The following is a 56,769-nucleotide window of genomic DNA, read 5'->3' on the forward strand; positions in this document are numbered from 1 at the left end:
TGGACTTAAAGCAGATTTGTCTTTTTTGGCATCCACGTAATATGTATTGAAGTCCCAGTTTTCAGTGAATACCGTAACCATCATTTGATACGGATCATACTGATTCCATGCTGCCTCCAGCTCATACGTTTCGTATTCTTTCTGGTACAGCGTCTCCCCTTTGTGATTCAGCAAAACTACTGTTGTCTGTTGGCTATGCGTGATCTGCAGCAGAATCATCTGTTTCTTGGGATTGATTTGAACATGAACGATTTGACCATCCGTCTGATAGAGCTTTTCCGTTTTGCCATTAAAGATTTGATATGCAAGAAGCTCTGTTTTTGTCGGATCTGAGGCTGTATACAGAATTGTGTTGTTATTAAGCCAGCCTTCCGCTCCGTCCGCTTTTCCTGCTGGCAGCGGAACAATCTCTTTTTCCTCACTTTTTGCCGTCGCTGCCTGTTTTTGCTGCTGATGAGACGGTTCGCATGCCGATAAACAAACTAACAATGCTGACAGCAGAATCAAACAAACTGATCTCATCAGCCTCCCCCTCCGATCATATTTATTGTCCCATATTTGATACGGCACGAAAAAGAAAAAGTTTCAGTTAGTCAAGAAAAAATAACGACCTCCATAAGATCCCTCTTGTCGCCTGATAAATCTGTGTAAACTGCTCAAACGGCAAGGGATTTTGACCTTTTCCGAGTTCCACCGTATAACCTTCTTTAAAATAGTGATGAATAAACCAGTCACGGAATCCCGCATAGCTGTCAATATCCTTGACTCCTTTATAAATGTTTCCGCTTATCGTCTCAAAATCCTTTATTACAGAAGCCGATTCTTCGGGCTCAAGGCCTTTATATCCCCAATAGATTTCTTCTCCCTGAGTGTGAAGGGCCAGCAGCCTGTCAGGCGGATCCGCCGTTATCAGCTGCTGCATCGCAATGGATTCCGGCTCCGTGAGCGGAGAAGTTCCAGGAAAATCTCGGTAGCTGGGCATTTTCGGTTTGCGGTATTTTTCAATTTCCCATAAAGACGGGAATTGTTTATTTAAATCAACGCCATTAATATTTGCCTTCCATTCATTAAAATCCGGACGATGGCAGTTTAGTCTTTCAAGTTCATCTCTCCTGTCTCCCATGCCCGCTGATCCGTGTAAGACAAGATCAACACCATCCGGATTCACAAGAGGAACAAGAGACAGAGAGGTTCGGCTGAACAGCTCCAAAGGAGTAAAGCCAAAAAAATTAGTATTATGACATAAAGAGAGGCAATATTCCTTCAGCCATTTCAGCAGTACAGATGTGGTAATCCACTCATTCGCATGAAACGATGCATTCATGTGAACTTTTTTGGAGGTATGCTCGCCCCCAACTGTAAGCTCCCAGATCGGCCTGCCCAAAACGGAACGTCCGATTTCCCGGCATGAAACAAACGGAAACACATTGACTATTTTTTTTATTTCCTCTTCGACAGCAAGAAAGTCATAGATTTTTTCCTGCTCCAGCCAGTTGTCAGCAGGCTGCAGCTGCAGCGGGTGTAAAAAGCGCTTTACTTCCTGAATGGATTGAAGCTCCTTATCATTGCCTTCTTCAATCTTATAACCAGGACAGTACAATTGATGTTTCTGTGCTGTTTGATTGGCACTTCTAAGCAATGTCTCATCTATCTTCAGTTCTCTTGCCACTAAAGCCAAATTGTGTTTGATCTCAGGTTTTATCGTAATAAACGCCATCATCATCCCCCTTTTTGTTACTATATGACGGCGTTTTTTAAAAAAGAAAGCCTCCCGCGTTTTTTGATACGGGAGACTTTATGATCATGAAGCCTGATCAAGAATTTGTTTTTCTTTTCTTTTTGACGTATTGTCCAGCCTTTCCTGATCATAAAATCGCAACAAATCTCCGTAAATGATTTCATCGGAAAGTGAAAGCTCCTGCTTCGCTTTATCTGCAAATGTTTCACATTGCTTTGCCTCTTTCAAAGGCTTTCCTGTCGCTTTGTCATAACATAGACCGTCAGTATACACGATTTGGTCTGTGATAAAGCTTCCATCACGCAGCACTGTAAAGTCCAGTTTATCGTCAGAAAGCAGATCGTTGCCGAATTGAATGAGGTTCTTTGTATCAATACCTAACAGATTCATCAGCGTCGGCCGGATATCGATTTGTCCGCCTACCTTGTCAATCGTTTTCGGCTTCTTGTCTGTAATTCCAGGAATATGAACGACAAACGGCACTTTTTGGAGTTGCACTTCTTCAAATGGTGTAATTTCTTTCCCTAAGAATTGCCCCATCGCTTCATTATGGTTTTCCGATATCCCGTAATGGTCACCGTATAAAACAATAATGGAGTTATCATATAAGCCGTCTTCCTTCAGCTTTTCGATAAACCGTTTCAGCGCCTCATCCTGATAACGCACAGTCGGGAAATACTTGTTTAACGTTTGGCTGCTTGAATCATATTCCTCAATCAATTTGTCCTCTTCATCAAGATCAAACGGAAAGTGATTCGTGAGTGTGATCAGCCTAGAGTAAAACGGCTGAGGCAGGTTTTTCATCAGCTCTGAAGACTGTTCAAAAAATTCTTTATCCTTCAGCCCCCAGCCGACTGAATTATCGTCAGTAACATCATACGATTCAATATCAAAAAATGAATCATACCCAAATGAATCGTACATTAAATCGCGATTCCAAAAGCTTTTATTATTGGCATGGAGCACCGCTGAATAATATCCGTTATTTTTGAGAATCTCAGGCGCGGCCATGTATTGATTGCCGGCATTTGTAAAGAACACAGCGCCTCGTCCAAGCGGATAAAGCGAATTGTCCACGATAAATTCAGAATCAGAGGTTTTCCCCTGCCCGGTTTGGTGGTAAACATTACTAAAGTGATAGCTTTCTTTTATAAAATCATTCAAAAACGGGGTGATTTCTTTTCCGTTCACCTTTTCATTGATCACAAAGCTTTGCGTCGACTCTAGAGATACAAGTATGACGTTTCTGCCTTTTGCGGCGCCAAATAAGTTCTTATTGGCATCTTTCGCATTGGCTGTGACATAGTTTTCGATTTCCGTCAGGCTGTTGCTGTCAGCCAGCGCTCTTTGTGCGGATTGCTTCGACTGAAGTACTCCGTCATAAATATGAAAATTAAACAGGCTGATATTTTTAACGAGCATTTCTCTGTCAAATGAGCGTGTCAATAGCTGCGGCCGTTCTGCCTCAGACAGACCTAAGTTGAAGAAATAAACGGAAGCCACAAACAAAAAATATGCCGCCCGTTCATTTTTCGTGGAGGGGATGTCTGATTGAAAGGCTTTTTGACGCATATGAAGCCATATTAAAATCACGATATCTACAGCCAAAAGGAGGTCTGTCGGCTCAAGAAGTGTTCCGATGCTGCTTCCCAGATCACCCATATTGCTCGTTTGAAAAAGAACCGGAATCGTTAGGAAATCATTGTAAAAACGATAAAAAACCATATTCGCCAGCAAAACAAACGTGACAATACAACTCATGGCAATAATGTAACGATTTCTGTTTCTTCCCTTTAAAAACAGGCTGAAGCCAAAAATAAGCAGCAAAAAGCTCAATGGGTTGATAAACAGAATAAATTCCTGCGTAAGATTGTCAATTTTAATATGAAAACTGGTTTTGTAAACAACATACGTTTTCAGCCACATCATTAAAATGGCAATCAGCATAAATGAAATCATCGAAAAAAACGTTTTTCGCATTTCAACCTCCTATGCAGCACGCTCAAAAAAATCAGTCTATTCTCAACATTCTCATTAACACATCAAATTAAATCTTAACCTGAACATAACAAAAAATCAATTTCATTTTCACAAATTTAACAATTTTGGTGTTTCAGCCATTCATTCTTAGCGATCCAAGCTCCTCCGATAACGCCCGCATCATTTCCAAGCGCCGCAATAGATATATCAGCCGCTTCCGCAGCGCGCGGAAAGGCACATATACGAAATGTTTTTTCCACTTTGGATCTCAGCAATTCCCCGGCTTTTGAAACGCCGCCGCCGAGAACAATTTTTGACGGATTAAGCGAGCTGGCCAGATTGCCAAGCACCAGGCCGAGATACTTTGCTACATAATCGACAACTTCGAGAGCTAATTCATCATTTTCATTTGCTGCTTCAAATACATCTCGAGCTGTTAAATGCTCAGATGCTTTTAATTGTGTCGGCTTTTTAGCTTCTGCAATTTTCTCTTTTGCAATTCTAACAATGCCAGTTGCCGACGCGATGGTTTCAATACAGCCTGTTTTACCGCAGTTGCACGGCGCCCCGCCTTCAGGGAGGCTGCAAATATGGCCGATTTCTCCGCCAGCGCCATTTATTCCGTGCACAATCTCCCCATTCACAATAATACCGCCGCCAACTCCTGTACCTAGTGTAACGAGAATGACGTCTTTTGCTCCGTCACCCGCCCCCTTCCACATTTCTCCGAGCGCGGCAATATTCGCATCATTTTCTATAACCGCAGGGATGCCTGTTTCCGTTTCCAGATGATTTTTTAAAGCATAGTTTTTCCAGCCAAGATTCACTGTTTCATAAACGACCCCAGTTGCCATATCTACTGGCCCTGGTGCGCCCATTCCTATATATTTGACGATGTGCTTTGGTTTATGAAGCTCATCCAGCTTGCTGTCAATCGCTTTTGCTATTGTCACGGTAATGGTATCACCGGACTTATCGGTCGGCACTTCCCATTTATGCTGAATCTCTCCATATTGATTAATAAATGCGAGTTTTATCGTCGTTCCTCCAAGATCAATGCCCGCAAACCATATCTCGTCCATTTTTATCACCTTAACCTTTACGTAAATCTCTTTCGTTTCTTTGTTTGTTCCAGCTCTTTATGAAGGACAGCTGCGGCTTTAGCCCACTGCTCCTTCTCAATCATATGATTTATATATAGTTCCTTTAATTCATCGAGCATAAACTCAATTTCAAGCTCTCTGTCACCAAAGTAAACAATGTGTCCAAATGTTTTTAATAGCTGCTGTACATCATAAAATGTATTCATATTCCTCACCATTCTTGATCTTAACTATCAATAGCGTAGTCATAAAGAACCCGCCAGTCAAGAAGAAAACGCTGACAAAAATACCCGGAATTCATTCCTTGGCAAATTCAACGCTTTCTCATCCAGTCATTTATTCTTTATTATTTTCAATTTGCTGCTGTAGTTCTATGTAACGCTTCTCCTTCGGCTTCAGCTTTACAGCGGTCCTGATTGCCTGATCAGCTTGACCAAGTTCATTTTTTTCCGCATACAGCAATGCCAAATTGTAATAGGACGCATGGTCTTTAGGCTCTTTTTGCACTGCTCTTTCCAAAAGAGAAATCGCCTGATCATATTCGCCGATTTGAATATCAGAAACGGCCAGGACTTTCAGAAGATCAGCTGAAGCGTCTTTCTGCTCTGCTTCACCGTTCAGCAATTCGGTTACTTCTTTATATTTTCCTTCCTGGTAAAGCTCATTTGCCTGCTGAATCAGCGCTGTCTCCTGATGGGACGGTGAATGCAATCCGTAATAGAGAAACCCGCCGGCCAGGGCAACCAGCAGAATCGCTGACACCAATTTTTTGCCCAAGGCTTTTGTTTTTGGCAAACCAAGTGCTGCCGCAGCAAGAAAACCGCCGACCAAGCCGCCAATATGCCCTGAATTATCAATATGCGAAACCGCAAAGCCAAAACCCAGGTTTATCAGGATAATAACAATAATATTTGTGCCTATTGTTTTTAGAAACATTTTTCGATTTGACACAGCTACATACAGCAATGCGCCTAAGCAGCCGAATATGGCGCCTGAAGCACCGGCTGAAGGATAAGGACTGAACACGAAGCTGGCGATCGATCCTGTGATACCCGCCGCCAAATAAATCAGCAAGAATCTTCCTGATCCATACATGCGCTCAACAGCGGTTCCGACCGACCATAAAGCCAGCGTGTTAAAGGCTAAATGCGCAAGGCCGATGTGAAGCACAATCGGCGTCAGCAGGCGCCACCATTCTCCGTCTGCAATCAGGCCGTTTTCCTTAGCGCCGAAAGCAACAAGCGTCTCCGTATTGGTGCTTCCGCCGTTTATTTCGAGCAGGAAAAACATCACGAGCTGCAGCGCGATGAACAAATATGTAAAGATCGGCTTTCCGTTCTGGAAAAACGCCGCTTCTTTTTTCCGCTGTTCTTCTTGTTTCTGCACTAGTGAAAAAAAGCGTTCTTTTGCCATTTGGGCGTGTTCCAATGAGTCTCGGTCTTCTGTCCATTCATCAGCTTCAAATGATGGAAAAATGGCTTGCAGATCTTCATGAAGTGACGTACCAGTCACAAGTGCAGTTTCAACGGATACCTGTCCTTTTTCAAAAGGCTTATCGGCGATTTCCTGCCAGTCATCGACAGGTGCTTCCGCTGAGATCAGCACATTCAGCAGCTTCAAATGCCGCTTGCCGATAGACTTCCTGACATGCTCTATTCGCTCCGCCTGCACTTCTATGTCCCTTGCAATTTCTTGGCGAAAATCAATATTCTGTTTAAAGAGGCGAATCAGATCATGAGAGGATTTGTCCGGTGCTTCCAGCCATATTTCACCAGATTCACCGGATTGTATGACGCCATACCCTCTTCTTACTAAATGCGCCGCGATCTTCCAATATGTATACTCCAACAAATACATGTTTACCGCTCCAATGGTTTTTTTTCATTATAACAGCTGGTGCTCTTGACGCCTACTAAAAGCAAAAAATCCCGTGAAAACGGGATTTTTAAAAAGCTTGCTGTATAAACTTATTGCGGATAAACGGAATTCTTAAAAAAAGATGAATAAAAGACCGTCTGATTCCCGGCTGGCTGAGCACGGTATTCATGAGACGGTAACGGTTTTGGTAAAACATCACGGCAGAAACAGCGCAAATGGCATAGATCATAAATTTTTTCATTATATCCCTCCTGCCATTAGGGTTTGTTATTCTTTCTTATTTATTCTTGACGGAGGGACGAGAAAGCTATGAAAAGCAAGAAATGATTCGATCCTCAGTAACCAGCATTTGAACCGGGATATCATGTGACAGATGCGGCACGTGATCATACAGCTGGCATTCTAAAAGCAAAGAGACTGTGTTTCCTTTATAATCACTTAAATAACGATCATAATAACCGCCGCCAAAGCCAATCCTATAGCCGTCAGGATCGAAACATACGCCAGGCACGATTATCAAATCAATCTGTGATTGGACCACTTCATTCGTTTTCTCAATGATCGGCTCCTGAAGTCCGACGTAAACCGTTTCAAGCTGATCATCCGCTTGAAATGTGCGGAACTGCATCCTTTTCGTATCAGGATCACACTTTGGAATACAAACTTCTTTCCCTTCCCCCCAGGCTTTTTCGATAATCGGCCGTGTCGGTACCTCCAGCCCTCTTGAAATGGTGACGGCTATGGTGCGGGCATTCTGCCATTCTTGGAGAGAAAATAAACGCTCGTTGATACACGCAGTTTTCTTAGACCATTCTTTACTTGTTATCGCTGATACTTTTTCCATTGTCTTTTTTCTTAATTGTGATTTCATTTTTATCCCCCTCGGAATAGAAAAAAGCCAGAACCTTTTTCAAAGCTCTGGCTTTTTTCTTACACCTCAAACAGCTATGCTGTTATTTTGTTTCACGGTGTAACGTAGATTTTTTATCACGTGGGCAATATTTTTTAAATTCAACGCGGTCTGGATTGTTGCGTTTGTTCTTTTTAGAAATATAGTTACGCTCACCACATTCTGTGCAAGCCAAAGTAATATTAACGCGCATTGTTTTCCCTCCAAACTAAATATCATTTACTTATTCAGACTTATATATAATACCACTATAATGGACGGAATGCTAGGATGTTTTTCAATGAAATCATGAATTATTGGATAGACGCTGATAAAGCTGTAAATAGGATGCTGTGATGATCTGTGGATGATGCAGTTTCATCACCCGTTCTCGGCCCGCTTCTTTTATCCGGCAGGCGTTTTCTTCATCTATTAATACGTTGTAAAGCCTATCTGCCGCTTCCCGTTTTTGCGAAAAATCAGCTGCAATTGCAGTTTTGTTATGAACGGCAAAGTCACAAAAACCGCCCGACTGCGATACGGCTGTCAGCACGCCTTGTTCCATGCTTTCTTGTGCAGCGAGCCCAAAGGGTTCATAAATGCTTGGGAAAACAGCCATTTCACATTGAGACAGAAACGTCACGATCTCTCTTCTATTTAAAAAAGGATAAAACATTACACTTTGCTTTATGCTCAACTGCTCAGCCAGTTTCTTATAGGATGCCAATAACGGCCCTTGTCCGGCTAGCACCAACTGAAGGTCAGGCCGGCATTTGTTCAGAATAGAAAATACCTTCAACAGCTGTGAAAACCCTTTTTCCGGAACAAACCTTCCAAACGAAAACAAGTATCTTTTATGTATCAACCTTTCAGCTAGACCTATTTTCGCCTCCAGTGACAGAGGGCTTGGGATGACGGTTATTTTTTCACGAAACGGATACGCCTTACTAATCGATCTCTTCATAAAAGTGCTTAACACAATCAATTCATCGGAAATGTCAATGAGGAGCCGCTCCGTCAGCAGCCTGTACGGATGAGGCGTTTCTTTGCACACCTGCTTCCTTCCGCTTTCAAGCCCGTGGATCGTTGCAGCAAGCGGAATGCAGAGCTGCTTTTTCAAATAATGAGCGGCAGGGGCCGTCATGTCATCATGGGCATGAATCAGATCAAAGCGTTTATTGCATGACAACACTTGCTGAACCATTCTAACATTGACATCAGCTATAAAGTCTTCAACATTCGCATAGGAACATAGCTTCCTGCTTGGAGCGCAGACTGTTATGTTGATATGCGGATTTAAATAGGATATAAGACGGCTTAAATGAACACCAAGCCCGCTTTTCGGTTTATAAGGATGCTCGAATGAAAGCATAAGGATGTTCATTTCTCTCTTCCCTCACTGCGATAGCAGGTGTAAGCAGAAAATTGCTCCTCCCACCTGGTATGTGCTTCTGCATTGCGAAAACTGTTTATGTCGCTGACACCGTTTTCTGCAAGTAAGGTGTCCTCTGTTTCAGCTAGTTTGAGAGAAACATTCATTGAATTCAGTATTCTGTATTCAGCACGATACAAAGCATGACCAGGCACCTGAACAATGATCCATTTCCCTTTATCCCGTTTTATGCGTTTCGTCCTGACAGCTTCTATACCGTTTCTTTTCATAAAAATACGGATTTCTTTTATCATGTCGGGCGTTTTTTCGAAAAGTACGGTTTCTGCCAGTTTCATCGTCTCAACTGACAGATTCCATCGGACTGTCAATGTGTGAGAGTTTTGGATATTCATGTCGAATACGTCCCTAAAAAAAGGAAGCCCCCTTCGAATGTTATAAGGAAATGAGTGTTGGTCCATAGGCTTCTCACAATCTCCTTTCCTTCCATTGGCTCGGTGATCCTATTAAACCATTACACATAAAGGAAGAAAAGAAAGATTTCTCGACAAAAACTCGTTTTTTTCGCGAATTCCTTTAGAATCCACTTGTTTTATGGTATAAAAAAGAAGGATAAAAAAAGAATAGAAGGTGATGAAACGTGGAAATTGCTATTATTGCGTTGTTTATCGTCAGTATAGCGCTAATTGCATTCTCATATTCTCAACGAGATCCGATGAAAGATGTCGAGCAGGAGCTTGAAACATTGCAGCTTTCTGCTATGCAGGAAATTTATAAGCTCAAAAAGAAAATGACGGTGCTTGAGGAAGAATTACTTGAAACAAACCTTGTGATCCGCAAAGCAAAGAACAGCGGCATCAATCAAAAGATCGCCAAGCAAATACTTTCTAAATATAATAACGGCATGTCAGCTGAAGCAATTGCTAAAGCTGAGCATGTATCAGTAGAAGACGTGAATACGATTATAAAAGATAATGAGAAGGTGCTCGTATGACAAAACGAGGCATTCAGGCATTTGCCGGCGGTATCATATTAGCGACAGCCGTTCTCGCAAGTGTTTTTTATCTGACAGATGAAGATCAAGCAGCTGCTGTAAAAGAACAAAAAACAGTAACCGAGCAAGACGTAAACAATTATCTCGATTCTAAAAAAATGGTTTCTGTTAACCGTGATGAATATCAAAAGCTTCTCGACTCAAAAGAGAAATCTCTGAGCGATGACAGCAGCTCAGACTCGAAAACAGGCAAAGTAAAAACGTACAAGCTCATCATTAAAGACGGCATGAGCACCGCAGATGTATCAGCTATTCTTGAAAAAGAAGGCATTATTGCTTCAGCTGAAGACTTTAATGACTACGTGATAGACGCGGGGTATCACAAGGAGATCCGTGCCGGTGAATTTAAAGTAAAATCAGATATGAGCTTCAAAAAAATCGTTAAAACATTAACACGATAAAAAAACAGGCTATGTTAACAGCCTGTTTTTTTTATCCGAATTTCCCTGTAATATAATCGAGTGTTCTTTGATCTCTCGGCTGAGAGAACATTTTATTTGTATTGTCGCATTCAACAAGCTCACCCATGTAGAAAAATGCAGTTTGATCAGAAACCCTCGCTGCCTGCTGCATGTTGTGCGTCACGATAACGATGGTGTATTTATTTTTCAGCTGAAGAATGAGCTCTTCGATTTTTCTCGTCGAAATTGGATCTAACGCAGATGTCGGCTCATCCATCAGCAAAATATCAGGGTTTGTCGCAAGAGCTCTGGCGATACAGAGACGCTGCTGCTGACCGCCTGATAATGAGAGTGCAGATGAATGCAAACGATCCTTCACCTCATCCCACAGCGCCACGTCTTTTAATGACTTTTCTACAATGTCTTGCAGCTTCTTTTTATTTTTGACGCCGTGGACTCTCGGTCCGTAAGCGACATTATCAAAAATTGATTGCGGAAACGGGTTTCCTTTCTGAAATACCATGCCGATGTTTTTTCTCAAATCTACGATATCGACTTTATCTTTTAAAATGTTGCTGCCCTTATAGTTCAGCTCACCTGCAAGCTTTACATTCGGCGTCATTTGAATCATTAAATTCAATGTTTTAATAAATGTTGATTTGCCGCATCCTGACGGCCCGATAATCGCCGTAACTTCGTTTTGATTAATGCTCAAATTGATATTTTTTAAGGCATGGTTTTCTCCATACCATAAATTCATTCCGTTGACTTGATAAACTTCCTGTTTCTTTACAGCTTCGGTAGCAATACTCATTGCCGCCCTCCTATCCGAATTTCCCGTTAATGTAATCCTCTGTTTTTTGCTGCTTCGGACTTGTGAAAATTTGTTCGGTCTGTCCGTATTCAACGATTTCGCCGTTTAAAAAGAAAGCCGTCCGGTCAGACACCCGCAGAGCCTGCTGCATATTATGAGTGACAATGATAATTGAGTATTCGCTTTTCAATTCCGTAATCAATTCTTCTATTTTCGCATTTGAAATCGGATCAAGCGCTGAAGCAGGTTCATCAAGAAGAAGAACGGCCGGCTTCATTGCAAGCGTTCTGGCAATACATAAACGCTGCTGCTGACCGCCTGATAACGAAAGCGCGGATGAATGCAAACGGTCCTTTACTTCATCCCAGAGCGCCGCTTTTGTTAAGCTTTCTTCCACGATGTCGTCTAGCACTGCTTTGTTCCGCTCACCGGCATATTTTAATGCATGTGTGATATTATGGTAGATCGATTTCGGAAATGGATTCGGCTTTTGGAAGACCATGCCGATTTCTCTTCTTAAGCTGACAACGTTTATATTGCTTCCCAGTATATTTAATCCTTCATACAAAATTTCACCATCGCTTCTTGCAGAAGGTATTAAGTCATTCATTCGGTTAATATTTCTTAAAAAAGTAGATTTGCCGCATCCTGACGGCCCGATCAAAGCGGTTACCGCATTTTTTTCAATCTCCATATTCACATCACGAACAGCCTGTTTGTTTCCGTAGAAAATAGACAGATCCTTCACCTCGAGCACATTTTGCTGCTGAGGAATCATTCCCACTCTCTCAGGCTTTTCTTTTACCATTTGTTCAGACATTGTTTTCGCCTCTTTCCGGTCTAATTTGCCGTAAGCTTTTTATAGATTATTGTTCCAAGCCATCTCGCCGCGAGATTAAAGACAAGAACTGAAATCACCAGCACTGCTGAACCGCCGTTGGCAATCGCTTCAGCATCCGGAATCATCCCTTGCGTATTTACGTTCCAAATGTGGACCGCAAGTGTTTCAGCGGGTCTGAAAATATTAAGCGGCGATGTTTCAGAAAACGGATTCCACTCTGCAAAATTGAGGCGCGGCGTTGTAAGTCCTGCTGTAAATAATAAAGCCGCTGCTTCTCCGAACACCCTCCCTGACGCTAAAATGGCACCTGTGATGATGGAAGGGATTGCGCTTGGTATTAATACAGTTTTTACGGTATGCCAGCGAGAAACACCTAGAGCGAGCGATGCTTCCTTCAAATCTTTAGGGACTGAACGGACCGCGTCTTCTGTCACACGTACCATAACTGGAAGGTTAAATACTGTTAATGCCAGCGCCCCGCCTATGATCGTATATCCCCAGCCTGTCAGGTTAACAAACATCAGTAATCCGAACATTCCAATGACAATGGACGGAAGAGATGAAAGGACCTCAATACATGTTCTGATAAAATCTGTCACTTTGTTGTTAGGCGCGTATTCCGCCATGAACACACCGCCGCCCACTCCGAGCGGGATGGTAATCAGCATCGTGATAAACAAAATATAGAAGGAGTTAAACAGCTGGTCTCGTATTCCGCCTCCTGCGGCGATGGCGCTGGATTTTGTCGTAATAAAGTCTAAGCTGAGCTGAGAAACACCGTTAATAATAATATAGGAAAACAAACCGACTAGAATCGCGGCGATAATGGCTGCGCATAAACCGAACATTCCAGTCGCCAGTTTATTTGTTAATTTGCGGTTCATTACACTTTCCTCCTAGATGACAAGTAGCGAATAAGCAGGATGAACAAGAATGACATCACCAGCAACACAAGTCCCATTGACCACAGCGTATTATTTTCAACGCTTCCGTATGTGGTATGGCCCATATTCAGCGTAATAATGGTTGTCAATGTTCCTGCGGTGTCAAGCAGACTTTCAGGCAAAACTCTTGTATTTCCAATCACCATTTGAACAGCCAGAGCTTCACCAAACGCACGCGCCATACCTAGGACAACGGCAGTCATTAATGTCGGAAAAGCTGCAGGGATGAGTACTTTTCTAATGGTCTGCCATCTTGTCGCACCGAGAGCGTAAGAACCTTCTCTTAAGCTTTTCGGAAGTGATGCCATCGCATCAGCTGAGATAGATGTGATCGTCGGCAGAATCATAATGGAAAGCACAATCGTACCCGCCAATAAACTGTGTCCTGTTCCGCTCGTTTTGAACTGAGCAATAAAAGGCACCAATACTGTAAGACCTATGAATCCATAAACAACAGATGGGATGCCGACCAATAATTCGATCACCGGCTGCAGCACTTTCTTTCCCCAATTCGGCGCAATTTCCGTCATAAAGATCGCACCTGCTATGCCGAGTGGGGCAGCAATGAGAGCGGAGAGAATCGTTACTGCAAATGAGCCAAAGATAAATGGCAGCACTCCGTATTTCGGATCAGAATCTGTAGGGTTCCAATTCAGACTGGTTAAGAATTCAATTGGGCTTACACCATTTACTAGAAAAGATTGCAGCCCCTTAATACCGAGGAAAATGGTGATTGCCACAGATGCCGCTATCATTATAAGCGCGCAGGCTGTCACGATCATTCTTCCCCGAATTTCATCCAATTGCCGGTTTTGCCTTGAGCTGATTAAACGTTCGCTCACAGACATATTTTCTCTATTGTTTATCATTGTTTTACACTCCTATGAATGTGTTAAGAGGAGAAACGGAAGTCTCCGCACTCCTCTTTTTATTTAGATCAGCTTTGCTTCCCTTTGGCATCGCGAGTCACTTTCATGTCAGTAACCGGAATGTACCCTTGGTCAGTTACAATACTTTTTTGAATGTCTTCACTTTTTAGATAATCAAGAAATTCTTTCGCTAGATCTTTCGCTTCGCCTTTTGTATAAGAATGCTGATAAGCCCAGATCGGATACTCGCCAGTTGTAACGTTTTTCGCTTCTGGCTTCACTCCGTCAATGGATAAAGCTGTTACTTTGTCATCTGTTAAATATGAGAATGCAAGATATCCAATCGCTCCCGGAGTGTCAGCAATGATTTTTTTCACAGTGTTGGAAGAATCCTCAGTAATGCCTTCTGCCGGTTCTTCTCCGTCAAGCGCGTATTTTACAAATGTCGCACGTGTACCTGAAGAATCAGGACGGTTTACAAGCGTAATTTTTTGGTCCTTGCCGCCAAGCTCTTTCCAGTTTTTGATTTTTCCAGTAAAGATTTTTTTCAATTCATCTTTTGAGATATCTTTTACACCTGTATCAGGGTTTACAGCCGCTGCCATACCGACTACTGCAACTTGATGATCAACAAGCGCTTTTGCGTCGATGCCTTCTTTTTCTTCAGCAAAAACATCTGAATTTCCGATTTGCACAGCCCCTTCAGAGACTTGAGAAAGCCCTGTTCCAGAACCCCCTGCTTGTACCTGTATATCAGCATCAGGGTTTTCTTCCATAAATTTTTCTGCAGCTGCAAGTACTAATGGCTGCATGGCCGATGAACCAGAAATGGTTAAAGAACCTGATGCCTTTTCTTCTCCTTTTGCAGAGCCGCTATTTGTTTTTTCACTATCTCCTGCGTTTCCGCATGCAGCTGCAACCATCATAAAAGCAGCCATTAGAAGCATAAGCACCAATTTGTTTTTTTTCATTTCCTGAATTCCCCCTGCGTATAATGTGTAATTTGTCCTACACGTTTAGAGTAAAGGTTCTATGTAAAATAGGTTTAAATCGAATGTTAAGGTTTTGTAAATCCGTGCATTTTTTTGTATAAAAAAAACGCCCACATGATGTGGACGTTTCTGTTTAGTTAGCAGAAGACGAGGTGTTTTCTGCTTTTTCTTCGATTTTGTCTTTATTCTTTTGCTGAGTATCTTCTTTGTCCTGCTTCGATTTCAGCTCAAAATATTTATCCAATACTTCTCTGCCGATTTCGTTGGTAATGGTATATTTAGCGCTGTAATCTACATAAGCCCAAGGAACTACAACAGAGATGGCAACCTCAGGGTTATCAGCAGGCGCATAAGCAACAAGTGTCGTATTATAAGTACCTTCACCTGTTTTTGATTTATTTGGTCCGTCATAGAACGATTGCGCTGTTCCTGTTTTAGCAGCAGGTTTATAAGATGCTGAAGCAAATTGACTTGCCGCCGTTCCTTTAGTGGCGACTCGTCTAAACCCGGCTTGAACTTCTTTAATGTACTCGCCTTTCATATCAACTTTATTCAGCACTTCAGGCTGAACAGATTGTACAACTGCCCCGATTCCTTTTTCAGCGTCAGGTTCCCTTACTTCTTTTACAAGCTGAGGTTTCAAGCGGTATCCACCATTTGCGATTGTTGATACATATTGTGCCAGTTCGAGCGGTGTATACGTATCATATTGGCCGATAGCGTAATCTAGCAAGAATCCCGTCAATCTGCTTGTTCCTTTATAGCCTGTCATTTCATTTGGAAGGTCAATCCCAGTTTTGACACCAAGTCCAAATTGACTGAAATAATTCCGGAATGTATCAAAAGCCGTCGTATCAATTGGTAAAGCTTGATGCGGTTTATATTCACCTTTTCCAAGTGCGATTGCAGTTTTAAACATGAATACGTTTGAAGACTGCTCTAAGGCTCTTTGAATATTAACAGGTCCTAAAGTAGTCCACGATTTTTTGCCGTTTTTATCCTGGCCAATATATAATGGTTCATCCTGAAAGACTGTATTCAGATTGATGGCACCGGTTTGAAGACCTGTCAGTACAGTTGCGCCTTTGACAGCTGACCCCATAGCATAAGATGACGTCATATTTCCCAGTGCGTAATCGTCAATTTTATATTTTCCGTTTTCTGTTTTAATCTGCTTACCCGCCATCGTCAGCACTTCACCGTTTCTCGGGTCCATCATGACGACAAATGCCCGGTCTAACAATTCAGTACTTGGTCTTGCTTTAGCAGATTTGAGATTTTTTTCGATAATTTTTTCAACTGATTTTTGCAAGTCAATGTCAATCGTAAGCACGAGATCTTTACCGGCTTTCCCTTCAGAAACGGTTTTCGTTCCCGTTACATTGCCGTTTGAATCTGTGATATTTTCCACCTTAGCTTTTTGGCCCTGCAAAAGGCTTTCGTATTGATATTCCAGATAACTTTTTCCGACCCTGTCGTTTCTGCTGTAGCCAAGCGATAAATAATGGTCGAGCAGATTTGACGGTAATCCTTCATCAGAGCTGGAAACACTTCCGAGCACTGAGCGGAGAAGATTTTTGTACGGATATTCACGTTCCCAGTCTGACGTGACATCAACACCCGGCAGTTCATCTAAATGTTCACTCACAACTGCCATTTCTTTCGCTGATACATCTTCATTTTTGATGTATTGCGGTGTTAACGCATATCCGGAGTCCATCTGTCTTTTAATGGCGAGAATCTGCATGTCTTTATCAGTCAATTCATTCAGCTGCTTATCGGTAATCCGTTTCAGCTGGAGCTGATATAAATCATCATCTGATAATTTTTTATTTTCTACCTGCTGTCTTTCCTTAGAAGTAATCAGCTTTTTCGCTTCTTTTGGTCTTGTCAAAATCCAATAATCTTTTTTATCCCGTTCTGTTACTTTTTTTGTATCGACTTTAATCATATCCGCCAGCTTCTTTGCGATTTTCAAACGCTGTTCTTGCGTTGTAGATTTAGATCTCGTGTATGTAATCGCATTTAAAGCTTTATTTGTCACAATGGCATTAAAATTTCGATCATAGATTTTCCCGCGCGGCACCGCCGAGCTGACTTCACTTTGTTCCTGCTGATTGGCTTGATTTTTGTAATCATCGCCTTGAACGATCTGTTTAATGCCAAGCTCCACAATAATCCAAGTGAAAATGACAAAAGCGGCCAAAAATAAAATATTCAGCCGGATCGGAAGCGACTTCTTTTTCTCTTTATGATTTTGCTTTTTTTGTTTATTTCTCCTCATAACATCACCTTTTCTATTTACAGAAAGAAAAGACACTCAAGTAAGAGTGCCATTTTTCATTTTAAAGGTTTTTTCGACTTTTTTCTACAGATAACCCCTTTTTGCCAAAAAATTATCTTTGGCCCTTTAAAAGGTTCGGTTCAGTCACCCGGCCCTGGCCGCCTTCTTCCATAGTTTCATTTTCCTCATCTTTCTCTTTAAAACGAATATCCTTGACAAAGTAATAAATCAGCGGATGTCCAATGCCCAAGATAGCAAGCGACAACGGTATACCTATATCTTCTTTTAAAAGGGCCACGATAAGGAGAAAGCATAAAATCGAAACAATTCTGCCGGCGTTTAGAAAAAGTTCTCTCAGCACGATATATTCAATTCTCGCTTTTCTGGCATGTCTGGCCCGGCCTATGACATCATATGTAAGCGATACATAAGGCACGAGCAGAAGAGGATAGCCGATCGCTATAAACACACCGTACGTCAATAATGTCGTAAAACTCATATGAAAGAGTATCAAAAACAGCGCACCATACAGAATAAGGCCGCCAAGCAAAATTGATTTTTTACGGGCCTTTTTCTTGATTAGCCTTGATGCAAAATAATAGGCAAAAAAGGAAACAGCTGAGTTGACGAGACCAAAGGTTCCGAGAGCCAGTTCGCTGTTTGTCTCAATAAACACAAAAACACTGATTAGAAAGACGAAAATCCCTTCTCTCAAGCCCTGAAAAAAATGCGCATTTGTAATTCGCCGCCAATTCATATTCGTGTGGCGTTCTCCAAATACCTTACTCAGCATAAAATGGCCCTTTGATTCTCTCCGTTTTAGGAAGAAGCTCATCACGACAGCCAATGCAAATAAACTGAGGGAGAGACTGAAAATGACAGTGTAACCCGTATTATTTTCAAGTCTTGAGATGACAAATCCTGCAACAATCGGACCAATCATTCCTGCGGATGAGGACAGGATGCCCATAAAGCCGTTGAAAAAATCCCGCGTATCAGGCTCTGTTATTTCAAAGGTGAGCACATTAAACGCGAGCCAGTAAAATCCATAGCCTACTCCGAGCACCGCTCCGATGAGAACAAGACGTGATGCAGCCGTTTCCCCAGCCAGCAGCACACTTAAATAAAATGCTGCTAAAAAAATCACTCCGAATCTGAGAATGAAAACCCTGTCTATTTTTTTGGCTAACCGGCCAGCTAAATAAAATGTTATCGGCTGCATCGTCACAATCGATAAGTTGTATATCGCCAAGTCAATAAATTTCCCTGACTGCTTCCAGAGATACACATTCACAAATGTATTGGACAGCGCAATTCCTAACGAGTAAAGACCGCCAACGGTCAGCAGAAGGAGTAATCCTTTATTTACATCTACATCGCCAATTACCTTTTTTAGTTTGCTCATTACTGACTCCCCTTTACTACCCCTTAGTCTGTCTCACTGAAACGGAGATATGTAAAGAGAAGACATAAAAAAACAAGGCCCTTTTATGAGGACCTTGTTTTGCGTTATTATTTTGCTTCACTGTAAAGACGAGCAACTTCGTCCCAGTTTACCACATTCCAGAAAGCTGAAATGTAATCAGGACGGCGGTTTTGATAGTTCAGGTAGTAAGCATGCTCCCAAACATCAAGACCTAGGATAGGCGTTTTGCCTTCAGAGAGCGGAGAATCTTGGTTTGGCGTGCTTGTGATTTCAAGTTTGCCGTTGTTTACAACAAGCCATGCCCAGCCTGAACCGAAACGTCCAGCTGCTGCTGCAGCGAATTGTTCTTTGAATTTGTCAAAGCTTCCAAATACACTGTTGATCTCTTCAGCAAGCTCGCCAGTTGGCTCGCCACCGCCGTTTGGAGATAAAAGTGTCCAGAATAATTTGTGGTTCGCATGTCCGCCGCCATTGTTGCGGACTGCTGTGCGGATGTTTTCAGGAACAGAATCTAAATCTGCAACAAGCTCTTCAACTGATTTGTTTGCAAGAGCAGTGTTTCCTTCAACCGCTTTGTTTAAATTTGTAACGTATGTGTTATGGTGCTTCGTATGGTGAATATTCATAGTTTCCTTGTCGATATGCGGTTCTAAAGCATCGTACGCATAAGGTAGTTCTGGAAGTTCGTAAGCCATGATAATTCCTCCTTAATATATATGTACTGAAATGCCGCTTTACAGCGAGCCTTTCTTCATTCAATGTAACAAAAGAACGCCATGTAATCAATGAAAAAGCTCACAATTTGGCTATTTCAGCAGACATATTTCACTTTAACCGTTACTTTGTCACCTTAAACCTCCTGAATGGCATCTTTAAAGAACAGTCCATAAAAAATATCCGATCATTAGAAGCTGAATAATTCCCTTTGCAATGACACCCGTTAAAAAGCCGATCAATGAGCCTAGCCCAATTTTAAACGCTGATTTTACATCTTTTTGATGTACGATAAGCTCTGCACAAACAGCCCCGATAAACGGCCCTAGTATGATTCCTGCAACCGGAATCACAAATGGTCCGATTAACAAACCGATCGTACTTCCCCAAATAGCAGCTCTGCTTCCGCCGAACCTTTTTACACCAAGCAGGTTGGAAACATAATCTGCAGCGAATAATACTGCGGCGAATACAGCTTCAACCAGCCAGAACATATAGGAATACGGACTGAAAGAAAACAAAAATCCGTATAATACAAAACCGGCTACAATAAATACAACACTTGGAATAACAGGGTACACAAGCCCGATAAAAGCAATGATAAATAGTGCCGCGATCAACAGCCAATACAAAATATCCATAGTATCCATCCTCCTCAATATGCTTACATCTCTGATCTTACACTTCTGCCAATGCAGGTCTTCCTTGTATTCAAACGCAGGCAGCGATACAATAAGCAACATATATTGTATAGCTAGGAAGTGAAGACAGTGAATGTATTTCAGCTTTTCATCAAAAGTACATACTCTCCACGGGATATTGCAAAAACAAGATTTCAAGGAATCGGAAAAGCGATTCTTTATGTATTTTTGCTCTCTGTCCTTTTTGCGATCCCCACTGCTTATTATGTAAGCTCAGGGACCGTCCAATCTATGAACGGCTTTAAATCCGTTTTAAACAAAGATTTCCCTGATTTCACAATTTCAAACGGCAAACTTCAAACAGATGAAAAAAAAGCCACAGAATCAAAGGCAAACGGCTTTGTCATTGTGTTTGATCCGACGGATGCATATGGCACAGAACAAATCAAAGCAAAGCAAAACGCAATAGGTATACTTCAGGATAAGTTTGTTTTGGCCATTGACGGACAGGCCCAAGAGATGGCTTACTCAATGATGCCGTCAGATTTAACAAAAAAAGATATCACTGCAGGGTTAAACCAAAATAAAGCGATGATCGTGACTGTTCTTTCAGTACTCATTTTTCTCGTGACAGCGGCGGGAAAATTTATTGAGGTATCTTTCTTGGCGCTTATCGGGCTAATCATAAAGAACGCTCAGCAAAAGCAGCTGTCCTACCAGCAGCTATGGAAGCTTTCTGCTTACTCCATCACCCTTTCAACGATATTTTTTACGATTATGCGTGCGTTAGAAACAACGGTGCCAAGTGAATTTTTAGTCAACTGGTTTGTTAACTTTGTCATCCTGTTTCTCGTTTTAAAAGAGCTCCCGTCCAAAAAAGCTGCTGCTTAATTCGGAGACTGCCTTCGCAGTCTCTTTTCTTTTGTCATGAATGATAACGGACAAGCATACAATGTTATAAAAATGTTGTATGCGGGAGGCAAAGTCAATGAAACGTCTCACTTTTGTATTCGGCATTCTCTTTATCCTTTTTATCCTTTTTTATGATCTTAAAATTGGTACGATCCCTGTTCAGAACCTCCCTGTTTATAAAGCATCGGCAAAAACAACTATGCAGGAAACAGCATATAAAACGGTAACGGTAAAACCGGGTGACACGGTCATGTCAATTGTCGGAACTGCAAGTTCCCCTGACGATATTGTAAAGGATTTTGAAGCGCTCAACCCAAATGTAAAAGCCAATACGATTCAGGCAGGAACAGCATACAAATTCCCGGTCTACCCATAATTAACGTTAATTTCTTGTCAGTTCGGCGAATACACTGTTACAATATAATTTGTAAAATACATTGACATACACCATACTAGGTTTATTCTAGAAGCGGCAACTACAATTAAGGAGCGATTGACAAGTGAGTGAAATCACCCATCGTACAAAAACGCGTCCCGTTAAAGTGGGACCTTTAACAATAGGCGGTAACAATGAAGTCGTTATCCAAAGCATGACAACAACCAAAACACATGATGTAGAAGCAACGGTTGCGGAAATTAACCGGCTGGCTGAAGCCGGATGCCAAATCGTGCGGGTGGCTTGTCCGGATGAACGGGCGGCAAACGCCATTGCGGATATTAAAAAACGCATCTCCATTCCGCTCGTCGTTGACATTCATTTTGATTATAAGCTTGCGTTAAAAGCCATTGAAGGCGGCGCAGATAAAATACGAATCAACCCAGGCAACATCGGCCGCCGTGAAAAAGTCGAAGCGGTCGTTAAAGCGGCGAAAGAAAAAGGGATTCCAATCCGAATTGGTGTAAACGCAGGTTCATTGGAAAAACGGATTTTAGAAAAATACGGATATCCGACAGCAGACGGCATGGTAGAAAGTGCTCTTCATCACATTAAGATTCTTGAAGATCTAGATTTTCACGATATTATCGTCAGCATGAAGGCTTCTGACGTAAACCTTGCCATCGAGGCTTACGAAAAAGCGTCAAAAGCATTTGATTACCCGCTTCACCTCGGCATCACCGAGTCAGGAACGCTGTTTGCCGGTACAGTAAAAAGCGCAGCAGGACTTGGCGCGATTTTAAGCAAGGGCATCGGTAACACCCTGCGTATCTCATTAAGCGCAGACCCGGTTGAAGAGGTTAAAGTAGCGAGAGAGCTATTGAAATCCTTTGGTTTGGCCTCTAACGCTGCAACCCTCATCTCTTGCCCGACTTGCGGCCGTATCGAGATCGATTTGATCAGTATCGCCAACGAAGTGGAAGAATACATTTCTAAAGTGAAAGCGCCGATTAAAGTCGCCGTTCTCGGATGTGCGGTAAACGGCCCGGGTGAAGCGAGAGAAGCTGATATCGGCATCGCTGGAGCACGCGGCGAAGGCCTTCTGTTCCGAAAAGGTAAAATTGTCCGTAAGGTTCCAGAAGAAACAATGGTTGAAGAACTGAAAAAAGAAATCGACATACTTGCTGAAGAGCACTACGCAAAGCTTGAGGCTGAAAAAGCGAAATTAGATGAAGAAACACAAAAAGCTTGACGGGAACCCGTCAAGCTTTTTTGTATTAGAAAAATGGAATAATAAATATTCCAAGCACTAATGAGACAACACCAATCCCCATAGCCCATGCGCCCAGGCTTTGGGCTCCTCTTCTTCTTGCGATATAGCCGACAATAATACCGGCAGCTCCCAACAAAACAGGAAGAACAAACAATGAAATAATGGACAAGGCTAAAGCGATATACCCTATTCCCCGTCCTTCATTGACATTGCTGCCGCTGCGGTCATTCCCTTGGTCATCGCTTCGGTCAGAAGCACGGAAAGGCTCTGCAATTTCAGCAGCTGTTTCCTCAAAAAAACCATCATTGTCGCGGGTAATATTTGTTCCTTCAGAACCATGATCTACATAGTAACTGTTGTTATCACGTTTTTCGTAATCGTTTGCCACCTTCAATTCCCCCTTCTGTTTTATAAAGGAGCTTTTATAGTTTGATCCATTTTTCCCGATTCATGTTTGCTAAACTTTTCTGGTAATGCTAATTGTTTATGTTACACTTGAAAGGATGAAACTGAAGGAGTGTGGGCATGTTACGTTTAGGAATAGATATTGACGGCACAATCACGGCTCAGGATACATTCGTCCCTTATTTAAACCGCTCGTTTAATCTTTCCATTTCATTAAACGATATGACGGATTATGATTTAACAAAACTGTTACGTATTACACAGGAAGAATTTTGGGATTGGATGAATCAAAATGAAGCGACGATATATAAAGAAGCACTTCTTGCGCAGCATGCAAAACAGTCCCTTGACCTCCTCAAAGAGGAGCACCGGCTGATTTATATTACGGCGAGAAGGACTCATTTAAGCGATATTACGTACGAATGGTTTGACAGACAAAATCTCCATTATGACCACATAGAGCTTGTGGGCGGACATCATAAAGTCGAAGCGGTCAAAAAACATGACATCGACTTGTTTTTTGAGGATCATCATGGAAACGCAATGATGATTGCAAAAGAAGCTGGTATACCGGTGATTTTATTCAATTCGCCTTATAACCAGCTTCCGATTGATTCAAACATCATTAGAGTTAACAACTGGCTCGAAGCGGTTCAATGGATAAATGAAAATAAACATTCTTTCATACGTGTGAAAAATTAAAAAAGGAGCCTGATTAGGCTCCTTTTTCTCTATCCTTTCACTCTCATGCAGAGGGTTGATCTTGCTTTTCCTGTTCACAGCTTGGGCATGTCCCGTAAATCTCAAATTTATGCCCGCTGATTTGATAGCCATCTAAGTCATCATAGAGCTTATCCATCGGACAAGACTCAATCTCCTTTGTTTTGCCGCAAGCCAGGCAAATAAAGTGATGGTGATGATGAGTAAATGAGCATTTAAATCGGAACAGCTTTTCACCGGAAAGTTCAGTCGTTTCCAAAATACCTAGCTCTTCATACAAAGATAGGTTTCTGTAAATCGTATCAAAGCTTAACCCGGGATAATCATCATTTAGTGCAGAAAGTACATTTTTAGCGGTCAGATACCTGTCCGAATCAGCAAAAAGCTGAAGCATATCTTCCCGTTTGCTTGTATATTTATATCCGTTTTCTTTCAGTAAGTTCAGCGCTTCTTGTACGTTCATGAAGGCCCCCCTTTTCGCTTTGCTTAAGAACGAACGTATCTTAAATATCAAAAAGAAAATGGCAGCTGTCTGACCAGCAAGCCATTTTCTTAACTACTGATAAAATTATACCCATAAAATGAATAAAAGTAAATGAAAGCCTAGTGGATTGCGGTTTTGAATTTGCCGCCCCTTGTTTCATGAGTATTCATAATTGTAATAAAGGCATTATCATCGACTTCAAACACAATGGATTTGAGCTTAGTCACTTCCAGCCTTGTGACAACTGCATAAATCACATCTTTTTCCTCGTCTGTATAGCCGCCTTTTCCCTTCAGCTTCGTTGTTCCGCGTCCGAGACGGTGTAATATTGCGTCGGAAATCTCATCATACTGGTCCGAGACAATAATCACAGCTTTTGTTTCATCAAGCCCTTGGATGACCGCATCAATGGTTTTCATGGCAATGTAGTAAGTCATGAAAGAATACATAGCTTGCTCAGGACCGAACACAAAACCGGCCCAAATAAAGATAAATACATTGATAAGCATCACAAATTCACCAACTGAAAACGGCAATTTTTTCGTTAACAGTATACCGAGAATTTCTGTGCCGTCCATTGAACCTCCGTTACGAATCACCAGACCCACGCCAAAGCCGAGCAATAGACCTCCGAATACTGTAGCCAGAATAGGCTGTGTCGTAATGGCTTCTACGTGGTGAAGCGAGGATTCGATTAAGGCAAGGCCGACGATCCCGATAACAGTAGAAACGAGGAAGGTCTTACCGATATATTTATATCCGAAGATCATAAAAGGAATGTTTAAGATGACAACAAAAACAGCGAAATTCAGAAAGGGGTTTGACATAAAGAGGTGGTCTAAAATAAGTGATACACCGATAATGCCGCCATCAATAAAATCATTGGGGACTAAAAATAATTCAATACTCACCGCCGCAGACGCAGCTCCGATCAGAATCATGATGACCCTGAATATAAAGTGGATAAATGATTCTCTTTTGTGTTGTTTTGTTGGGGTCATAAAATCTCCTTTCCTGCAATAACTATTTTAAATAGACTATGACTCTATTTTACCATGAAATGCTGACACATTTTATTGATTTGCCCATACATTATGTCTGAGAGGTGGAATGTTCGATGATATTATTTCAAAGAATTATTTTGCAGAGGCTCAATCAAGCCACTGCTGAAGATTTATTGAAGTACTCCAAGCAATACGGAATCAGTCTGACAAAACCGCAAGCAATTGAAGTAGCAAACCTGTTATACGGGAAAAATGTGAATATTTTTAATGAGCAGGAACGTACACGGCTGCTGAAACAAGTAGAATCCATTACTTCAAAAGAAACAGCCCAAACCGTTCATGAACTTTTCAAGCAATTCTCAAGCTGAAAAAAAGCGGGGGATTCAATCCCCCGCTTTTTTATTGCTGTAAAATCTTTTCGAGTAATGTGTTGTCAAATTGCTTTTCTTTCAGCATTTGAATCTCAAAACGGTACGGCGGTTTTTTGTTCTTTTTATCTTCACCGACATACGGCGTTTCAAGGATTTTCGGAATGTCTTTTAACTGCTCATGATGAACGACATATTGCAATGCGTCAAATCCGATTTCCCCGAAGCCAATATTTTCATGACGGTCTTTTCTCGCGCCTTTAATATTTTTGCTGTCATTGATATGGAGCACTTTGATTCTGTCAATACCAACAATTTTATCGAACTCATTCAGCACTCCGTCAAAATCTTCGACAATATTGTAGCCGGCATCATGTGTATGGCATGTGTCAAAGCATACAGACAAATGCTCATTGTGTGTAACGCCATCAATAATTTGCGCAAGCTCTTCAAAACTTCTGCCGCATTCAGACCCTTTGCCTGCCATTGTTTCTAATGCAATCTGCACATTTTGATTCGGATCAATGACTTCATTTAAGCCTTCAATAATTTTCTTAATGCCTTCTTCGGCTCCCGCGCCAACATGAGCACCCGGGTGAAGGACGATTTGCTTTGCGCCGATAGCAGCTGTCCGCTCAATTTCAGAGCGGAGAAAATCAACACCAAGCTCAAAAGTAGCCGGATTGACCGTATTGCCAATATTAATAATATAAGGCGCGTGTACGATAATCTCGTCGATGCCGTTTTCCTGCATGTGAGCGCGGCCGGCTTCTATATTTAAGTCTTCAATTTTTTTTCGGCGCGTATTTTGCGGCGCGCCTGTATAAATCATAAACGTGTTCGCCCCGTAAGAGACTGCTTCCTGACTCGCAGCCAGAAGCATATGTTTTCCGCTCATAGAGACGTGTGAACCTATTCTCAACAACCGGTTCCCCTACTTTCTTTTTTTAGATTGATTTCTTCGCTGTTTTTTCTTAATTTTCTCCATCTCGTAGCTCATTTTCTTTTTATATCCGGGCTTAACCTTCTTCGGCTTTTTCACAAGACGATGGGCGATTTCATCTGCTTCGTTCGGCGTCTTTTTACGCTTTTGGCGGCGCTGGCGGTCATCGCCTTTTTTCCATTCGCCTTTTTCAATCTCCAGGTAATCAAACTCAATGCCCATTTTCTCAAGCTTCACCAATGCATCCTCATCAGAAAGCTCATAAATTGTCATGGCCTGTCCTGAAGAACCCGCGCGCGCTGTTCTGCCCACACGGTGAACATAAAAATCAAGATCATCCGGCAGCTCATAGTTGATGACATGGCTGACACCTTTAATATCAATGCCTCTTGCGGCGAGGTCAGTTGCAATTACATAAGTGAATTCCAAATCATTAATCTGCTTCATGACTTTTTTACGCTCACGAGGCGTTAAGCCGCCGTGCAGAAGTCCGATTTTCATCCCTTTGTCCATCAAATATTTGGCGATATGGTCGGCATTGTTTTTCGTATTAGCAAACACAATGCCTAAGTAAGGGGTCAGATTAGACATGATATCAAAAAGAAGCTTGTCCTTATCACGGTGCTTTGAAGGAATAAGAATATGCTCAATTTTCGCAGCAGTGACCTGTTTAGGCTCCACGTGGGCGTATTTCGGGTTTTCCATGTATTTTTTCAAAAACGGTTTCAGCTTTTCCGGAATCGTTGCAGAGAACACAAGCATCTGCAGATCCTCTGGCATACGTGAACCAATGTAATCAACGTCTGCAAGGAAGCCCATATCCAGCATTAAATCCGCTTCATCAATAACAAGAGACTCAGCTTTATGAACACTTAATGCCTGTTCTTTGATTAAATCCGCAATCCGTCCCGGCGTTCCGACGACCAGATGCGGCTGCGTTTTCAGTTTATCAATGGCTTTCTGCTTATCTGTGCCTCCGATAAAACATTTGGAACGGATCGAATCACCTTCAGCACCCTGAGTGATTTTCAGCGCTTCCTGATGAATCTGGTTGGCAAGCTCGCGCGTCGGAGCCGTAATAACCACCTGAACGACATCCTTAGCAGGATCAATTTTATTTAACAAAGGAAGTAAGTAAGCGTGAGTCTTTCCGGTTCCAGTCTGAGACTGTCCGATGACGCTTTCTTTTTTTAATACAGCAGGAATCAGCCTTTTTTGAATATCAGTCGGTTCATAAAAACCAAGGCGATGTACTGCATCTATAATAAACGGTTTCAATTCATACACATCAAATTTAGTTTCTTTCATTTTTCCCAGCTCCTTAAAGCGGCACATTATGTGTCCATCATCACATTATACCCGATTTCCCTTAAAAACACCACGTTTGGAAGGCGTTTGTTTTATTCAGATAAGGAAAGCAAATACCGAAACCCATGCATATTGTAATAGCAGAGAGAGCTGAAAGGAGGTACAAGTATGTTTTCACAGCAGCAGCCAATGAGAAACTATCCGCAGCCCGGTCCGCCCCGCCCTATGCAAAACCAGCGCATGATGGGAAGAACAGCGCCTGAAATGCGAAGACCTTCATTTGGTCCGCCTCAGCAAAGTTTCCAGCAATCAGGGCAGCAATTTCTTCCACAGCCAAACGCCGGAGCAAGAAATGGGGCGGGCACAGGCTTAAAAGGGATGCTGTCCAAATTTTTACCCGGCACAGGAGGCACAGGGGCGCCCGGAGCAGCCGCAGGCGGAGGAGCAGGTCTGCAGGGCATTCAAAATCTCGCCAATCCGGCATCGTTATCCAGTATGCTCGGCAATGTGCAAAAAGTGCTCGGCATGGCGCAGCAAGTCACCCCTATGATTCAGCAGTACGGACCCTTAGTCCGCAACCTGCCGGCAATGATAAAGCTTTACAGTCAATTAAGCAAAAACGATGATACAGAGGGCACTGAAGAAGAAACGAAGACAGAATCAGAAGATAATACAGAAACAGAAAAGAAAGCTGCGTCAAACGAATCTGGTGAAAAAGAAAAATCAAAAGCAAGCAGACCATCATCTGCAAAAAAAACAGCAGCACCGGACTTAAAGGAACAAAAATCAAAAACATCTGTTTCACAGAAAAAGGAAACGCCCTCTCCTTCCTCGAAAAAAACATCCGGCAGTTCTAAGCCGAGATTATATATTTAACATTCTTTGATATCTGGAGTGAGATTGGCTATAATGGAGATCAGAAGATTGCAAGATTAGAGCCGTTTGATTACGGCTTTTTATATTGCCTTTACTCACTTCTGTATTGGAGGACAACCGAAAATGGACGTAATTAAAATTTCGCCGCGCGGTTATTGCTATGGTGTTGTTGACGCTATGGTAATCGCTAAAAACGCGGCACTGGATAAAAGCTTGCCAAGACCCATTTATATACTCGGGATGATTGTTCATAATAAACACGTCACTGATGCGTTTGAGGAAGATGGCATTTATACATTGGACGGCGCTAATCGACTGGACATCCTGAAGCAGGTTGAAAAAGGAACTGTCATTTTCACAGCGCACGGCGTTTCTCCCGAGGTTAGAAGAATCGCTGAAGAAAAAGGATTAGTCGCTATAGACGCTACATGTCCGGATGTTACGAAAACCCACAACTTAATCTTAGAAATGAAAGAAAAAGGATACCACGTGATCTATGTCGGCAAAAAAGGCCATCCGGAGCCGGAAGGAGCGGTTGGCGTAGCGCCTGATATCGTTCACTTGGTTGAAACACCGGAAGATGTCAAAAATCTCGATATCCAAGCTGAAAAATTGATCGTAACAAACCAAACGACAATGTCTCAATGGGATGTTCACGATATTATGGAGCTCGTGAAGGAAAAATATCCTCACGTTGAATATCACCAAGAGATTTGCCTGGCTACTCAGGTGCGGCAGGAGGCTGTATCGGAGCAGGCGAAAAAAGCGGACCTAACGATCGTTGTCGGCGACCCAAAAAGCAATAATTCAAACCGGCTCGCCCAAGTGTCTGAGGAAATAGCCGGGACAAAAGCGTACCGAATCGGCGATCTCAGCGAATTAAAACTGGAATGGCTTAAAGGCGTAAATACCGTCGCCGTTACTGCCGGAGCTTCAACACCGACGCCGATCACCAAAGAAGTGATTCGCTTTTTAGAACAGTTCGATCATGAAGACCCATCAACTTGGACAATCGAACACAATGTTCCGCTCAAAAAAATCCTTCCAAAAGTGAAAGCAAAAAACTGAGGCCCTCACAGCCTCAGTTTTTTTATAGAAAAGTAAATGGATTTGTATCCGTTTCGGAAATAAAGATATTGACCTCTGCTTTTTTATCCTTACACATTGACGTCAGTTTTTTTACGACGCCTTCTTTCATGATTTTTTCAGCGTAATGGCCTGGATCAATAACATTCAGACCAAGCATCATCGCATCATGGGCAACATGGAAATATAGATCGCCCGTGACGTAAACATCTGCGCCTTTCCGTTTTGCCTGATGGATATACTTGTTTCCGTCTCCTCCGAGAACAGCTACTTTCTTCACCATGCTGTCAGCCTGTCCCACCATTCTGACGCCGTTCACTTGAAGCTTGTCTTTTACAAACAAAGCAAATTCCTGAAGCGTCATTTCATTTTTAAGTGTTCCGACACGGCCTAGCCCTTTTTCGGCTGGTGACTGCTCGACAGGATAAATATCATAAGCGACTTCTTCATACGGATGGCTTTTTATCATTGCGTTTATAACGGCTTTTTCTATGCTTTGAGGAAACACAGTCTCCAGTCTGACTTCATGTACGAGCTCAAGCTCTCCAACCTCTCCGATAAAAGGCTGTGCGCCGTCCAATGGCTTAAAGCTGCCAATGCCCTCAGATGAAAACGCACAATGGCTGTACTCACCGATATGGCCTGCCCCCGCATTTCCCAGAGCGCCTCTGACCTGTTCTTCATATTCTTTCGGCACGTATACGACGAGTTTTTTGAGAGGGTCAGTATAAGTAGGCACCAATACTTCAGTTCCACTCAGCTCCAAGGCCTCAGCAAGCAAATCGTTTACACCGCCGTCCGCAACATCTAGGTTAGTATGAGCCGCATACACGGCGATGTCATGTTTCAAACACTTTTCAATCAGCCTTCCGCCGGGCTGATCAGTTGAAATATGCTTTAGCGGCCGGAATATAGGAGGATGGTGTGCAATGATTAAATCAACATCCTTTTCAATCGCTTCATCGACGACGCTTTCCAATACATCCAGCGTAACCATCACATTTTTAACTTGTTTATTTAAACTGCCGATTTGCAGACCGATTTTATCGCCCTCAACTGCATAGGCTTTTGGAGAAAATTGTTCAAACAGCTGAATGACTTGCTGTCCGTTTACGGTTTTAGCCATGATCGATAACCTCCTTTAATAGCTCCATTCGATCGGTTAGTTCGTTCAATTTCTTTTTGTTATCTTCAGATGTTGCAGCACGGCTGATCTGTTCATATATGTTTTGAGTATGCTGGAGCTCTTGTGTCCATTTTTTCAAAAATACAGCATTCTTTTCTTTTGCCAGAAATGGGCCTACGAGCATTCCTGCCGGCAAAGAAATTCCTGCATAAGCTGCATCTCTGTCTCCCGCTTCGGCGACAAGCACCTCATAGCACTTCCCGTCCTCCTCAAGAATCACTTCATCAATAAGTGCGTACCCTTCTTTATACAGCCATTCTCTAATATGAACGGCATGAATATTCGGCTGTAAAATAAGCCGTTCTTTACCTGTCAGTTTTTCTTTGCCTGCTTCTAAAATATGAGCGATCAGTGACCCGCCCATTCCGGCAATTGTTATGGCGTCAGCCTCACCTTTCTGAAGCACTTCAAGGCCGTCTCCTTGTCTTACCGTTATGTGTGCGCTTAAGCCCGATTTGTCGACCTGCCGTTTGGCAGACAAGAATGGACCGTCTGTTATTTCTCCAGCAATAGCTTTGCTCGCTTTATGATTCAGCACCGCATAACAAGGAAGGTAAGCATGGTCAGAACCAATATCCGCTACCACCGCTCCATCCGGTATGTACTCCGCTACTGTTTGTAATCGTTTTGATAATTTTAATTCGTTCACTTGTCATCACAACTTTTCTCAATCATTTTTTCCTTTTCTATCATATAAAAAATCAGCCCGGAATCCAAGCTGAGCGAATGATTTTCAGTTTATTTCTTTGCAGGAACAAAATCAGTATGGAATGGGACAAAAATAAAAGGCTGTCGAGAACATCTCGGCGGCCTGAGAACGTATAAGGAGAAAGATACATCCTTTATTTAATTTTAGACACCCATTCTGCCATGTCATCAAGCTTATCAGCCGGAACAAGACCGGAAGGCATTCCATTACCGCCCTTTTCAATCTTTGTTTTGATTTCAGCGACATCCTTCTTATCCCCTACACCTTTTAAACTCGGACCAGAAACTCCTTCATAATTTTCCCCGTGACAGGTAATACAATTTGCCTTGTAAATGTCTTCCGGTGAAGCGTTTGCATCATCTTTTTCAGCAGACTTGCTTTCTCCTCCGCTCGCAATCTCGCGAGAGTCATCAAGCCCCTTTACTGATAAAAAGAAAGTCAGACCAATACCTAAAACAGCGATCAGTAAAAATGGAATAAGCGGATTCCATTTCATTTCCCTTCCCCCTTTATGATCCTTCCCCCTATGTAAACACTTCTAATTCTAACTTATTTTTACAAAAAGTAAATGGATTGGCATACAAAAGTTTTTTATTCACACTTTATACAAAATTAAATCAAAACATGCCTATTTCTCTAACATTCCTTTTATTCTATTGTATAATGTATTGTATACGCTTACAATAGAAAATATGGATTGGTATATTGAAATTTTTCATCGCAATGTTCATTTGCAAATGACATCATTTTTCAGTAAAATAAAGACATATTATCCATATATCTTTTTAAAAAAGAAGAACGGATCTGCAAGACCCGTTCCATCTTATTCTAGAAAATCTTTCAAACGTTTACTTCTGCTAGGATGTCTTAGTTTCCGCAGCGCTTTCGCTTCGATTTGACGAATACGCTCTCTCGTAACTCCAAATACCTTGCCGACCTCTTCCAGTGTTCTTGTACGTCCGTCATCAAGACCGAATCGAAGCCGCAATACATTTTCTTCACGATCTGTTAACGTATCAAGCACGTCTTCAAGCTGCTCTTTCAATAGCTCGTATGCCGCATGATCTGAAGGTGAAGTAGCCTCTTGATCTTCGATGAAATCACCAAGATGGGAATCATCCTCTTCACCGATCGGTGTTTCAAGAGACACTGGCTCTTGTGCTATTTTTAAGATTTCACGTACTTTTTCAGGTGTTAGATCCATGTCTTCCGCAATTTCTTCAGGTGTTGGCTCTCTGCCTAAGTCTTGCAATAGCTGACGCTGTACGCGGATTAATTTATTAATGGTTTCAACCATATGAACGGGGATCCGGATCGTTCTCGCCTGATCGGCAATGGCGCGTGTAATCGCCTGTCTGATCCACCACGTAGCATACGTACTGAATTTATAACCCTTACGATAATCAAATTTCTCAACGGCTTTCATCAGACCCATGTTACCTTCTTGAATCAGATCAAGGAACAGCATTCCGCGTCCGACGTACCGTTTAGCGATGCTGACAACAAGCCGCAGGTTCGCTTCAGCCAATCTGCGTTTGGATTCTTCATCACCTTCTTCAATTTTTTGAGCATAGGCGATTTCTTCCTTTGCAGAAAGAAGGTTAACCCGGCCGATTTCCTTTAAATACATACGTACTGGGTCGTTGATTTTGACACCAGGCGGTACACTTAGGTCATTAAGGTCAAATTCTTCTTCGGCTTTGGCAAGCTGCTGAATATTAGGATCTTCTGTTTCTTCATTCTCACTAATTAATTCAACACCTTGTTCACCTAAAAATTCATAATACTCATCCATTTGGTCTGACTCAATCTCAAAGCTGGACATACGCTCAGCAATTTCTTCATATGTCAAAACGCCACGTTTTTTACCAGACTCAGTTAATTGTTCTTTCACTTGGTCGAATGTTAATTCTGTTTCGTGGGTTTGTTTATCAGCCATTATGGATCCCTCCTTCCAAAGCTTGCAACGAATTCTAAAAGCGGTATGATTCTTATTCGGTCCATTCAGGCGTTTTCTATGTGAACTGCCTTTAACAATGTGCGAATAATGAAATGACAATTCATGATGAGGTCAAGCGATCTATTTGCTCCTCCGCAAGGAATCATTGCCAATAAAAGCTCCTCATCAGTTCTGTTATTTTAAAGATCGGTTCAATGTAACGATTTCTTGAGCCAGAGATGCGGCTCTCAAAAAATCTTTTTGCCTTTCGGCTTCGGCTCGTTCCGCCTCTTTTTCTTTTATCATTGACCATTTTCTGTGATTCAACACTTTTTTCACATAATCTGATAACTCGGCCTCGCTGAGTTCTTGATTAATCTGAAGCATTAAAATATCAGACAATACCTGGCTTATATGATCATCCGTCACCCTGGCCATAAGATGCTGAGGCGTCAGCTCGGCACCCTCTTCATATAAAGCGTACAGATAGGCGGCCAAAGCGCGGTGTTCATCAATATTAAATTCAAACCCGACCCGGTCAATGACTTTTTTTATGACGCCCCTGTCACGAAGCATATGCGCCAGTAAAAGCCTTTCTGCATTTTCATACGCCGGGCGCAGCCGTTTTTGCCTTGCCTTAGTTGTCAAATGCGCTCTTCTTGTTTTCGTTTCACCGCTGCTGTCAGCAGGTTTGTTTTGCCTGCCGAATACAGTCAGCTGCTCAGTTAATGACTCCTGGGAAATCGAAAATTCGGAAGCAAGCTGTTTCACGTAGACTTCCTGTTCAAGTGATCCTGACATCGCGCTGATTTCTTTAAGCACTTCTTTAATGTAGGCTAATCGATCGCCTTCATCGGACAGGTTCTTTCCTTTCCGGAAATATTGCATTTTAAACGCCATTACCGTAACGCTTGCATCGACAATGTCGTTTTTGAATTTTTCTCCGCCGTACTGTTTAATGTAATCGTCCGGGTCCAATCCGTCAGGGATCATAGCGACTCTGACTTTACAATCTTTTTTCTGAAGAAGCTCTGCAGCTTTCAAGGTGGCTTCATATCCGGCTTTATCAGAGTCATAGCAAAGAATGATCTCCTCCACGTTTCTTCTCAGAATCTTTACATGATCATCTGTCAAAGACGTGCCCATCGTCGCTACACTCTCTTTTACGCCTGAGTTTACCGCTGATATGACATCGGCGAATCCCTCGAATAAGACAGCTCTTTCCTGCTTTCTGATATGAAGGCGGGCCTTGTGAAAATGATAAAGCAGCTTGCTTTTATGAAAAAGCGGCGTTTCCGGGCTGTTCATATATTTTGGCTGCTGGCTGCCAAGCGCTCGGCCTGAGAAAGCCACAACAGCTCCATGATGGTCATGGATCGGAAACATGATCCGGTTTCTGAAACGGTCAAAATATCCGCTTCCGTCTTCGCGTCTAATGAGCAGCCCCGCTTTTTCCATTTGAGTTTCGCTGAAGCCTCTCTTGGTGAGAAATTTCGTTATGAAGTCCCAAGAATCAAGTGCATAGCCAATCTGAAATTCATCAATCAGCTCTTTCGTAAACCCTCTTGCAAGCAAATAATCCAGCGCATCCTGGCCTTCTTTTGTATTTATTAACAAATGATGGTAAAATTTCTTCAGAAGCTCATGAGCCTCCGCCATTTTTTGTTCTCCGGAGGATTCTGGCCGGACTGCGGTGTGAACCGTTATATCATCTGGAAAATCAATGTGGTATTTGTCCGCAAGGTGGGAAACCGATTCAGCAAACGAATAGCCCTCCATCTGCCTCAAAAAGGAGAAGACATTGCCACCCGCTCCGCAGCCGAAGCAATGAAAAATCTGTTTGTCTGGCGATACGGAAAACGAAGGTGTGCTTTCTCCATGAAAAGGACAGAGTCCAAAGTAGTTTCGGCCTTGCTTCTTTAATTGAACATAATCACCTATGACTTCAACGATATCTGCCGACTTTTGCACCTTGTCTACAATTTCATCTGGTATCCGATTTCCCATCTTATAACACTCCGTCGTACATTATTCGATGTTTTAGTGCAAAATCCCTTCATCGTTCGACAGGATTTTTTGCAGCAGCATAACAAATCGTTCTCGATCTTCATGATTCAATTTTTTAGGCCCTTTGGCATATATGCCTTTTCTCCTTTGTTTGCCGGAAACATGACGGCCTTCAAGGGCAAAATCAATCGTATCTTCCTTGTAAAGACGTCCTCTCTCCGACATGACAGTGACGTTCCTGTTCAGAAGCAGGGACGCTAAACCAATATCCTGCGTCACCACGACATCTCCCGGTTTTACATGATTTGCGATATATAAATCAGCAGCTTCTTTATGAGGATCAACATACTTCCATTTTTCTTCCTGACTTCTGGAAAGCTGGTAATGTTCAAATGAAGCGACAAAAAGAACTTGAACTTCATAATCGGATGCTGTTTGTAAAATTTCGTCTTTTACAGGACAAGCATCAGCATCGACAAAAATCGTCTTTTCTTTTTCATTAAGAAGAGTAATTCTCCATCCCTCCATTAAACTCCTGCATAAAAGCAAGCAAAATCGCACACCCTGCAAAAATGCGGGTGTATTTGAATTTGTCGAAAAATTTCCGGGAGAAATTCTTGACATCTTACCCATAATAGTTTATTCGTATCACACGAACCTTAAACCTAAAATTAATCATTTTATCACAATTTTTTATTATAATACAAACTTCACAAAGATGCTATTGTTTTTCATTATTCCCTTTTGGCAAAGTCAAAAACCCAGGATAGAGCGTCCTGAGTTACATGTTTTTCGTTTTGAGATGATGGATAATATTTGCTGTTTCTTCTACTGCTTTATTTGAAACATCTACAACCTGGCAGCCGATTCGATCCACGATCTTTTCGAAATATTCCAATTCCTCTTTTATTCTGTTGATATTTGCATAAATGGCCTTGTCATTGAGGCCAAGTGATTTTAACCGTTCTTTTCTGATATGATTCAGTTTATCCGGACTGATCTTCAGGCCGATGCATTTTTTCGGGTCAACATTAAAAAGCTCTTCCGGCGGGTCAACCTCCGGAACAATCGGGACATTGGCAACCTTCAGCCGCTTGTGGGCAAGATATTGCGATAACGGTGTTTTAGAGGTTCTCGATACACCGATCAAAACGATATCAGCTTTTAAAATGCCTCGTGGGTCACGCCCATCATCGTATTTAACAGCAAACTCAATCGCTTCGACCTTTTTGAAATAATCTTCATCAAGCTGGCGGACCCGTCCCGGTTCATACTTCGCCGTTAAACCGTAGGCTGTTTCCATTTTATCAATTAACGGGCCGATAATATCATAATATAAGACATTTGCTTTTTCCGCTTCGGCAATCAAATATTCTCTTATTTCCGGCACCACAAGTGTAAAACAGATAATGCCTCCATCTGCTTTTGCAAGCGAAATCACTTCATTGATAGTGCCAATGTCTTCAACATAAGGAATTCTTCTTACATGTGTATCGTCTGCTGATCCGTTAAATTGGCTTAATGCAGCTTTGACTACCAATTCAGCCGTTTCACCGACGGAATCCGATACGACATAGATGATGCGGTTATTCATATTATCCCCCCGTTAGTCTGCGCTCTTATAGGATTTCATTTTCTGATAAACTGACAAGTATTTTGGTCATATTCGTTTTCGTCACTCTGCCGATCACTTCATATCCTTTATCGGTATCTTTGATGACAGGCAGCGCATCGATTTGTTTTTCAATTAAGTGCTTTGCAATGTCCATCACATAATCCTCGCGTCTGCACACTGTAATATTCGGCATTCTAGTCATAATAATGTGCACAGGGACAGAAGTAAGCTCCTGCTGGCCGATGCTGGCTCGTAGTAAATCCTTTCGTGAAAGCACTCCGACTAAAACAGCATCACGGTCCACTACAAACAGAGTACCTACATCTTCTAAAAACATGGTGCAAATCGCATCATATACAGAAACGTTTTCGTGAATAACGACGGGGATAGATTGAAAGTCTTTCACCTGAAGCTTTTTCAGTTTATCTGCCAGCAGCTGCGTACCGGTTTTTCCAGTATAGAAATAACCGACTCTCGGGCGCGCCTCAAGGAAACCTGACATGGTGAGTATGGCTAAATCAGGACGCAGTGTTGCTCTCGTTAAATTCAGCTGTTCGGCAATATGCTCCCCTGTAATCGGTCCGTTTTCTTTTACAATCTGCAAAATATGTTCTTGCCGTTTATTTAGTTCGATCGTACTCACCACCTTTTCACTTCATATCTATGTAAAGAGAATAATAAACCATATTATAACGTAAATGCTCTGTAATCAAACAAAAAAACGTTCAAATGGGGAAAAGACGATTACCGATCACACAGCAACCGCCTTTTCTCTCTTTATTTTACAATAAGGGCATTCATATTAGCAAAGGACTTGATCTGATCCGCCAAGTTTACCATTTGCGCTAATCGGTTTGCCTTTAATGCCTCGTTATCAGCAATAACCATCGTATGGTCGAAATAAGCATCGATCGGTTCCTTCAAGGCTGCTAGTGAAGAAAGGGCCGCCTCATAATCTTTTTTGCTGAAGCTTTCCTGCAGATTTTGTTTAGCAGTTTGATAAGCTTCGTACAGCTTCGCTTCGTATTCATTTTCGAACAATTCAGGCTGAATATCCCCGCGAACTCCTTTTTTGCTGATAGAGATCACTCGGCCTAAAGCTTCAGCTGTTTCTTTAAAGCCCGAGGCACCCAGTTTTTGTTCCAGCACTTGCGCTTTGTGAAGTGCTGAATACGGCTCAAGCTCAGAGCTTTCCAGCACGGCATCTATTACATCATGTCTGATCTGCTCCGCATTTAAGACGTATTTTAGACGCTGAGTGAAGAAATCTAACAGTTCGGTTTCTTTTTCCGATTGTACGAAAGTCAGCAGCTCTTCAAACGAAATGCCCCAGTTCCGGTCAAGCAGAATCGCAACAATACCGCTCGCTTGGCGGCGCAAGCCGTAAGGATCCTGTGAACCAGTCGGAATGACGCCAATAGAGAAGAAGGATGCGATTGTATCCAGCTTATCCGCCATTGCCACGACTGCCCCAGTGAAAGTGGAAGGTGTTTCTCCGCCTGCGGATCTAGGCATATAGTGTTCGTTGACAGCCGCAGCTACAGCATCATGTTCGCCAAGCATTCTCGCATACTTTTCACCCATAATTCCTTGAAGCTCAGGGAATTCATATATCATATGTGTCACAAGGTCGAACTTAGAAATTTCAGCAGCACGTTTCACGTGTTTTAATGTATCTTCATCAGCTTGAAGACGGACAGCAAGCTTCTCTGCGATCGCTGTTACTCTTCTTACCTTATCAGCGAGAGAGCCAAGCTCTTCATGGAACACAATGTTTTCAAGCTTTTTCACATTTTCATCAATGTTCAGCTTCTGATCTTCCTTGTAGAAGAAGGAAGCATCGGATAAACGAGCACGCAGCACTTTCTCATTGCCTCGCGCGACATTTTCGATCGCGTGGCTGTTTCCGTTTCGGACTGTGATAAAGTAAGGAAGCAAATCTCCGTTCTTGTCTTTAACAGGGAAATAGCGCTGATGCTCTTTCATTGTCGTTACAAGCACTTCCTCAGGAATGGACAGAAACTCAGATTCAAATGAGCCGTAAAGAGCCGTCGGATACTCTACTAAATGATTGACTTCATCAAGGAGGTCCTCGTCAACCGGAATACTCCATTTGTTTTCTTCGGCCATTGCTTCCAGCTGCGATTGAATCATCTGTTTGCGAACATTTGGATCAGCAATCACATGCTGCTCTTTCAGCTGTTCTTCATAACTTGAAGGCGATTCAATAGACACTTCATGCCCCAGGAAACGGTGCCCCTGTGTCGTCCGGCCTGACTCCACATTTGTGATTGCAAACGGAATGACATCCTGGCCAAATAAAGCGACAATCCATTTAATCGGACGGATATAACGCAGATCTTCATTTCCCCATCTCATGTTTTTCGGGAAATGAAGGCTTGTAATTAAGCTGTTCAGTTCAGGCAGAAGTGTTTTGGTTTCTTGGCCTGCTTGGAATTTTTGCACAAAAACATATTCTGTGCCTTTTATTTCTTTCATGTACAAGTCTTCCACGCTGGCACCTTGCCCTTTTGAAAACCCAATCGCCGCTTTTGTCCAGTTGCCGTCAGCATCAAGAGCGATTTTTTTTGCAGGCCCTTTTGCTTCTTCTTTTATATCATCCTGCTTTTCTGCTACACCCTTTACGAAAACAGCAAGGCGTCTCGGTGTATTAAAAAGCTTCACTTCACCGTGTGCGATATTTTTTTCTGCAAGCCAGCCTGTCAGCTTTTCGCCAAGCTGAACCATGCTTTCATTCAAAAAGCGCGCCGGCATTTCCTCTAATCCGATCTCTAAAAGTAAATCCTGTTTACTCATGAGAAGAACCCTCCCCTTTAAGCATTGGGAACCCTAGTTTTTCTCGTTCCTCATAATAGGTTTTTGCGACTTTTCTTGCTAAATTCCGCACTCTTCCGATATAGCCTGTCCGCTCTGTAACAGAGATTGCCCCTTTGGCATCAAGAAGGTTGAATGTGTGCGAGCATTTAAGCACGTAGTCATATGCAGGATGCACAAGACCGTTATCCATTTGCTTAATCGCTTCTTTTTCATACGTGCTGAATAATTGGAACAGCATATCAACATCAGATGTTTCAAATGTATAAACGGAATGCTCGTACTCAGCCATCATGAATAAATCTTTCACGGTAAACCCTGACGTCCACTCAAGATCAAATACATTTTCTTTATCTTGAATATAAGAGGCCAGACGCTCAATTCCGTATGTAATCTCAACGGAAACAGGCTTACACTCGAGTCCTCCAACCTGCTGGAAATACGTGAATTGTGTAATTTCCATTCCGTCAAGCCATACTTCCCAGCCAAGACCCGCACAGCCTAAAGACGGATTTTCCCAGTTGTCTTCAACGAAACGGATGTCATGCTCAAGCGGATCAATTCCGAGAGCGCGCAAAGAGTCTAAATACAGCTCTTGAATGTTATCAGGTGACGGTTTAATGATGACCTGGAATTGATGATGCTGATAAAGTCTGTTCGGGTTTTCTCCATATCGGCCGTCAGCTGGGCGTCTTGACGGCTCAACGTAAGCCACTTTCCACGGCTCAGGACCGATACTGCGCAAAAATGTATACGGGCTCATCGTGCCGGCCCCTTTTTCTACATCGTATGCCTGCATGAGCACACAGCCTTCATTGGACCAATGCTTCTGCAGGGTTAGAATCATGTCTTGAATATTCATTTCAAGCACCTCCACTTTTCTTTCATAAAATTGCTGCGGCAGCAACCAAAAAACTCCCGTCTCTATGCTTGCCAGCCGCAAACATAGGGACGAGAGTTCTCCCGCGGTTCCACCCTAGTTGCTGAGAACAAAATCCCAGCCTCTTTTTTAAAATTGCTCAAGAATGCCTTTCGTTGCGTGCTCATCCTTAGCTTACACCGTCCTAAGGTCGCTTTTATGAGGTATACGCAAGTACTTCTTTCTCTCACTGCAACATATTTTATAATAAATGATCATATAAAAAGATGGGCCAGATGTCAACTTTTGTTTTCACCCATAAGATGTTTCATGCTCTCCATTTGATCTAAAAAGCGCTTCGATTTCAGATAAACTCCTGAATATTCTTCGTAGTACAAGTCAATAACTTGCTTTACTTCATCTTTCGTTTCCTGCTTTAAGGACACATTGCCAATCCTTGAAAGATCAAAGTAATAAAACAATCTCAATAGCCTTGCCGTTTGCGGTTTAATCGGCACCTTGTAAGGGTCTTTGTCAAAGCAGCGGTGGCAAATAAAACCGTTATCGCGAACAGAAAAATGGAATGCCCCATCCTGGCTTTTACAATGCACACAGTGATTAAGCTCAGGATACAGTCCCATCACAGCAAGCATCTTCATTTGAACAATGAAGGTGATAACATCCGGGTCAGTTCCTTCATCAAGCTGTTTAAAGGATTCTAAAATAAATTCAAACAAATAGGGATTTGGTTTTTTTTCTTCTGTGCCTTTGTCAACAAGCTCGGCAATAAAAGCTGCATATGCAGTTAAAAACAAATCCTCTCTGATGCCTCTCATGCTGAGAATCATTTCACCCTGCTGAAGGGTTCCGAGGCCTGTTGTTTTCTGCAATAAGAATGAACCATACAAAAAGGGCTGGCTGACTGCTGATAAACGGCTGTTCGGTTTTTTGGCTCCTCTGGCCATAACACCTATTTTTCCGTGCTCTCTTGTCAGTAAAGTAACTATTTTATTCGTCTCTCCGTAATCATTGGTACGAAGAACGATTCCTTCACATTTTGTCAGCATTTCCGCACCTTCCTAAAACAGGAGCGGTCAAGAGGTCTATAAAATTGGAAAATCAAATCGGGCTAGCTCATCTTCTAGTTCTTCGGGTCTTTCCATGTTCTCTTTTTCCAGTTCTTTAAAAAGAAGATACGTATCAACATTTCCTGTTTGAGAAAATACGTTCCAGGTAAAATTCAACACAAGAAACCCACCTTTCTGTAGTTAAACTAGCTTACCTAAACTCCAAATTCTTACCTTTATCTTGACCAGATTTCCTCCATTTCATGTTAAACAAAATTTGCTAAGTTATCCCTGTTCATGTGAGATAATGACACAGCAAGAGATTAATATTCATCCTCTTTAAAGCCGAAGTCGCGAAGCTGGGACATTTTGTTACGCCAGTCTTTCTGCACTTTTACCCATAATTCAAGATAGACGCGAGAACCTAAGAGGGCCTCAATATCCGCTCTCGCTCTTTTTCCGACTTCTTTCAGCAGGCTGCCTTTTTTACCGATGACAATGCCTTTTTGAGAATCCCGTTCGACTACAATTGTTGCCGCCACGTGCACGGATCCGTTGTCCTGTCCTTTAATCGATTCGATGCTTACCGCAATGCTGTGCGGGATTTCTTCCCTAGTCAGATGCAGCACCTTTTCCCTGATCAACTCAGAAATAATAAAGCGCTCCGGATGATCGGTCACCTGATCACTTGGATAAAACTGAGGTCCTTCAGGCAAATAGGCTTCAATCTGCGCCAGCAAAGTTTCAATATTATTTCCCTCTAATGCAGAGATCGGAACAATTTCCTTAAAAGGATATCGCCCGCGGTATTCGTCAATTAGCAGAAGCAATTGATCAGGATGGATTTTGTCAATTTTGTTTACGATTAAGAAAACAGGTGTCGAGGTATTCTGCAATTTCTCAATAATGAACTCGTCGCCCTTGCCGTAACCTTCCTCAGCATTGATCATAAATAAGATCAAATCGACTTCTTTCAATGTATTTTGCGCCACTTTCATCATAAAGTCCCCAAGCTTATGCTTAGGCTTATGAATTCCTGGTGTGTCAATAAAAATTGTTTGTGATGTGCCTGTCGTTAAAACCCCTTGCACCTTATTTCTCGTTGTTTGGGGTTTATCACTCATGATGGCGATTTTTTGGCCGATCACTCTGTTCAAAAAAGTAGACTTACCTACATTTGGTCTTCCGATAATGGATACAAATCCTGATTTAAAGCTTTCGTTCGTCATGTAAATCCTCCGATGAAAATGCGCCTGGCAATAATTCTTCTGCAGTCATTTCTTTTATTTGTCCTTGTAAATTGGTCAGCACGACAACAACGTCCTTTGTGCAGAGCTCAGAAATCACCTGTCTGCAGGCTCCGCACGGTGATACTGGTCCCGGGGTGTCAGCAGCTACTGCCAGCATCTGAAACTCAGTATCGCCTTCAGAAACAGCTTTAAACAAAGCGGTACGCTCAGCGCAGTTGCACATGCTGTATGCCGCATTCTCTATATTGCAGCCTCTGTACACTTTTCCATCTTTGGTAAGAAGAGCGGCTCCTACTTTAAACTTGGAATACGGTGCATATGCCATGTCACGCGCTTTTAAAGCTTCTGTTATCAATTCCTGTCTGTTCATGTGTACATGTTCCTCTCTTACCTATAATGGTACCGCTATCACTTTATATTTTACATAATAGCGCTCCTTTTTTCACGCCCATTTCTAAAAATGTAAAATAAATGTAAGAATTTTCAGCCATTACAGCTTTGGCAAAAAAATAAGTAAACCAATAATACACGAAATCACGGCAAAAACGCAAACAGCCCCGGCAGCAGCGTCCTTAGCCGCCTTCGCAAGCGGGTGATGTTTATCTGTTACTAAATCAACCGTGTGTTCAATAGCTGTATTTAAAAGCTCTAGCGAAAGCATTCCGCCGATCAAAAGAAAAATAATAGCCCACTCTGTCAAGCTGAGATTAACGAGAAAACCGCAAATGATAACGGCGCAGGCAGCCGCGGCATGAAATTGAAAATTCCGCTCCGTCCGCGCCGTTTTCCATATGCCCCGTCCTGCGTGCACGAAGCTCATTAGGAATCGCTTCAGCTCATTTCTATGATCTCTTGAGTCCATAGGCGTCCAGCAAATCCTTTTGCTTAGTAAACATCTCCTCTTCTTCCTCTTTCGTCATATGGTCATATCCTAAAAGATGCAGGAATCCATGTACCGCTAGAAAGCCAAGCTCTCTCTTGAAAGAATGGTTATATTCTTCGGCCTGCTCTCTTGTACGATCTGCACTGATGATAATGTCACCTAAAACCGGCGGCATTTCAGCACCGACAATTTCAACTTCATCTTCTCCCTCTTCTTCAAGAGCAAATGAAATGACGTCTGTCGGCGTATCCTTTCCCCGATACTCTTTATTGATCTGCTGAATGTCTTCATTGGTAACGATCGTGACAGAAACCTCAGCCTGATCCTGAACTCCTTCGCGCTCAGCAGCAAATTGAAGCAGATTTTCTACTTCTTTAAGCATCTCTTCAGAGACACTTCCGGTTTCATCTATGATATCAATCAGTAAACTCATCTATTTCACCTTCTTAGTAGCCTCCGGATATTCAATCCGGGAGTGGAAAATTCCTTTTAATGTTGCACAAAGCGTTTTTGCAATTGTATCAAGCTCTTTAAATGTCAAATCGCATTCACTAAACTGTCCGTCCTGAAGCTTATCGGATATAATGCCCCGGACAAGCTTTTCAATTCGTTCAGGATTTGGATTATGCATCGATCTGACAGCCGCTTCGACACTGTCTGCCACTGAGATTATCGCGGCTTCTTTTGACTGCGGCTTCGGCCCCGGGTAACGGAATTCTTCCTCTGTAATCTGATCGCCTTTTTCCTTCGCTTTATAATAAAAGAATTTCAAAAGAGAAGTCCCGTGGTGCTGCTCAGCAATATCCACAAGCTCCTTTGGAAATTTATAACTCCTCAGCATATTCGCCCCGTCAGTGGTATGCGAAATAATGATATTTTTACTGAGCTGCGGAGAAAGCTTATCATGCGGATTGTCAATATTCATTTGATTTTCAATAAAATACTGCGGCCGCTTTGTTTTTCCAAGGTCGTGGTAATACGCACCGACTCTTGCAAGCAAACCATTTGCCCCTACCGCCTCGCAGGCGGCCTCTGACAAATTAGCGACCATGACGCTGTGGTGATATGTACCTGGTGTTTCTGTCAGTATTTTTCGAAGCAGCGGATGGTTAGGGTTGGACAGCTCAATCAGCCTCATTGTGGACAAAATGCCGAAACCTGTCTCAAAAAACGGCATAAGCCCGATAATTAATACAGAGGAAGCAAAGCCCGACACAACTCCCATCAGCATGAGCGTCCCGATTTCCAGACCTGACAGCGCGGTGTTTTGAATCAATAATAGAGATAGAACCACAATCATATTGATAAACGCCACAAAAAGTCCGGTCTGCAATATTTTTGATCTGCCATTGTGTTTTCCTAAAAACAATACACCAGAAATACCGCTGATCAAATAATAAATACCAATGACATAATTAAATGTTCCTGTCACACCTTGATTAAACATCATACTTCCGCAAATCGCAAGAATGATACTTCCTAAAATGGCGATTCGCTCATTCATCAGCAGCTTAATTAAGATCGCGCCGGCCGCAATGGGGACAAGATAGCCAATATTGTTATATTCCATCTTTTGAAATAAACTGACAACCTCCATAATAACAAGTAAAAGCGTTGTAATAATGGAGAATAATAAGATCGACTTTTGTTTGAATTTCAGATTTTGATTCTGTTTTTCGAAATAGTAAACAAGTGTAGCTATGAAAAGCCCAATCATAATCAATAGACCGCTGATCGGCTTGAACAAATTGGAGTTATTTAATAATCCGGTCAGCTCAAGTTTTCTATATACTTCCCGATCAATGAGGTCATTTTCTTCCACGAGCACTTGCCCCTGTTTGATCTGAACCTGCTGAACATTGTCTGACGCTTCCTGGCGCTTTGCCTCTGTTGCTTTCGGATCGAAGACGTAATTCGGAATGATGGCGTAACGCCCGATTTCCGTGGCGGCTCCCAAATATTTGGACGGAATAGAATTACTCTTCAGTTCTTTTTCCAATTTATCTTTTGCTTCAGATAATTTATCCGACGGGATTTCACTGCTCATCACTGAGTTTACTGCTGTTATGACAGTATCTCTGACAAATGAAAAATCTTCATGGTCCGCCTTCAGCAAAGTCTTGATGGCTTCCTCTGATATAGAATCATTCACATCTGACGTCAGCTTATTCTTCACCGACTTAATCATTGATTTTTCTGATGTTGAACTGCTGTCTTCTTCTGCTGAGTTTTTCACTTCACTAATACTGTCAAATATCGATGACACAAGATCAATTCGATTGTCTGTATAATCCTTCTTTAAGGTATATTGATCTTCGACCGCATCCTCAGCAGCTTGCTTTTTTTCCTCTGTCGCTTTTTGATCTTCCACGGTTGCCGGAGCATAAATGGTCTTGTCGCTGACTGAAAACAGGTCTAAATCAAGCGATTCCGGCTTCACATGTACAAAAAGCAATGCGAACATAATCGCAGCCAGCAGAAGATACAGCAGTACATGCATGGAGCGTGCATTTTTAAAGCCGCGCCACTTTGTTGAGCCGCTTTTGGTCTTCCCCTTCTTTTTCAACACAAGAACCTCCTCTAGAAAATCAAGCTGATAAGCAAAAATGACCCGATAACGCGCGATCGGGTCATTCAGGATTAATTTTGCTTATCGTATGCTTCAATAATTTTCGCAACAAGCGGATGTCTGACCACGTCTGTCTGGTCCAGTTCAATCACAGAAATGCCGTCGATTTCTTTCAGCATCTCTCTCGCTACTGCAAGTCCCGATTTGACGCCTTTCGGCAGATCAATTTGGCTAACGTCACCTGTAATGATCATTTTAGAGCCAAAACCCAGTCTCGTCAAAAACATTTTCATTTGGGCAGGCGTAGTGTTCTGTGCTTCATCAAGTATAACATAGGCATCATCAAGCGTCCGGCCTCTCATATAAGCGAGCGGAGCGATTTCAATAACTCCTCTTTCCAGCAGACGTTCTGTATGATCTGTTCCAAGCACATCATGAAGAGCGTCATACAGCGGGCGCAAATAAGGATCTACTTTCTCTTTCAGGTCACCTGGTAAAAAACCGAGGCTTTCACCGGCTTCTACGGCAGGTCTTGTTAAAATGATTTTTTTAATATGTCCGTTTTTCAATGCGTGGACTGCTTTTACGACAGCAAGATACGTTTTTCCGGTTCCAGCCGGGCCAATACCGAATACAAGATCATTTCGTTTCATGGCTGCTACGTATTCCCGCTGTCCCATGGTTTTCACACGGATCGATTTGCCTTTTGCGTTTTTTGTAATTTCTTCTTCATACATGCTTTCAAAATATTCAAGCTCATTCTTTTTTGCCATCTTGATGGCGTAAATCACATCACGTTCAGAGATCTCTATCCCCTTGCGAATTAATGCGAGAAGTGATCCCAGCAGCCTGTCGGCAATCTGAAACGATTCTTCACCGCCTGAAATATAAATCGTTTCGCCTCGCGTAATGATATTTACATCCAGATCTTTCTCCATCAGTGTCAAAAAAGAATCTTGATTCCCGAACAGTGAAAGCGCCTCGTCCGGGCTTTTCAGTTTTTGATTAATCGCAAGTAAATGTTCTGTCATTCTTCAGTCTCCCTGACAATAGGTGTGGTTTGAACGATATCTTCTATAACTTGGTAGAGAATAATCAACTTTACTTTACCATTCTCGACTGTCTGGTGCAAAACTTTTTCACTTTTCACCTCGCCGTCCTCGCCTATTTTATTCTCTACATCCTGTTTACCCATTTTGATTCCTTCTTGAACTGCTTCTTCTTCCGTATATTTTCGCAAAGCCTCTTCACTTTCTCTCGTTTGCTCTTTGATATAAGAAACAGGGAGCTCCAAACCGAGAAAATGAAGCGAATGCTTCTCTTGTTCTGTTTTTGGATGTTTTAATTCCTCTTTTTTAAACGTCATTCCCCAGATCGGGAAAGCCCATGAGCCAAAAGAAAGCTTGTGCTTTGTCCTTACTTTGCCCGTATAGACGTTAAATAATGTTTCAAGTGGCACTGTTACTTCAGATCTGTACCAGGTCTCACCGTAAATTTCAGCTTTAGAGGCGACTTCCTGCTGCTCATCTTCGCTTCCGATTAAGCCGGAGACAAGCATTTGTCCCTTTTCCACATGATCATGAATTGCGGCCATGGGCTGTCCTTTCTGCACAAACATTCTTGTAATGGTTGCTTTCTTTTTGGCGACAATATGGCGCGGACTGGCATACTTTTCTTTTTCCGGCTCATTTTTCTCCACAACTTTCATACGGATGGTCGTGCCTTTCAAATCGACTCCGACCCAAGTGATATTGTCTATTCCGTTGGTTAACGATTTTTGTATCTTTTCGGGAGACTGCATTAAAAACTGCAATCGCCCTTTTTGGACGCCTATTCCCTTCAGATGCTGCATCATTTGGTGCTCCGTTTCAGGCTTTGCGCCAGTCACTTCAATTTTCCACACCATATTGGAGAGCAAAAATAAAAGGATAAAAAAAAGCGCAAAACCAATGGTAAAACCTAAATTCAGCTTGGATTTCAGCAATAAGAACGGGAACCCTTTTCGATTGATAAAACGGGCTTTACAGTCAAATTCTCTCCTGACACGCCGAAAGGCATGTACATCCTGAAGCTGTATATATAACAAGACGGCTTCTTTCTTTTTTTTCAGATGAAAGATCGGAATCCCTCTTCTTGTGCATTCATTAAGGAGCCGTTCAATGCCTCGTCCCGTCACTTCAAGCTGGACCTTACCCTCAAAAAAAGACAGCCATTTATTTTTCACAACATTTCCCCCTCGGCTTTATGACTCAACATATCGAACGACATCAATCGTACCCTCCAAAAGTATTTCTTCCGGAAGAATCGCTTTGATCACAAAGTTTTCTCCTGATATGATGCACTGGCCCTGCTTCAGCATCAGCCTCACTTCATTCTCACTGAACAGCAGAAGGCCTCTGTGGTTTTCTATGTAGATATGAAGTCTGCCGACCATTGTTATCCGCGGCAGATCCATCATAACGTCCGGGGGAATTTCCAATGCTCTTGTCAGCCAAGCTTTTAAACGATTCTTTCTATGCCCCATACAAAAAGAACCCCCTTTCATCTCATATGTATGATTTGAAAGAGGGTTCTAACACTTAATTTTTGCGGGCTGCACGCATTGTGTGATGAGGTTTTTTTGCCCTTGGCGGACCGAATACTTCGCCTAAGACAATGCCTTGCACCACAGTGTCTTTATTAACCTGTAGCAGTTTTTGCTTGGTGTACACCGCTTTATTTTTGGCGGCAGTAAGATCCCGCTCAAGCCCTTTCAGGTTTCTTTCTGTTTCCTTTCGTCTTTCTTCAGCTTCTTGTCTCATCTGTTCCAAGCGGTTTGGAATAGGAGCAGGCGTTTCTTTAGCTGATTGTTTATTCTGAACAGAAGCAGGTTTCATGGTCTGAGGCTTTTCTCTTTTTTGATTTTGATTGTTTTTTTCTTCTTCTTTTTTCACTTTGCCGAAAATCGTGGAAATAATTCCGATAATCACTGCAATAACAAGCGGATTCGTCAGTATATCTTCCATCAATATTCTCCCTTCTGCATAGAGAGATTATGATTTGCGGTCTTCATCCGATTGGTCTTTCGTTAATTTACCGAATGAATCACGCATATCTGTGTCTGCATCAATGTTTTTAATATTCATGTAGTCCATGACGCCGATATTCCCTTCGCGCAACGCTTCGGCCATCGCAAGCGGCACTTCCGCTTCGGCTTCAACCACTTTAGCTCGCATTTCTTCTACACGTGCGCGCATTTCCTGTTCTTGAGCAACAGCCATTGCACGGCGTTCTTCGGCTTTGGCCTGAGCAATATTTTTATCGGCCTCTGCCTGATCCGTCTGCAAGATCGCCCCGATGTTTTTACCAATGTCAACATCAGCAATATCAATCGAAAGAATTTCAAAGGCTGTGCCTGAATCCAGGCCTTTACCGAGAACTGTTTGAGAAATCATATCAGGGTTCTCCAGCACTTTTTTGTGGTTTTCGGATGAACCGATTGTAGAGACGATCCCTTCGCCTACACGGGCTACAATCGTTTCCTCACCCGCACCCCCGACGAGGCGGTCAATATTGGCTCTTACTGTAATTCTCGCTTTCGCCTTCACTTCAATTCCGTCCATGGCAACACCTGCAATAAATGGTGTTTCAATGACCTTCGGATTAACGCTCATTTGCACGGCTTCCAATACATCACGGCCGGCAAGGTCGATGGCAGCACAGCGTTCAAATGTAAGCTCAATATTGGCGCGCTGAGCTGCAATAAGTGCGTTAACGACTCTATCTACATTCCCTCCGGCAAGATAGTGGCTTTCAAGCTGGTTTGTTCCAACGTCGAGTCCCGCTTTATGCGCTTTAATTAACGGATTAACCACCCGGTTCGGTATGACGCGGCGAAGCCTCATCCCTACTAAAGTGAAAATGCTGATTTTAACTCCGGCTGCTAAAGCTGAAATCCAGAGCATAACTGGTACAAATGTAAAAAATACAGCTAAAACAATGATCCCTACTACAACAATAGCCAGTATCATTAATGTTGATGGGTCCATGCTACTTCTCCTCGTTTCTGTTTAAATTTCTCTCACGACAATGCGCGAGCCTTCCACTTTGATTACTTTTACTTTTTTATCTTTCGCTGTAAATGATCCTTCTGATACCACATCAAGACGTTCGTCATCAATAATGACGGTTCCCGCGGGACGCAACGGCGTAAAGGTCACGCCCTCCTTGCCGATTAAGTCCGTGCGCGTTTGATTTGATACATAACCGCTCTCTGTATTTGTAGAATCATTTAATATAAGTTTCTTAAAGAATTTCATACGCTTTCCCAACACCCTTGTCAGTAAAATGAAAGCTGTAATGGAAACAGCTGAGGCGATCAAGAGAGAAACCGCCATGACTGTGAAGCTTCCCGCGGCCAAAAATAAGCTCGCAACAATTGCTCCCAAGCCAAGTAAACCAATAATTCCTCCGGGGAGGAATATCTCCATCAGGATCAGAATCACCCCTGCTATAAAGAGGAGAACCGTTTCATATCCGGCAAGACCCGCTGCAAGATGTCCGTAAAAAAACAGGATCAAAGCAATAAATCCGGCTGTTCCAGGCAGACCGACACCTGGAGAAAAAAGCTCAACAGTAAGGCCTAAGAAGGCAATTGTCAATAAAATAGGAACAACAATCGGACTGGTCAGCCACCTCGCTGCCTTCTCTGCAAAGCTTTCCTCGGCATAGCTGATATGTGCATTTTCGTATCCAAGCTTCTTCACAAGCGCGGAAAGATTGTTAACGGTTCCTTCCGAATAGCCTACGTCAACAGCTTTTTCTGCATTCAGCGTAAGCAGATCTCCCTTCGGCGCGCCCGCTTCTTTTGCATCTACATCAGGGTCTGCCATGGCACGCGCGTATTTTGGATCACGGTTGTTTTTTGCTGCGGCATCTTCCAGCTCCGCAAGCCAAAATGATTCAGCTTTTTTGTCAGCAGCATTACCTTTACCGTCAATGATCGCCGCGGCTCCCATTTTTCCTCCTGGTGCCATATAAATGGCGTCAGCCTGTAACGCGATATATGCACCAGCAGACAATGCCCGTTTGTTTACATAAGCAGTTATCGGAATATCCGTTTCGTTGATCGTGTCCGCTATATCAATAGCTGATTTCACCAGTCCTCCCGGCGTGTTAATATCAAGAATAATATGGTTTGCATGCGCAGCCTCTGCATCTTGTAGCGAACGCGACAAAAAGGAGGCGAGACCCTGTTCGACATTTTTTTCAACGGGAATGACGTAGACGGTTTGTTTTTCTGCTTTTGTGTGCAGCTGAACTCCTAATAATGATAGTAGAAATATGCTCAAAAGAGCCGCTCGGAATCCTTTTGTTTGAAGCAAGGGCGATGTATCCCTCCTTCCTCGTATAATAAGTGCCTTCTCTTCATACGTAACAAATGTATCAAAGGTTTCATTTTTTTATGTATAAAAAAAGACATCTCTCTTAGAAAGATGTCCTTTTCTTCGCCATTTAAGACAGTTGACTGCTAACAAGTTTATTAATTAAACTTCCGTCAGCTTTACCTTTTACTTTAGGCATAATTGCCCCCATCACTTTGCCCATGTCCGCTTTTGAGCTCGCACCGACCTCAGCGATGGTTTCATTTACGATTGTACGCAGCTCTTCTTCTGATAGCTGCTGTGGTAAATAAACTTCTAAAATGTCCAGCTCTTTTTGAACTTTATCTACTAAATCTAAACGATTAGCGTTTGAAAATTCCTGGAGGGAGTCTTTACGTTGCTTAAGTTCACGAGAAAGGACAGTGAGTTCCTCATCCTCGGTCAAACTGTCTTTCTTAAGCTTAATTGCTTCGTTTTGAAGTGAAGCCTTAACCATTCGAACGACAGTCAGTTTGTCTTTCTCACGGCTTTTCATATATAGCTTCATATCTTGGTTAAGTCGCTCAAGAAGACTCATAAATCCACCCTCTTTTAGAATTTGCGTTTTCTAGCAGCTTCAGACTTTTTCTTGCGCTTTACGCTAGGTTTTTCATAAAATTCACGCTTTCTTGCTTCTTGCAAAGTACCTGTCTTTGATACACTGCGTTTGAAGCGACGAAGAGCATCTTCAAGCGATTCGTTTTTTCTAACGACCGTTTTTGACATTCTCTTTCCCTCCCTCCGAATACACCAATCGACTACCTTTAAGTTACACATATAAACATGTACTTTGACATTATAATATAAGCCTTCAGTCAGGTCAACTAAGTGCGTTCACTTTTCCGTCATGAGCGGGACTGCCTGTCTATATAATGATAGAAAGGGGTTGGTGAATAAAATGTTGCTTCTGATTAGTTTTACTGCTCTTATCTTATTCTTTCTCGCAGGGATGAACATGCTTCGGAAAGGTTTAATTTCGCTGACGTATTCAAAAATTGAAGAGCAGCTGCTGATTTTTACGGATCATCCGTTAAAGGCATTTCTTATCAGTATTGTTTTTACAGGATTTCTCCAAAGCAGCTCCGCCTTTATGGTAATTGTCATCGGATTTGTGAGTGCGGGCGCCCTTTCTTTCAAACGGACAATACCGATGATTCTTGGAACAAATATCGGGTCTACATTTACAACCGAATTTCTTGCAATCAAAATGGATGTGTTGATTTGGATTCTTTTGATTGGCGGTTTGCTGTTTTTTCTGACTGGCAGGTATCCGTTCAAACAGCTGGGGACAAGCTTCCTCGGACTGGGGATTATCTTTTTTTGCATCACAGGCTTCAGCCGCCTTGCAGAACCGCTTACTCAGCTGAAAACGGGAGCAGGCATACTTCATCATGTGAACGACTCAAACTGGTCTGCTTTGTTTATCGGCATGGTGTTAACTGCAATCATTCACTCAAGTTCTGTCTGCATCGGCATTTTGATGAGCTTTATGAATGAAGGCGTTATCGGACTGACACAGGCAATGAGCGTTGTGCTTGGGTCAAACATCGGGACATGCATTACAGCTGTCATGGCTGCTGTATCCGGCGGATATGCGGCAAAACAGACAGCGTGCGCCCATGTTTTGTTTAACGTGATCGGCGTAGCGATTGTATTCCCGTTTTTGGCGGCAGCGACCGGCTTTGTTGAACAGCTCTCGGCTGACCCTGCCCAAAGAATCGCCCATTTCAGTCTGCTATTTAATGTTGTATCAGCTCTCTTATTTTTGCCGCTTACCAACTTGTTTTACAGCCTTATCAAATGGCTTATCCCAGTTAAAAACTGAACATAAAAAACCGGCACATTTAAATGCACCGGTTTTTTCAGGTTAAGAAGACATACGCATTTGTTCTGTTATGTCATCCTCAACAACACGGACAAACTGTCCTTCGTTGTATGGATAGCCTGCTTTTAGTATTTTTACTTTCACGATTTTGCCGATCATGTCTTCCGTGCCCTTGAAAACAACTTTCATGTAGTTGTCTGTGTAGCCGACATACATGTTTTCTTCATCTGATTCTTTAAATGCTTCCTCAGGGATAATTTCAAGGACTTCATTTTCATAATCAGAGGCATATTCCTTCGCAAGCTGGTCAGAAAGTGCAATCAAGCGGTGTACACGTTCATTTTTGACGTTTTCATCCACTTGGTCTTCCATCCGCGCAGCTGGCGTTCCCGTACGTTTGCTGTAAGGAAACACATGAAGTTCAGAGAATCTGTTTTCTTTAATAAAGTTATAGGTTTCCATAAATTCTTCTTCTGTTTCGCCAGGGAAGCCTACAATGACATCGGATGTTACGGCTAAGCCCGGAAGTGCTTTTTTCAGTTTATTTAAACGGTCAGCGAAAAATTCCATCGTGTATTTGCGTCTCATCCGTTTAAGCACTGTGTTTGACCCGGATTGAATCGGAATGTGCAAATGGCGCACAATCTTATCTGAACGGTCTAAAACTTCAATTACTTCGTCTGTGATCTGGCTTGCCTCGATGGACGAAATTCTGATCCGTTTCACGCCTTGAACACGGGCGTCAAGTTCTCTCAAAAGCTTGGCAAAGTTGTAATCTTTCATATCTTCACCGTAGCCGCCTGTATGAATACCAGTAAGTACGATTTCTTTATAACCCGCATCAACAAGCTGCTGTGCTTGTTTAATGACTTCCTCCGGGTCACGTGAACGGAGAAGTCCGCGCGCCCACGGAATGATACAGAACGTGCAGAAGTTATTGCAGCCTTCCTGTATTTTTAATGACGCTCTTGTCCGGTCTGTGAAAGCAGGTACATCAAGCTCTTCATATACTCTAGCTTTCATAATGTTGCTGACGCCATTGATCGGCTGACGCTCTTCACGATATTGATCGATGTAGCCGAGCATTTTTTCACGATCCTGAGTTCCGACTACAATGTCAACGCCCGGAATTGCCATAATCTCCGCTGGCGAGGTTTGCGCATAACAGCCTGTGACGCAGATGACGCCGTCAGGATTTTGACGAATGGCGCGTCTGATCACTTGGCGGCTTTTTTTATCTCCCGTATTTGTTACTGTACATGTATTAATGACATATACGTCAGCTGTTTGTTCAAAGTCTCTTCTTTCATAGCCCGCATCTTTGAAAAGCTGCCAGATTGCTTCTGTTTCATAATGATTGACTTTGCAGCCAAGCGTATGGAACGCAACAGTTGCCATTATTGATCACCTCTTAATAACTCTGTATGATAAGAAATCGCGCTCAGCGCGTATAGCGGAGCGGTTTCTGTTCTTAAAATTCTCGGTCCGAGGCCGCACGGAACAGCGTTTTTCGCCGTGAGCCGCTCAACCTCCGCTTCTGTTAAACCGCCTTCGGGACCGAATACGATCAAAAGGGATGATCCTTTCGGAAGGCTGCTTACAACTGCGCTGAACGAGCTTGTTTCTCCTTGCTTCGATGACTCTTCGTATGCAACGACACATTTATCGAAATTCTGCACCTTGTCAAGAAGCTGCTGAAAGGAATGGATATCCAGCACTTGCGGCACTTCGTTTCGGTACGATTGCTCCGCCGCTTCCTTCGCAATTTTTGTCCATCTTTCCCGCTTTTTCTTCGCTTTCTTGTCATCCAGCTTGACAACAGAACGTGCGGCTTGCAGAGGAATAAAGGCATGAGCTCCCAGCTCAGTCCCCTTTTGGATAATCCATTCCAGTTTATCCCCTTTCGGGAGGCCGCTTGCAATATAAACCTTTATCGGAAGCTCTCTGTTTTCATTCGTCCATTCTATCATAAGACAGGACACTTTTTCTTTGGAAACAGATTGAAGTTCACATTTTGCTTCGAAGCCGTCCTGAGAGCAGCAGATAATTTGGTCTCCCTCGTTCATTCTCATGACATTGACAATATGATGAACATCTTCTCCGGTAATTGAAATAGCCGGCGCTTCCTCCATTTGCTGCTTCGTGAGCTCGATAAAATATCGTTGCATACGCTGTGACACCTACTAACTGTTATTTTTTCGCAATAATGCTGACCCAATCTTCCATTGAGAGGATTTCCACAATGGTAAAACCAGCCTGTTCCAATGCTTCTTTTACCTCTTGCTTTTTTTGGCCGATAATTCCTGAAGTAATAAAGTGCCCGCCGTCTTTCAGCAGATGATATGCCTGTGAAGTAAAACGAAGGATAACTTCAGCCAAAATGTTGGCAACGATCACATCATGTTCTCCTGAAATCCCGTCTAACAAATTATTTTGTTTGACTTGAGCTATATCGCTAACCTTGTTTAACTTCAAATTGAGACGTGCGCTTTCTACAGCAACGGGATCAAGATCATAGGCATGAACCGATTCAGCCTCAAGCATTGCAGCCGCAATACTTAAAATTCCGGAGCCTGTGCCTACATCAATCACCTTATCACCCTTTTGCACAAAGCGTTCAAGCGCCTGAATACAAAGTACGGTTGTCGGGTGTGTGCCTGTTCCGAATGCCATTCCCGGGTCCATTTCAATAATCAGCTCATCCGTGTGTACCGGCGTATATTCCTCCCACGTTGGTACAATCGTAAACTTTTCAGAAATTTTCACAGGATGGTAATACTTTTTCCAGGCAGTCGCCCATTCCTCTTCGTTCACTTCGGAAATGGTGATATGGTTTCTGCCCAAATCAATATCATAAAGAAGCAGATTATTAATTGTTTCTTTAATGCCATCTACCGTTTCTCCAAGAAA

63 protein-coding genes (2 of these 63 only partly in view) are annotated in these 56,769 nt (G+C 42.5%); 10 read left to right on the forward strand and 53 right to left on the reverse strand.

Annotation, left to right across the window (positions count from 1 at the left end; all coding sequences use genetic code 11):
- The 11 genes from NSU16_RS12295 to NSU16_RS12345 form a co-directional block, all read right to left on the reverse strand.
- Positions 1 to 522, reverse strand: partial view of a hypothetical protein gene (locus NSU16_RS12295; protein ID WP_339190997.1) — the start only. 537 nt of this gene lie to the left of the window's left edge; the window shows 522 of its 1,059 coding nt (coding positions 1-522); its start codon is at positions 520 to 522; its stop codon lies off the left edge, out of view.
- 67 nt (positions 523 to 589) lie between these two features.
- Positions 590 to 1,720, reverse strand: a complete 1,131-nt coding sequence (locus NSU16_RS12300; protein ID WP_339192687.1) for a M14 family metallocarboxypeptidase — start codon at positions 1,718 to 1,720, stop codon at positions 590 to 592.
- Between the two features lie 81 nt (positions 1,721 to 1,801).
- Positions 1,802 to 3,718, reverse strand: coding sequence for an LTA synthase family protein (locus NSU16_RS12305; RefSeq protein WP_268445880.1), 1,917 nt, complete (start codon positions 3,716 to 3,718; stop codon positions 1,802 to 1,804).
- A gap of 116 nt (positions 3,719 to 3,834) precedes the next feature.
- Entirely contained in the window at positions 3,835 to 4,800 is a 966-nt protein-coding gene (glcK, locus tag NSU16_RS12310; RefSeq protein WP_339190999.1) for a glucose kinase GlcK, read from the reverse strand.
- Positions 4,801 to 4,817: 17 nt separating this feature from the next.
- Positions 4,818 to 5,027 (reverse strand): YqgQ family protein, encoded by a 210-nt coding sequence (locus NSU16_RS12315; protein ID WP_024122057.1) that lies wholly within the window; start codon positions 5,025 to 5,027, stop codon positions 4,818 to 4,820.
- A gap of 130 nt (positions 5,028 to 5,157) precedes the next feature.
- Positions 5,158 to 6,678, reverse strand: coding sequence for a rhomboid protease YqgP (yqgP, locus tag NSU16_RS12320; RefSeq protein WP_339191002.1), 1,521 nt, complete (start codon positions 6,676 to 6,678; stop codon positions 5,158 to 5,160).
- 88 nt (positions 6,679 to 6,766) lie between these two features.
- Complete coding sequence (locus NSU16_RS12325; protein WP_024122059.1) at positions 6,767 to 6,940, reverse strand: hypothetical protein; 174 nt, start codon at positions 6,938 to 6,940, stop codon at positions 6,767 to 6,769.
- Positions 6,941 to 7,006: 66 nt separating this feature from the next.
- Entirely contained in the window at positions 7,007 to 7,570 is a 564-nt protein-coding gene (locus tag NSU16_RS12330) for a 5-formyltetrahydrofolate cyclo-ligase (RefSeq protein ID WP_339191005.1), read from the reverse strand.
- Between the two features lie 82 nt (positions 7,571 to 7,652).
- Entirely contained in the window at positions 7,653 to 7,802 is a 150-nt protein-coding gene (gene rpmG, locus NSU16_RS12335; protein WP_003153056.1) for a 50S ribosomal protein L33, read from the reverse strand.
- Positions 7,803 to 7,895: 93 nt separating this feature from the next.
- Positions 7,896 to 8,972, reverse strand: a complete 1,077-nt coding sequence (locus NSU16_RS12340; RefSeq protein ID WP_339191008.1) for a glycosyltransferase family 4 protein — start codon at positions 8,970 to 8,972, stop codon at positions 7,896 to 7,898.
- Entirely contained in the window at positions 8,969 to 9,439 is a 471-nt protein-coding gene (locus NSU16_RS12345; protein ID WP_339191011.1) for a hypothetical protein, read from the reverse strand. Before NSU16_RS12345 ends, NSU16_RS12340 begins: the two co-directional genes overlap by 4 nt.
- 179 nt (positions 9,440 to 9,618) lie before the next feature.
- Here NSU16_RS12345 and NSU16_RS12350 point away from each other — a divergent pair, with 179 nt between their 5' ends.
- Together NSU16_RS12350 and NSU16_RS12355 are read left to right on the forward strand one after the other, a co-directional pair.
- Positions 9,619 to 9,972, forward strand: coding sequence for a hypothetical protein (locus NSU16_RS12350; protein WP_010334943.1), 354 nt, complete (start codon positions 9,619 to 9,621; stop codon positions 9,970 to 9,972).
- Positions 9,969 to 10,433 carry an endolytic transglycosylase MltG gene (locus tag NSU16_RS12355; protein WP_010334944.1) on the forward strand — a complete coding sequence of 155 codons (465 nt, stop codon included), beginning with the start codon at positions 9,969 to 9,971 and terminating at the stop codon, positions 10,431 to 10,433. Before NSU16_RS12350 ends, NSU16_RS12355 begins: the two co-directional genes overlap by 4 nt.
- Before the next feature lie 31 nt (positions 10,434 to 10,464).
- Here the strand turns inward: NSU16_RS12355 and pstB (NSU16_RS12360) are convergent, their stop codons facing one another.
- The 9 genes from pstB (NSU16_RS12360) to NSU16_RS12400 form a co-directional block, all read right to left on the reverse strand.
- On the reverse strand, positions 10,465 to 11,247 hold the full coding sequence (gene pstB / locus NSU16_RS12360; RefSeq protein WP_010334945.1) for a phosphate ABC transporter ATP-binding protein PstB: 783 nt from the start codon (positions 11,245 to 11,247) through the stop codon (positions 10,465 to 10,467).
- Positions 11,248 to 11,257: 10 nt separating this feature from the next.
- Positions 11,258 to 12,067: a phosphate ABC transporter ATP-binding protein PstB gene (gene pstB / locus NSU16_RS12365; protein WP_026014743.1), complete on the reverse strand. Its 810-nt coding sequence runs from the start codon at positions 12,065 to 12,067 to the stop codon at positions 11,258 to 11,260.
- A gap of 20 nt (positions 12,068 to 12,087) precedes the next feature.
- Complete coding sequence (pstA, locus tag NSU16_RS12370) at positions 12,088 to 12,972, reverse strand: phosphate ABC transporter permease PstA (RefSeq protein WP_010334947.1); 885 nt, start codon at positions 12,970 to 12,972, stop codon at positions 12,088 to 12,090.
- Positions 12,972 to 13,901, reverse strand: coding sequence for a phosphate ABC transporter permease subunit PstC (pstC, locus tag NSU16_RS12375; RefSeq protein WP_010334948.1), 930 nt, complete (start codon positions 13,899 to 13,901; stop codon positions 12,972 to 12,974). The genes pstA and pstC overlap by 1 nt, the downstream gene beginning before the upstream one ends.
- Positions 13,902 to 13,969: 68 nt before the next feature.
- Positions 13,970 to 14,872: a phosphate ABC transporter substrate-binding protein gene (locus tag NSU16_RS12380; RefSeq protein WP_326191088.1), complete on the reverse strand. Its 903-nt coding sequence runs from the start codon at positions 14,870 to 14,872 to the stop codon at positions 13,970 to 13,972.
- Positions 14,873 to 15,026: 154 nt separating this feature from the next.
- Positions 15,027 to 17,177: a penicillin-binding protein 2A gene (gene pbpA, locus NSU16_RS12385; protein WP_168748250.1), complete on the reverse strand. Its 2,151-nt coding sequence runs from the start codon at positions 17,175 to 17,177 to the stop codon at positions 15,027 to 15,029.
- 112 nt (positions 17,178 to 17,289) lie between these two features.
- Complete coding sequence (locus tag NSU16_RS12390) at positions 17,290 to 18,582, reverse strand: MFS transporter (protein ID WP_268451108.1); 1,293 nt, start codon at positions 18,580 to 18,582, stop codon at positions 17,290 to 17,292.
- 107 nt (positions 18,583 to 18,689) lie between these two features.
- Positions 18,690 to 19,298, reverse strand: a complete 609-nt coding sequence (gene sodA, locus NSU16_RS12395) for a superoxide dismutase SodA (protein WP_010334952.1) — start codon at positions 19,296 to 19,298, stop codon at positions 18,690 to 18,692.
- 177 nt (positions 19,299 to 19,475) lie between these two features.
- The gene (locus NSU16_RS12400; protein WP_229146842.1) at positions 19,476 to 19,958 is read right to left on the reverse strand and encodes a DUF456 domain-containing protein; all 483 of its coding nucleotides are present in this window, start codon (positions 19,956 to 19,958) and stop codon (positions 19,476 to 19,478) included.
- A gap of 129 nt (positions 19,959 to 20,087) precedes the next feature.
- Between NSU16_RS12400 and NSU16_RS12405 the strand changes: the two genes are divergently transcribed.
- The 3 genes from NSU16_RS12405 (at position 20,088) to ispG (ending at position 22,498) form a co-directional block, all read left to right on the forward strand.
- Entirely contained in the window at positions 20,088 to 20,849 is a 762-nt protein-coding gene (locus NSU16_RS12405) for a DUF1189 domain-containing protein (protein ID WP_339191015.1), read from the forward strand.
- Between the two features lie 97 nt (positions 20,850 to 20,946).
- A complete protein-coding gene (locus NSU16_RS12410) occupies positions 20,947 to 21,246 on the forward strand; it encodes a LysM peptidoglycan-binding domain-containing protein (RefSeq protein WP_268451105.1) in 300 nt (99 codons plus the stop codon).
- A gap of 133 nt (positions 21,247 to 21,379) precedes the next feature.
- On the forward strand, positions 21,380 to 22,498 hold the full coding sequence (gene ispG / locus NSU16_RS12415) for a flavodoxin-dependent (E)-4-hydroxy-3-methylbut-2-enyl-diphosphate synthase (protein ID WP_173400513.1): 1,119 nt from the start codon (positions 21,380 to 21,382) through the stop codon (positions 22,496 to 22,498).
- A 25-nt stretch (positions 22,499 to 22,523) separates the two neighbouring features.
- On the opposite strand, the gene NSU16_RS12420 is transcribed toward ispG, so the two are convergent.
- A complete protein-coding gene (locus NSU16_RS12420; protein WP_081720839.1) occupies positions 22,524 to 22,913 on the reverse strand; it encodes a DUF308 domain-containing protein in 390 nt (129 codons plus the stop codon).
- A gap of 131 nt (positions 22,914 to 23,044) precedes the next feature.
- Here NSU16_RS12420 and NSU16_RS12425 point away from each other — a divergent pair, with 131 nt between their 5' ends.
- The gene (locus NSU16_RS12425; protein WP_339191018.1) at positions 23,045 to 23,626 is read left to right on the forward strand and encodes a hypothetical protein; all 582 of its coding nucleotides are present in this window, start codon (positions 23,045 to 23,047) and stop codon (positions 23,624 to 23,626) included.
- Positions 23,627 to 23,669: 43 nt separating this feature from the next.
- On the opposite strand, the gene NSU16_RS12430 is transcribed toward NSU16_RS12425, so the two are convergent.
- Both NSU16_RS12430 and NSU16_RS12435 read right to left on the reverse strand, forming a co-directional pair.
- Positions 23,670 to 24,107 (reverse strand): Fur family transcriptional regulator, encoded by a 438-nt coding sequence (locus NSU16_RS12430; RefSeq protein WP_010334964.1) that lies wholly within the window; start codon positions 24,105 to 24,107, stop codon positions 23,670 to 23,672.
- 140 nt (positions 24,108 to 24,247) lie between these two features.
- Entirely contained in the window at positions 24,248 to 25,129 is an 882-nt protein-coding gene (locus NSU16_RS12435; protein ID WP_168748254.1) for a YitT family protein, read from the reverse strand.
- 116 nt (positions 25,130 to 25,245) lie between these two features.
- Between NSU16_RS12435 and NSU16_RS12440 the strand changes: the two genes are divergently transcribed.
- The gene (locus tag NSU16_RS12440) at positions 25,246 to 25,500 is read left to right on the forward strand and encodes a DUF2624 domain-containing protein (protein WP_168748255.1); all 255 of its coding nucleotides are present in this window, start codon (positions 25,246 to 25,248) and stop codon (positions 25,498 to 25,500) included.
- A gap of 31 nt (positions 25,501 to 25,531) precedes the next feature.
- On the opposite strand, the gene NSU16_RS12445 is transcribed toward NSU16_RS12440, so the two are convergent.
- Together NSU16_RS12445 and cshB are read right to left on the reverse strand one after the other, a co-directional pair.
- Positions 25,532 to 26,425: a deoxyribonuclease IV gene (locus NSU16_RS12445; protein WP_024122077.1), complete on the reverse strand. Its 894-nt coding sequence runs from the start codon at positions 26,423 to 26,425 to the stop codon at positions 25,532 to 25,534.
- Positions 26,426 to 26,434: 9 nt separating this feature from the next.
- A complete protein-coding gene (gene cshB / locus NSU16_RS12450; RefSeq protein ID WP_010334967.1) occupies positions 26,435 to 27,751 on the reverse strand; it encodes a DEAD-box ATP-dependent RNA helicase CshB in 1,317 nt (438 codons plus the stop codon).
- A gap of 168 nt (positions 27,752 to 27,919) precedes the next feature.
- Here cshB and vrrA point away from each other — a divergent pair, with 168 nt between their 5' ends.
- Both vrrA and NSU16_RS12460 read left to right on the forward strand, forming a co-directional pair.
- Positions 27,920 to 28,627, forward strand: coding sequence for a VrrA/YqfQ family protein (vrrA, locus tag NSU16_RS12455; RefSeq protein ID WP_168748257.1), 708 nt, complete (start codon positions 27,920 to 27,922; stop codon positions 28,625 to 28,627).
- A gap of 123 nt (positions 28,628 to 28,750) precedes the next feature.
- Positions 28,751 to 29,695: a 4-hydroxy-3-methylbut-2-enyl diphosphate reductase gene (locus NSU16_RS12460; RefSeq protein WP_010334969.1), complete on the forward strand. Its 945-nt coding sequence runs from the start codon at positions 28,751 to 28,753 to the stop codon at positions 29,693 to 29,695.
- Positions 29,696 to 29,717: 22 nt separating this feature from the next.
- Here NSU16_RS12460 and NSU16_RS12465 read toward each other — a convergent pair whose 3' ends face one another.
- From NSU16_RS12465 to rpsU, 25 genes are all read right to left on the reverse strand, one after another.
- A complete protein-coding gene (locus tag NSU16_RS12465; protein ID WP_339191022.1) occupies positions 29,718 to 30,839 on the reverse strand; it encodes a Nif3-like dinuclear metal center hexameric protein in 1,122 nt (373 codons plus the stop codon).
- On the reverse strand, positions 30,832 to 31,500 hold the full coding sequence (gene trmK, locus NSU16_RS12470) for a tRNA (adenine(22)-N(1))-methyltransferase TrmK (protein ID WP_026014744.1): 669 nt from the start codon (positions 31,498 to 31,500) through the stop codon (positions 30,832 to 30,834). The genes NSU16_RS12465 and trmK overlap by 8 nt, the downstream gene beginning before the upstream one ends.
- 241 nt (positions 31,501 to 31,741) lie before the next feature.
- Complete coding sequence (gene cccA / locus NSU16_RS12475) at positions 31,742 to 32,104, reverse strand: cytochrome c550 (protein ID WP_010334972.1); 363 nt, start codon at positions 32,102 to 32,104, stop codon at positions 31,742 to 31,744.
- A 327-nt stretch (positions 32,105 to 32,431) separates the two neighbouring features.
- Entirely contained in the window at positions 32,432 to 33,547 is a 1,116-nt protein-coding gene (rpoD, locus tag NSU16_RS12480; protein ID WP_003226225.1) for an RNA polymerase sigma factor RpoD, read from the reverse strand.
- A gap of 195 nt (positions 33,548 to 33,742) precedes the next feature.
- The gene (dnaG, locus tag NSU16_RS12485; protein WP_339191025.1) at positions 33,743 to 35,554 is read right to left on the reverse strand and encodes a DNA primase; all 1,812 of its coding nucleotides are present in this window, start codon (positions 35,552 to 35,554) and stop codon (positions 33,743 to 33,745) included.
- 33 nt (positions 35,555 to 35,587) lie between these two features.
- Complete coding sequence (locus NSU16_RS12490) at positions 35,588 to 36,082, reverse strand: YaiI/YqxD family protein (RefSeq protein ID WP_029441368.1); 495 nt, start codon at positions 36,080 to 36,082, stop codon at positions 35,588 to 35,590.
- 253 nt (positions 36,083 to 36,335) lie between these two features.
- A complete protein-coding gene (locus NSU16_RS12495) occupies positions 36,336 to 37,148 on the reverse strand; it encodes a pyruvate, water dikinase regulatory protein (RefSeq protein ID WP_003237056.1) in 813 nt (270 codons plus the stop codon).
- A gap of 25 nt (positions 37,149 to 37,173) precedes the next feature.
- On the reverse strand, positions 37,174 to 37,812 hold the full coding sequence (gene ccpN, locus NSU16_RS12500) for a transcriptional regulator CcpN (protein ID WP_024122084.1): 639 nt from the start codon (positions 37,810 to 37,812) through the stop codon (positions 37,174 to 37,176).
- A 134-nt stretch (positions 37,813 to 37,946) separates the two neighbouring features.
- Positions 37,947 to 39,986, reverse strand: a complete 2,040-nt coding sequence (gene glyS / locus NSU16_RS12505) for a glycine--tRNA ligase subunit beta (RefSeq protein WP_339191027.1) — start codon at positions 39,984 to 39,986, stop codon at positions 37,947 to 37,949.
- Positions 39,979 to 40,866: a glycine--tRNA ligase subunit alpha gene (gene glyQ / locus NSU16_RS12510; protein ID WP_010334976.1), complete on the reverse strand. Its 888-nt coding sequence runs from the start codon at positions 40,864 to 40,866 to the stop codon at positions 39,979 to 39,981. The genes glyS and glyQ overlap by 8 nt, the downstream gene beginning before the upstream one ends.
- Positions 40,867 to 41,162: 296 nt before the next feature.
- Positions 41,163 to 41,930, reverse strand: a complete 768-nt coding sequence (gene recO, locus NSU16_RS12515) for a DNA repair protein RecO (protein WP_339191030.1) — start codon at positions 41,928 to 41,930, stop codon at positions 41,163 to 41,165.
- A 36-nt stretch (positions 41,931 to 41,966) separates the two neighbouring features.
- Positions 41,967 to 42,110, reverse strand: coding sequence for a YqzL family protein (locus tag NSU16_RS12520; RefSeq protein WP_024122087.1), 144 nt, complete (start codon positions 42,108 to 42,110; stop codon positions 41,967 to 41,969).
- A 143-nt stretch (positions 42,111 to 42,253) separates the two neighbouring features.
- Positions 42,254 to 43,159, reverse strand: coding sequence for a GTPase Era (gene era, locus NSU16_RS12525; protein WP_010334979.1), 906 nt, complete (start codon positions 43,157 to 43,159; stop codon positions 42,254 to 42,256).
- Positions 43,140 to 43,550 (reverse strand): cytidine deaminase, encoded by a 411-nt coding sequence (locus NSU16_RS12530; protein WP_010334980.1) that lies wholly within the window; start codon positions 43,548 to 43,550, stop codon positions 43,140 to 43,142. The genes era and NSU16_RS12530 overlap by 20 nt, the downstream gene beginning before the upstream one ends.
- A 120-nt stretch (positions 43,551 to 43,670) precedes the next feature.
- The gene (locus NSU16_RS12535) at positions 43,671 to 44,042 is read right to left on the reverse strand and encodes a diacylglycerol kinase family protein (RefSeq protein WP_229146823.1); all 372 of its coding nucleotides are present in this window, start codon (positions 44,040 to 44,042) and stop codon (positions 43,671 to 43,673) included.
- Entirely contained in the window at positions 44,023 to 44,496 is a 474-nt protein-coding gene (ybeY, locus tag NSU16_RS12540) for an rRNA maturation RNase YbeY (protein ID WP_229146821.1), read from the reverse strand. The genes NSU16_RS12535 and ybeY overlap by 20 nt, the downstream gene beginning before the upstream one ends.
- Positions 44,497 to 46,632: a cyclic-di-AMP phosphodiesterase PgpH gene (gene pgpH, locus NSU16_RS12545; RefSeq protein ID WP_339191032.1), complete on the reverse strand. Its 2,136-nt coding sequence runs from the start codon at positions 46,630 to 46,632 to the stop codon at positions 44,497 to 44,499.
- A gap of 71 nt (positions 46,633 to 46,703) precedes the next feature.
- On the reverse strand, positions 46,704 to 47,663 hold the full coding sequence (locus NSU16_RS12550) for a PhoH family protein (RefSeq protein WP_268445842.1): 960 nt from the start codon (positions 47,661 to 47,663) through the stop codon (positions 46,704 to 46,706).
- Positions 47,660 to 48,856, reverse strand: a complete 1,197-nt coding sequence (yqfD, locus tag NSU16_RS12555; RefSeq protein WP_168748265.1) for a sporulation protein YqfD — start codon at positions 48,854 to 48,856, stop codon at positions 47,660 to 47,662. The genes NSU16_RS12550 and yqfD overlap by 4 nt, the downstream gene beginning before the upstream one ends.
- A gap of 18 nt (positions 48,857 to 48,874) precedes the next feature.
- Positions 48,875 to 49,156, reverse strand: coding sequence for a sporulation protein YqfC (gene yqfC, locus NSU16_RS12560; protein WP_010334985.1), 282 nt, complete (start codon positions 49,154 to 49,156; stop codon positions 48,875 to 48,877).
- A 55-nt stretch (positions 49,157 to 49,211) separates the two neighbouring features.
- Complete coding sequence (locus NSU16_RS12565; RefSeq protein WP_268451090.1) at positions 49,212 to 49,637, reverse strand: hypothetical protein; 426 nt, start codon at positions 49,635 to 49,637, stop codon at positions 49,212 to 49,214.
- Positions 49,638 to 49,664: 27 nt separating this feature from the next.
- Positions 49,665 to 50,660 (reverse strand): flotillin-like protein FloA, encoded by a 996-nt coding sequence (gene floA / locus NSU16_RS12570; protein ID WP_010334987.1) that lies wholly within the window; start codon positions 50,658 to 50,660, stop codon positions 49,665 to 49,667.
- Between the two features lie 21 nt (positions 50,661 to 50,681).
- Positions 50,682 to 51,995, reverse strand: a complete 1,314-nt coding sequence (locus tag NSU16_RS12575) for a nodulation protein NfeD (RefSeq protein WP_268445836.1) — start codon at positions 51,993 to 51,995, stop codon at positions 50,682 to 50,684.
- A gap of 130 nt (positions 51,996 to 52,125) precedes the next feature.
- Positions 52,126 to 52,572 (reverse strand): GatB/YqeY domain-containing protein, encoded by a 447-nt coding sequence (locus tag NSU16_RS12580; protein WP_010334989.1) that lies wholly within the window; start codon positions 52,570 to 52,572, stop codon positions 52,126 to 52,128.
- 14 nt (positions 52,573 to 52,586) lie between these two features.
- On the reverse strand, positions 52,587 to 52,760 hold the full coding sequence (gene rpsU, locus NSU16_RS12585) for a 30S ribosomal protein S21 (RefSeq protein WP_003152957.1): 174 nt from the start codon (positions 52,758 to 52,760) through the stop codon (positions 52,587 to 52,589).
- 172 nt (positions 52,761 to 52,932) lie between these two features.
- On the opposite strand from rpsU, the gene NSU16_RS12590 reads away from it, so the two are divergent.
- Entirely contained in the window at positions 52,933 to 53,859 is a 927-nt protein-coding gene (locus NSU16_RS12590; protein WP_268504971.1) for a Na/Pi symporter, read from the forward strand.
- Positions 53,860 to 53,901: 42 nt separating this feature from the next.
- On the opposite strand, the gene mtaB is transcribed toward NSU16_RS12590, so the two are convergent.
- The 3 genes in view from mtaB to prmA are tightly spaced (at most 22 nt apart) and all read right to left on the reverse strand, a layout consistent with a single transcriptional unit that may run on beyond the window.
- Positions 53,902 to 55,257 (reverse strand): tRNA (N(6)-L-threonylcarbamoyladenosine(37)-C(2))-methylthiotransferase MtaB, encoded by a 1,356-nt coding sequence (mtaB, locus tag NSU16_RS12595; RefSeq protein ID WP_010334991.1) that lies wholly within the window; start codon positions 55,255 to 55,257, stop codon positions 53,902 to 53,904.
- Positions 55,257 to 56,027, reverse strand: coding sequence for a 16S rRNA (uracil(1498)-N(3))-methyltransferase (locus tag NSU16_RS12600; protein WP_010334992.1), 771 nt, complete (start codon positions 56,025 to 56,027; stop codon positions 55,257 to 55,259). The genes mtaB and NSU16_RS12600 overlap by 1 nt, the downstream gene beginning before the upstream one ends.
- A 22-nt stretch (positions 56,028 to 56,049) precedes the next feature.
- Positions 56,050 to 56,769, reverse strand: partial view of a 50S ribosomal protein L11 methyltransferase gene (gene prmA, locus NSU16_RS12605; RefSeq protein WP_168748270.1) — the 3' portion only. The gene runs 216 nt beyond the window's last position; the window shows 720 of its 936 coding nt (coding positions 217-936); its start codon lies off the right edge, out of view — the gene reads right to left on this strand; its stop codon occupies positions 56,050 to 56,052.

It is taken from the genome of Bacillus sp. FSL K6-1003 (assembly GCF_037964945.1).
Taxonomy (GTDB): Bacteria; Bacillota; Bacilli; order Bacillales; family Bacillaceae; genus Bacillus; species Bacillus mojavensis.

What these genes read in the sequence shown, in the direction of transcription:
- NSU16_RS12430 (WP_010334964.1), bottom strand. Translation starts at nt 24,107, where the DNA reads ATGAACGTACAAGAAGCGCTGAACTTACTGAAAGAAAACGGATATAAA.
- ybeY (WP_229146821.1), bottom strand. Translation starts at nt 44,496, where the DNA reads ATGAGTTTACTGATTGATATCATAGATGAAACCGGAAGTGTCTCTGAA.
- NSU16_RS12590 (WP_268504971.1), top strand. Translation starts at nt 52,933, where the DNA reads ATGTTGCTTCTGATTAGTTTTACTGCTCTTATCTTATTCTTTCTCGCA.
- NSU16_RS12550 (WP_268445842.1), bottom strand. Translation starts at nt 47,663, where the DNA reads ATGACAGAACATTTACTTGCGATTAATCAAAAACTGAAAAGCCCGGAC.
- era (WP_010334979.1), bottom strand. Translation starts at nt 43,159, where the DNA reads ATGACGAACGAAAGCTTTAAATCAGGATTTGTATCCATTATCGGAAGA.
- pbpA (WP_168748250.1), bottom strand. Translation starts at nt 17,177, where the DNA reads ATGAGGAGAAATAAACAAAAAAAGCAAAATCATAAAGAGAAAAAGAAG.
- yqgP (WP_339191002.1), bottom strand. Translation starts at nt 6,678, where the DNA reads ATGTATTTGTTGGAGTATACATATTGGAAGATCGCGGCGCATTTAGTA.
- NSU16_RS12390 (WP_268451108.1), bottom strand. Translation starts at nt 18,582, where the DNA reads ATGAGCAAACTAAAAAAGGTAATTGGCGATGTAGATGTAAATAAAGGA.
- mtaB (WP_010334991.1), bottom strand. Translation starts at nt 55,257, where the DNA reads ATGGCAACTGTTGCGTTCCATACGCTTGGCTGCAAAGTCAATCATTAT.
- NSU16_RS12460 (WP_010334969.1), top strand. Translation starts at nt 28,751, where the DNA reads ATGGACGTAATTAAAATTTCGCCGCGCGGTTATTGCTATGGTGTTGTT.
- NSU16_RS12380 (WP_326191088.1), bottom strand. Translation starts at nt 14,872, where the DNA reads ATGAAAAAAAACAAATTGGTGCTTATGCTTCTAATGGCTGCTTTTATG.
- NSU16_RS12315 (WP_024122057.1), bottom strand. Translation starts at nt 5,027, where the DNA reads ATGAATACATTTTATGATGTACAGCAGCTATTAAAAACATTTGGACAC.
- NSU16_RS12325 (WP_024122059.1), bottom strand. Translation starts at nt 6,940, where the DNA reads ATGAAAAAATTTATGATCTATGCCATTTGCGCTGTTTCTGCCGTGATG.
- pstC (WP_010334948.1), bottom strand. Translation starts at nt 13,901, where the DNA reads ATGATAAACAATAGAGAAAATATGTCTGTGAGCGAACGTTTAATCAGC.
- rpoD (WP_003226225.1), bottom strand. Translation starts at nt 33,547, where the DNA reads ATGGCTGATAAACAAACCCACGAAACAGAATTAACATTCGACCAAGTG.
- NSU16_RS12355 (WP_010334944.1), top strand. Translation starts at nt 9,969, where the DNA reads ATGACAAAACGAGGCATTCAGGCATTTGCCGGCGGTATCATATTAGCG.
- NSU16_RS12565 (WP_268451090.1), bottom strand. Translation starts at nt 49,637, where the DNA reads ATGGAAGATATACTGACGAATCCGCTTGTTATTGCAGTGATTATCGGA.
- NSU16_RS12495 (WP_003237056.1), bottom strand. Translation starts at nt 37,148, where the DNA reads ATGAATAACCGCATCATCTATGTCGTATCGGATTCCGTCGGTGAAACG.
- pstB (WP_026014743.1), bottom strand. Translation starts at nt 12,067, where the DNA reads ATGTCTGAACAAATGGTAAAAGAAAAGCCTGAGAGAGTGGGAATGATT.
- NSU16_RS12425 (WP_339191018.1), top strand. Translation starts at nt 23,045, where the DNA reads ATGTTACGTTTAGGAATAGATATTGACGGCACAATCACGGCTCAGGAT.
- vrrA (WP_168748257.1), top strand. Translation starts at nt 27,920, where the DNA reads ATGTTTTCACAGCAGCAGCCAATGAGAAACTATCCGCAGCCCGGTCCG.
- pstB (WP_010334945.1), bottom strand. Translation starts at nt 11,247, where the DNA reads ATGAGTATTGCTACCGAAGCTGTAAAGAAACAGGAAGTTTATCAAGTC.
- cshB (WP_010334967.1), bottom strand. Translation starts at nt 27,751, where the DNA reads ATGAAAGAAACTAAATTTGATGTGTATGAATTGAAACCGTTTATTATA.
- rpmG (WP_003153056.1), bottom strand. Translation starts at nt 7,802, where the DNA reads ATGCGCGTTAATATTACTTTGGCTTGCACAGAATGTGGTGAGCGTAAC.
- glyQ (WP_010334976.1), bottom strand. Translation starts at nt 40,866, where the DNA reads ATGAATATTCAAGACATGATTCTAACCCTGCAGAAGCATTGGTCCAAT.
- NSU16_RS12580 (WP_010334989.1), bottom strand. Translation starts at nt 52,572, where the DNA reads ATGAGTCTTCTTGAGCGACTTAACCAAGATATGAAGCTATATATGAAA.
- NSU16_RS12490 (WP_029441368.1), bottom strand. Translation starts at nt 36,082, where the DNA reads ATGGAGGGATGGAGAATTACTCTTCTTAATGAAAAAGAAAAGACGATT.
- NSU16_RS12345 (WP_339191011.1), bottom strand. Translation starts at nt 9,439, where the DNA reads ATGGACCAACACTCATTTCCTTATAACATTCGAAGGGGGCTTCCTTTT.
- NSU16_RS12400 (WP_229146842.1), bottom strand. Translation starts at nt 19,958, where the DNA reads ATGGATATTTTGTATTGGCTGTTGATCGCGGCACTATTTATCATTGCT.
- NSU16_RS12410 (WP_268451105.1), top strand. Translation starts at nt 20,947, where the DNA reads ATGAAACGTCTCACTTTTGTATTCGGCATTCTCTTTATCCTTTTTATC.
- cccA (WP_010334972.1), bottom strand. Translation starts at nt 32,104, where the DNA reads ATGAAATGGAATCCGCTTATTCCATTTTTACTGATCGCTGTTTTAGGT.
- yqfC (WP_010334985.1), bottom strand. Translation starts at nt 49,156, where the DNA reads ATGGGGCATAGAAAGAATCGTTTAAAAGCTTGGCTGACAAGAGCATTG.
- NSU16_RS12305 (WP_268445880.1), bottom strand. Translation starts at nt 3,718, where the DNA reads ATGCGAAAAACGTTTTTTTCGATGATTTCATTTATGCTGATTGCCATT.
- NSU16_RS12340 (WP_339191008.1), bottom strand. Translation starts at nt 8,972, where the DNA reads ATGAACATCCTTATGCTTTCATTCGAGCATCCTTATAAACCGAAAAGC.
- floA (WP_010334987.1), bottom strand. Translation starts at nt 50,660, where the DNA reads ATGGACCCATCAACATTAATGATACTGGCTATTGTTGTAGTAGGGATC.
- recO (WP_339191030.1), bottom strand. Translation starts at nt 41,930, where the DNA reads ATGCTGACAAAATGTGAAGGAATCGTTCTTCGTACCAATGATTACGGA.
- glyS (WP_339191027.1), bottom strand. Translation starts at nt 39,986, where the DNA reads ATGAGTAAACAGGATTTACTTTTAGAGATCGGATTAGAGGAAATGCCG.
- NSU16_RS12440 (WP_168748255.1), top strand. Translation starts at nt 25,246, where the DNA reads ATGATATTATTTCAAAGAATTATTTTGCAGAGGCTCAATCAAGCCACT.
- sodA (WP_010334952.1), bottom strand. Translation starts at nt 19,298, where the DNA reads ATGGCTTACGAACTTCCAGAACTACCTTATGCGTACGATGCTTTAGAA.
- NSU16_RS12300 (WP_339192687.1), bottom strand. Translation starts at nt 1,720, where the DNA reads ATGATGGCGTTTATTACGATAAAACCTGAGATCAAACACAATTTGGCT.
- glcK (WP_339190999.1), bottom strand. Translation starts at nt 4,800, where the DNA reads ATGGACGAGATATGGTTTGCGGGCATTGATCTTGGAGGAACGACGATA.
- NSU16_RS12330 (WP_339191005.1), bottom strand. Translation starts at nt 7,570, where the DNA reads ATGAAATCACAATTAAGAAAAAAGACAATGGAAAAAGTATCAGCGATA.
- NSU16_RS12535 (WP_229146823.1), bottom strand. Translation starts at nt 44,042, where the DNA reads ATGGACTCAAGAGATCATAGAAATGAGCTGAAGCGATTCCTAATGAGC.
- rpsU (WP_003152957.1), bottom strand. Translation starts at nt 52,760, where the DNA reads ATGTCAAAAACGGTCGTTAGAAAAAACGAATCGCTTGAAGATGCTCTT.
- dnaG (WP_339191025.1), bottom strand. Translation starts at nt 35,554, where the DNA reads ATGGGAAATCGGATACCAGATGAAATTGTAGACAAGGTGCAAAAGTCG.
- pstA (WP_010334947.1), bottom strand. Translation starts at nt 12,972, where the DNA reads ATGAACCGCAAATTAACAAATAAACTGGCGACTGGAATGTTCGGTTTA.
- NSU16_RS12600 (WP_010334992.1), bottom strand. Translation starts at nt 56,027, where the DNA reads ATGCAACGATATTTTATCGAGCTCACGAAGCAGCAAATGGAGGAAGCG.
- NSU16_RS12530 (WP_010334980.1), bottom strand. Translation starts at nt 43,550, where the DNA reads ATGAACAGACAGGAATTGATAACAGAAGCTTTAAAAGCGCGTGACATG.
- NSU16_RS12435 (WP_168748254.1), bottom strand. Translation starts at nt 25,129, where the DNA reads ATGACCCCAACAAAACAACACAAAAGAGAATCATTTATCCACTTTATA.
- NSU16_RS12465 (WP_339191022.1), bottom strand. Translation starts at nt 30,839, where the DNA reads ATGGCTAAAACCGTAAACGGACAGCAAGTCATTCAGCTGTTTGAACAA.